Annotated in this window: 60 protein-coding genes and 1 pseudogene (1 of these 61 cut by a window edge); 39 read left to right on the forward strand and 22 right to left on the reverse strand. The window is 41.9% G+C overall.

Annotated elements, in window-relative coordinates; translation table 11 throughout:
* Positions 1–5: 5 nt before the first annotated feature.
* The 7 genes from F8C76_RS12450 (at position 6) to F8C76_RS12480 (ending at position 8,021) form a co-directional block, all read left to right on the forward strand.
* On the forward strand, positions 6–1,346 hold the full coding sequence (locus F8C76_RS12450; RefSeq protein WP_152131996.1) for a flippase: 1,341 nt from the start codon (positions 6–8) through the stop codon (positions 1,344–1,346).
* On the forward strand, positions 1,321–2,364 hold the full coding sequence (locus F8C76_RS12455) for a nitroreductase family protein (RefSeq protein ID WP_152131997.1): 1,044 nt from the start codon (positions 1,321–1,323) through the stop codon (positions 2,362–2,364). The genes F8C76_RS12450 and F8C76_RS12455 overlap by 26 nt, the downstream gene beginning before the upstream one ends.
* 4 nt (positions 2,365–2,368) lie before the next feature.
* Entirely contained in the window at positions 2,369–3,526 is a 1,158-nt protein-coding gene (locus tag F8C76_RS12460; protein WP_152132000.1) for a polysaccharide pyruvyl transferase family protein, read from the forward strand.
* On the forward strand, positions 3,523–4,620 hold the full coding sequence (locus F8C76_RS12465; RefSeq protein ID WP_152132002.1) for a glycosyltransferase family protein: 1,098 nt from the start codon (positions 3,523–3,525) through the stop codon (positions 4,618–4,620). The genes F8C76_RS12460 and F8C76_RS12465 overlap by 4 nt, the downstream gene beginning before the upstream one ends.
* Positions 4,621–4,862: 242 nt before the next feature.
* On the forward strand, positions 4,863–6,023 hold the full coding sequence (locus F8C76_RS12470) for an O-antigen ligase family protein (RefSeq protein ID WP_152132004.1): 1,161 nt from the start codon (positions 4,863–4,865) through the stop codon (positions 6,021–6,023).
* Positions 6,016–6,816, forward strand: a complete 801-nt coding sequence (locus F8C76_RS12475) for a glycosyltransferase (protein ID WP_152132006.1) — start codon at positions 6,016–6,018, stop codon at positions 6,814–6,816. Before F8C76_RS12470 ends, F8C76_RS12475 begins: the two co-directional genes overlap by 8 nt.
* Positions 6,817–6,821: 5 nt before the next feature.
* Positions 6,822–8,021, forward strand: coding sequence for an O-antigen ligase family protein (locus tag F8C76_RS12480; RefSeq protein WP_170284023.1), 1,200 nt, complete (start codon positions 6,822–6,824; stop codon positions 8,019–8,021).
* Positions 8,022–8,052: 31 nt separating this feature from the next.
* Here the strand turns inward: F8C76_RS12480 and F8C76_RS12485 are convergent, their stop codons facing one another.
* Positions 8,053–9,138 carry a glycosyltransferase gene (locus F8C76_RS12485; protein WP_152132010.1) on the reverse strand — a complete coding sequence of 362 codons (1,086 nt, stop codon included), beginning with the start codon at positions 9,136–9,138 and terminating at the stop codon, positions 8,053–8,055.
* A gap of 224 nt (positions 9,139–9,362) precedes the next feature.
* Between F8C76_RS12485 and F8C76_RS12490 the strand changes: the two genes are divergently transcribed.
* The 3 genes from F8C76_RS12490 (at position 9,363) to purD (ending at position 13,142) form a co-directional block, all read left to right on the forward strand.
* Positions 9,363–10,715, forward strand: a complete 1,353-nt coding sequence (locus F8C76_RS12490) for an undecaprenyl-phosphate glucose phosphotransferase (RefSeq protein ID WP_152132012.1) — start codon at positions 9,363–9,365, stop codon at positions 10,713–10,715.
* Positions 10,716–10,721: 6 nt separating this feature from the next.
* On the forward strand, positions 10,722–11,693 hold the full coding sequence (locus F8C76_RS12495) for a UDP-glucuronic acid decarboxylase family protein (RefSeq protein ID WP_152132014.1): 972 nt from the start codon (positions 10,722–10,724) through the stop codon (positions 11,691–11,693).
* Positions 11,694–11,870: 177 nt separating this feature from the next.
* On the forward strand, positions 11,871–13,142 hold the full coding sequence (purD, locus tag F8C76_RS12500; RefSeq protein ID WP_152132016.1) for a phosphoribosylamine--glycine ligase: 1,272 nt from the start codon (positions 11,871–11,873) through the stop codon (positions 13,140–13,142).
* Here the strand turns inward: purD and F8C76_RS12505 are convergent.
* Positions 13,137–13,358, reverse strand: coding sequence for a DUF6341 family protein (locus tag F8C76_RS12505; protein ID WP_152132018.1), 222 nt, complete (start codon positions 13,356–13,358; stop codon positions 13,137–13,139). The genes purD and F8C76_RS12505 overlap by 6 nt on opposite strands.
* A gap of 39 nt (positions 13,359–13,397) precedes the next feature.
* Between F8C76_RS12505 and F8C76_RS12510 the strand changes: the two genes are divergently transcribed.
* The 3 genes from F8C76_RS12510 to F8C76_RS12520 are packed head-to-tail and all read left to right on the forward strand — an operon-like array spanning position 13,398 to position 16,004.
* Positions 13,398–14,327, forward strand: coding sequence for a DUF6427 family protein (locus F8C76_RS12510; RefSeq protein WP_249042410.1), 930 nt, complete (start codon positions 13,398–13,400; stop codon positions 14,325–14,327).
* Positions 14,328–14,365: 38 nt separating this feature from the next.
* A complete protein-coding gene (locus tag F8C76_RS12515) occupies positions 14,366–14,971 on the forward strand; it encodes a DUF4254 domain-containing protein (protein WP_152132023.1) in 606 nt (201 codons plus the stop codon).
* Entirely contained in the window at positions 14,931–16,004 is a 1,074-nt protein-coding gene (locus tag F8C76_RS12520) for a glycosyltransferase family 9 protein (protein ID WP_249042411.1), read from the forward strand. The genes F8C76_RS12515 and F8C76_RS12520 overlap by 41 nt, the downstream gene beginning before the upstream one ends.
* Here the strand turns inward: F8C76_RS12520 and F8C76_RS12525 are convergent.
* Positions 16,001–16,618, reverse strand: a complete 618-nt coding sequence (locus tag F8C76_RS12525; RefSeq protein WP_129653922.1) for a TetR/AcrR family transcriptional regulator — start codon at positions 16,616–16,618, stop codon at positions 16,001–16,003. The genes F8C76_RS12520 and F8C76_RS12525 overlap by 4 nt on opposite strands.
* A gap of 384 nt (positions 16,619–17,002) precedes the next feature.
* Here F8C76_RS12525 and F8C76_RS12530 point away from each other — a divergent pair, with 384 nt between their 5' ends.
* From F8C76_RS12530 to F8C76_RS12540, 3 genes are read left to right on the forward strand one after another with little or no spacing between them, the layout of a single operon-like run.
* On the forward strand, positions 17,003–17,644 hold the full coding sequence (locus F8C76_RS12530) for a hypothetical protein (RefSeq protein ID WP_152132025.1): 642 nt from the start codon (positions 17,003–17,005) through the stop codon (positions 17,642–17,644).
* A gap of 17 nt (positions 17,645–17,661) precedes the next feature.
* Entirely contained in the window at positions 17,662–17,952 is a 291-nt protein-coding gene (locus tag F8C76_RS12535) for a hypothetical protein (protein ID WP_129653924.1), read from the forward strand.
* Between the two features lie 30 nt (positions 17,953–17,982).
* Positions 17,983–18,420 (forward strand): hypothetical protein, encoded by a 438-nt coding sequence (locus tag F8C76_RS12540; protein WP_152132027.1) that lies wholly within the window; start codon positions 17,983–17,985, stop codon positions 18,418–18,420.
* Between the two features lie 30 nt (positions 18,421–18,450).
* Here F8C76_RS12540 and arsS read toward each other — a convergent pair whose 3' ends face one another.
* The 3 genes from arsS to F8C76_RS12555 all read right to left on the reverse strand — a co-directional run bounded on the left by arsS (position 18,451) and on the right by F8C76_RS12555 (position 20,685).
* The gene (arsS, locus tag F8C76_RS12545; protein ID WP_211372153.1) at positions 18,451–19,539 is read right to left on the reverse strand and encodes an arsenosugar biosynthesis radical SAM (seleno)protein ArsS; all 1,089 of its coding nucleotides are present in this window, start codon (positions 19,537–19,539) and stop codon (positions 18,451–18,453) included.
* Between the two features lie 10 nt (positions 19,540–19,549).
* Positions 19,550–19,885 carry an arsenosugar biosynthesis-associated peroxidase-like protein gene (locus F8C76_RS12550; RefSeq protein WP_116216706.1) on the reverse strand — a complete coding sequence of 112 codons (336 nt, stop codon included), beginning with the start codon at positions 19,883–19,885 and terminating at the stop codon, positions 19,550–19,552.
* 86 nt (positions 19,886–19,971) lie between these two features.
* A complete protein-coding gene (locus tag F8C76_RS12555) occupies positions 19,972–20,685 on the reverse strand; it encodes a TIGR04282 family arsenosugar biosynthesis glycosyltransferase (RefSeq protein ID WP_170284024.1) in 714 nt (237 codons plus the stop codon).
* Positions 20,686–20,962: 277 nt separating this feature from the next.
* Between F8C76_RS12555 and F8C76_RS12560 the strand changes: the two genes are divergently transcribed.
* Positions 20,963–21,742, forward strand: coding sequence for a patatin-like phospholipase family protein (locus F8C76_RS12560; protein WP_152132031.1), 780 nt, complete (start codon positions 20,963–20,965; stop codon positions 21,740–21,742).
* A gap of 10 nt (positions 21,743–21,752) precedes the next feature.
* On the opposite strand, the gene F8C76_RS12565 is transcribed toward F8C76_RS12560, so the two are convergent.
* The 4 genes from F8C76_RS12565 to F8C76_RS12580 all read right to left on the reverse strand — a co-directional run bounded on the left by F8C76_RS12565 (position 21,753) and on the right by F8C76_RS12580 (position 24,290).
* Complete coding sequence (locus F8C76_RS12565; RefSeq protein ID WP_152132034.1) at positions 21,753–22,802, reverse strand: ferredoxin--NADP reductase; 1,050 nt, start codon at positions 22,800–22,802, stop codon at positions 21,753–21,755.
* A 107-nt stretch (positions 22,803–22,909) separates the two neighbouring features.
* Positions 22,910–23,278 (reverse strand): SnoaL-like domain-containing protein, encoded by a 369-nt coding sequence (locus F8C76_RS12570; RefSeq protein ID WP_152132036.1) that lies wholly within the window; start codon positions 23,276–23,278, stop codon positions 22,910–22,912.
* A gap of 38 nt (positions 23,279–23,316) precedes the next feature.
* Positions 23,317–23,976, reverse strand: coding sequence for a DUF2461 domain-containing protein (locus F8C76_RS12575; RefSeq protein WP_152132038.1), 660 nt, complete (start codon positions 23,974–23,976; stop codon positions 23,317–23,319).
* On the reverse strand, positions 23,973–24,290 hold the full coding sequence (locus tag F8C76_RS12580) for a hypothetical protein (protein ID WP_152132040.1): 318 nt from the start codon (positions 24,288–24,290) through the stop codon (positions 23,973–23,975). Before F8C76_RS12580 ends, F8C76_RS12575 begins: the two co-directional genes overlap by 4 nt.
* A gap of 111 nt (positions 24,291–24,401) precedes the next feature.
* Here F8C76_RS12580 and F8C76_RS12585 point away from each other — a divergent pair, with 111 nt between their 5' ends.
* The 19 genes from F8C76_RS12585 to F8C76_RS12675 all read left to right on the forward strand — a co-directional run bounded on the left by F8C76_RS12585 (position 24,402) and on the right by F8C76_RS12675 (position 42,172).
* Positions 24,402–25,415 carry a GlxA family transcriptional regulator gene (locus F8C76_RS12585; protein WP_152132042.1) on the forward strand — a complete coding sequence of 338 codons (1,014 nt, stop codon included), beginning with the start codon at positions 24,402–24,404 and terminating at the stop codon, positions 25,413–25,415.
* Positions 25,416–25,529: 114 nt separating this feature from the next.
* A complete protein-coding gene (gene porW, locus F8C76_RS12590) occupies positions 25,530–28,070 on the forward strand; it encodes a type IX secretion system periplasmic lipoprotein PorW/SprE (protein ID WP_152132044.1) in 2,541 nt (846 codons plus the stop codon).
* Positions 28,071–28,091: 21 nt separating this feature from the next.
* Positions 28,092–28,523: a bactofilin family protein gene (locus F8C76_RS12595; RefSeq protein ID WP_152132046.1), complete on the forward strand. Its 432-nt coding sequence runs from the start codon at positions 28,092–28,094 to the stop codon at positions 28,521–28,523.
* Positions 28,501–28,737, forward strand: coding sequence for an AtpZ/AtpI family protein (locus F8C76_RS12600; protein WP_129653935.1), 237 nt, complete (start codon positions 28,501–28,503; stop codon positions 28,735–28,737). The genes F8C76_RS12595 and F8C76_RS12600 overlap by 23 nt, the downstream gene beginning before the upstream one ends.
* A complete protein-coding gene (locus F8C76_RS12605) occupies positions 28,734–29,126 on the forward strand; it encodes a hypothetical protein (protein ID WP_152132048.1) in 393 nt (130 codons plus the stop codon). Before F8C76_RS12600 ends, F8C76_RS12605 begins: the two co-directional genes overlap by 4 nt.
* Positions 29,127–29,240: 114 nt before the next feature.
* Positions 29,241–30,380, forward strand: coding sequence for a F0F1 ATP synthase subunit A (gene atpB, locus F8C76_RS12610; RefSeq protein WP_152132049.1), 1,140 nt, complete (start codon positions 29,241–29,243; stop codon positions 30,378–30,380).
* Positions 30,381–30,411: 31 nt separating this feature from the next.
* A complete protein-coding gene (atpE, locus tag F8C76_RS12615; protein ID WP_053970734.1) occupies positions 30,412–30,603 on the forward strand; it encodes an ATP synthase F0 subunit C in 192 nt (63 codons plus the stop codon).
* Between the two features lie 90 nt (positions 30,604–30,693).
* On the forward strand, positions 30,694–31,194 hold the full coding sequence (locus F8C76_RS12620) for a F0F1 ATP synthase subunit B (protein WP_152132050.1): 501 nt from the start codon (positions 30,694–30,696) through the stop codon (positions 31,192–31,194).
* Positions 31,195–31,201: 7 nt separating this feature from the next.
* Positions 31,202–31,741 (forward strand): ATP synthase F1 subunit delta, encoded by a 540-nt coding sequence (gene atpH / locus F8C76_RS12625; RefSeq protein WP_152132052.1) that lies wholly within the window; start codon positions 31,202–31,204, stop codon positions 31,739–31,741.
* Positions 31,742–31,743: 2 nt separating this feature from the next.
* Complete coding sequence (gene atpA, locus F8C76_RS12630; protein WP_152132054.1) at positions 31,744–33,324, forward strand: F0F1 ATP synthase subunit alpha; 1,581 nt, start codon at positions 31,744–31,746, stop codon at positions 33,322–33,324.
* An 80-nt stretch (positions 33,325–33,404) separates the two neighbouring features.
* Positions 33,405–34,262, forward strand: coding sequence for an ATP synthase F1 subunit gamma (gene atpG, locus F8C76_RS12635; RefSeq protein WP_152132055.1), 858 nt, complete (start codon positions 33,405–33,407; stop codon positions 34,260–34,262).
* 131 nt (positions 34,263–34,393) lie between these two features.
* Complete coding sequence (locus F8C76_RS12640; RefSeq protein WP_152132057.1) at positions 34,394–35,887, forward strand: lipopolysaccharide biosynthesis protein; 1,494 nt, start codon at positions 34,394–34,396, stop codon at positions 35,885–35,887.
* Positions 35,853–36,287 carry a dUTP diphosphatase gene (gene dut / locus F8C76_RS12645; RefSeq protein WP_129653943.1) on the forward strand — a complete coding sequence of 145 codons (435 nt, stop codon included), beginning with the start codon at positions 35,853–35,855 and terminating at the stop codon, positions 36,285–36,287. The genes F8C76_RS12640 and dut overlap by 35 nt, the downstream gene beginning before the upstream one ends.
* Positions 36,288–36,317: 30 nt before the next feature.
* A complete protein-coding gene (locus F8C76_RS12650; RefSeq protein ID WP_152132058.1) occupies positions 36,318–37,334 on the forward strand; it encodes a sugar phosphate nucleotidyltransferase in 1,017 nt (338 codons plus the stop codon).
* Between the two features lie 35 nt (positions 37,335–37,369).
* Positions 37,370–38,296 carry a tetratricopeptide repeat protein gene (locus tag F8C76_RS12655; protein ID WP_211372154.1) on the forward strand — a complete coding sequence of 309 codons (927 nt, stop codon included), beginning with the start codon at positions 37,370–37,372 and terminating at the stop codon, positions 38,294–38,296.
* Positions 38,293–39,084, forward strand: a complete 792-nt coding sequence (gene lolB1 / locus F8C76_RS12660) for a lipoprotein insertase outer membrane protein LolB1 (protein WP_152132061.1) — start codon at positions 38,293–38,295, stop codon at positions 39,082–39,084. The genes F8C76_RS12655 and lolB1 overlap by 4 nt, the downstream gene beginning before the upstream one ends.
* A gap of 1 nt (position 39,085) precedes the next feature.
* The gene (locus F8C76_RS12665) at positions 39,086–40,312 is read left to right on the forward strand and encodes a murein hydrolase activator EnvC family protein (RefSeq protein ID WP_152132063.1); all 1,227 of its coding nucleotides are present in this window, start codon (positions 39,086–39,088) and stop codon (positions 40,310–40,312) included.
* Between the two features lie 3 nt (positions 40,313–40,315).
* Positions 40,316–41,152: an aldo/keto reductase gene (locus F8C76_RS12670; RefSeq protein WP_152132065.1), complete on the forward strand. Its 837-nt coding sequence runs from the start codon at positions 40,316–40,318 to the stop codon at positions 41,150–41,152.
* Positions 41,153–41,305: 153 nt separating this feature from the next.
* Complete coding sequence (locus F8C76_RS12675) at positions 41,306–42,172, forward strand: hypothetical protein (protein ID WP_152132067.1); 867 nt, start codon at positions 41,306–41,308, stop codon at positions 42,170–42,172.
* 62 nt (positions 42,173–42,234) lie between these two features.
* On the opposite strand, the pseudogene F8C76_RS18970 reads toward F8C76_RS12675, so the two are convergent.
* The 3 genes and pseudogenes from F8C76_RS18970 to F8C76_RS12690 all read right to left on the reverse strand — a co-directional run.
* Positions 42,235–42,339, reverse strand: a pseudogene (locus F8C76_RS18970) (acyl-CoA thioesterase); the annotation flags it as partial.
* A gap of 356 nt (positions 42,340–42,695) precedes the next feature.
* Positions 42,696–43,208 (reverse strand): acyl-CoA thioesterase, encoded by a 513-nt coding sequence (locus tag F8C76_RS12685; protein WP_152132069.1) that lies wholly within the window; start codon positions 43,206–43,208, stop codon positions 42,696–42,698.
* Positions 43,209–43,266: 58 nt separating this feature from the next.
* Positions 43,267–44,211 carry an HU domain-containing protein gene (locus tag F8C76_RS12690; RefSeq protein WP_152132070.1) on the reverse strand — a complete coding sequence of 315 codons (945 nt, stop codon included), beginning with the start codon at positions 44,209–44,211 and terminating at the stop codon, positions 43,267–43,269.
* A gap of 105 nt (positions 44,212–44,316) precedes the next feature.
* Between F8C76_RS12690 and dprA the strand changes: the two genes are divergently transcribed.
* The gene (gene dprA, locus F8C76_RS12695) at positions 44,317–45,423 is read left to right on the forward strand and encodes a DNA-processing protein DprA (protein WP_152132072.1); all 1,107 of its coding nucleotides are present in this window, start codon (positions 44,317–44,319) and stop codon (positions 45,421–45,423) included.
* 35 nt (positions 45,424–45,458) lie between these two features.
* On the opposite strand, the gene trpS is transcribed toward dprA, so the two are convergent.
* Together trpS and F8C76_RS12705 are read right to left on the reverse strand one after the other, a co-directional pair.
* Positions 45,459–46,427, reverse strand: coding sequence for a tryptophan--tRNA ligase (gene trpS / locus F8C76_RS12700; RefSeq protein ID WP_129653953.1), 969 nt, complete (start codon positions 46,425–46,427; stop codon positions 45,459–45,461).
* A gap of 83 nt (positions 46,428–46,510) precedes the next feature.
* Positions 46,511–46,753, reverse strand: a complete 243-nt coding sequence (locus F8C76_RS12705) for a GlsB/YeaQ/YmgE family stress response membrane protein (protein WP_129653954.1) — start codon at positions 46,751–46,753, stop codon at positions 46,511–46,513.
* A 58-nt stretch (positions 46,754–46,811) separates the two neighbouring features.
* Here F8C76_RS12705 and F8C76_RS12710 point away from each other — a divergent pair, with 58 nt between their 5' ends.
* A complete protein-coding gene (locus F8C76_RS12710; RefSeq protein WP_152132073.1) occupies positions 46,812–47,561 on the forward strand; it encodes a lysophospholipid acyltransferase family protein in 750 nt (249 codons plus the stop codon).
* Here the strand turns inward: F8C76_RS12710 and F8C76_RS12715 are convergent.
* The 6 genes from F8C76_RS12715 to recA all read right to left on the reverse strand — a co-directional run bounded on the left by F8C76_RS12715 (position 47,554) and on the right by recA (position 54,465).
* Positions 47,554–48,720 carry a histidine kinase gene (locus tag F8C76_RS12715; RefSeq protein ID WP_249042412.1) on the reverse strand — a complete coding sequence of 389 codons (1,167 nt, stop codon included), beginning with the start codon at positions 48,718–48,720 and terminating at the stop codon, positions 47,554–47,556. The two genes, F8C76_RS12710 and F8C76_RS12715, sit on opposite strands and share 8 nt — an antisense overlap.
* Positions 48,721–48,828: 108 nt before the next feature.
* Positions 48,829–50,718 (reverse strand): sensor histidine kinase, encoded by a 1,890-nt coding sequence (locus F8C76_RS12720; RefSeq protein WP_152132074.1) that lies wholly within the window; start codon positions 50,716–50,718, stop codon positions 48,829–48,831.
* Positions 50,719–50,866: 148 nt separating this feature from the next.
* Entirely contained in the window at positions 50,867–52,330 is a 1,464-nt protein-coding gene (locus F8C76_RS12725) for a hypothetical protein (protein ID WP_152132075.1), read from the reverse strand.
* 11 nt (positions 52,331–52,341) lie between these two features.
* Complete coding sequence (locus tag F8C76_RS12730) at positions 52,342–52,878, reverse strand: RNA polymerase sigma factor (protein ID WP_152132076.1); 537 nt, start codon at positions 52,876–52,878, stop codon at positions 52,342–52,344.
* A 37-nt stretch (positions 52,879–52,915) separates the two neighbouring features.
* On the reverse strand, positions 52,916–53,353 hold the full coding sequence (locus F8C76_RS12735) for a hypothetical protein (protein WP_152132077.1): 438 nt from the start codon (positions 53,351–53,353) through the stop codon (positions 52,916–52,918).
* Between the two features lie 104 nt (positions 53,354–53,457).
* Entirely contained in the window at positions 53,458–54,465 is a 1,008-nt protein-coding gene (gene recA / locus F8C76_RS12740; protein ID WP_152132078.1) for a recombinase RecA, read from the reverse strand.
* A gap of 287 nt (positions 54,466–54,752) precedes the next feature.
* Between recA and trhO the strand changes: the two genes are divergently transcribed.
* Positions 54,753–55,784: an oxygen-dependent tRNA uridine(34) hydroxylase TrhO gene (gene trhO / locus F8C76_RS12745; RefSeq protein ID WP_152132079.1), complete on the forward strand. Its 1,032-nt coding sequence runs from the start codon at positions 54,753–54,755 to the stop codon at positions 55,782–55,784.
* Between the two features lie 62 nt (positions 55,785–55,846).
* On the opposite strand, the gene F8C76_RS12750 is transcribed toward trhO, so the two are convergent.
* A protein-coding gene (locus F8C76_RS12750) for a cadherin domain-containing protein (RefSeq protein WP_170284026.1) crosses the window boundary here: on the reverse strand, positions 55,847–57,049 show its 3' portion. Its footprint extends 126 nt past the window's final position; 1,203 of the gene's 1,329 nt are visible here — the last part of the coding sequence; the start codon falls outside the window, past its right edge — the gene reads right to left on this strand; it ends in the stop codon at positions 55,847–55,849.

A 57,049-nucleotide genomic window follows, 5' to 3' on the forward strand; every position in this document is an offset into this window, starting at 1 on the left:
AGTTGGTGGATAATAGAAAATGGAAATTCAGTTTTACTACAGGGGCAAAAAAGCACTCAAAGCACACCCTGTGGATGGCTTCTGAAAAAGTTATCAGTCTTTCAATTAATTTACTGGTAGGTGTTTGGCTCGCAAGGTATTTGGGCCCTAATGGCTTTGGAGCTTTGAATTTTGCAATAGCAATCACCGCAATTTTTCTCCCAATAGTCAACTTTGGGTTGCAAGGTATCCTGGTTAAAGAATTGTTCAATAATCCAGACGACAAAAATGGTATTCTAGGCACGTCGTTCTTATTAAAATTGATAATAGCTTTTATTGTATTATTATTGATTTTCTTTTCAAGGTATATAGGTATATATACGAGTGAAATTGAGATGAACATGATTCTTTTGGTCGCTATTTCACTTTTGTCCCAACCTTTTTTGGTGATTAACAGCTGGTATGAATCTCAAATTGACATAAAACTTGCCTCTATTTTAAAAACTCTATTCTTCGTTTTGGGATCTGTTATAAAAATAGTTTTGATTCTAAAAGAAGCGCCATTGATCAGTTTTGCAATTTTATACAGTATTGAGGCTTTTTTCGTGGCCGTTGCATTGGTGATAAGTTATTCTATAAAAGATGGTTCTATTTTAAATTGGTTTTTTGACCTATCAATCCTTAAGGAGTTGGCCAATAAATCCTGGCTTCTAGTCTTTTCTGGGCTATCGGCGGTAATCTATCTAAAGATAGATCAGGTTATGATAGGATCCATGGTGTCCGAAAGTGAACTTGGTCTTTATTCTGCAGCGGTAAAACTTTCGGAAGCATGGTACTTTATTCCACTTATAATCACAAATGCATTGTTTCCAGCAATCCTGAACGCTAAAAACAAAGGATTAAAGGAATATACGTTCAGACTGCAGCAATTATGCGATACATTTTTTGGGATGGCTTTTCTGTTGGCAATTGCAGTAACGTTAATATCTAATGTTGTAATTGTTTTCTTATATGGAGTCGAATATAGTGCTTCGTCAATTATTTTGAAGATACATATTTGGTCCTCTGTTTTCATTTTCCTGAGGGCAGTGCTCAGTAAATGGCTGATTGCAGAGGACCAATACAGGTTTTCACTTGTTTCACAACTCTCAGGGGCACTTATAAATGTTATTTTGAATTTTTTGTTAATACCTTTGTATGGAGGAATTGGAGCTGCAATAGCAACTGTTATCTCTTATTCGGTAACCTCATTTTTTGTTCTTGGTTTATTTAAACAGACCAGGCCTATTTTTATAATATTTTGTAACTCTCTTATTTTGCCCGGTCGATTAATATTCAAGCATGAAAATTTTTTTGAGAAGAATTAGAGCATTTCTACAGATATCCATTCTGCGAATAGTATCAATTAGTGCTTTTACAAGTAGCCTTTATTATTTTATTTTGTCAAGTGCGTTCAGGAGAGAGCATTTGGCAGTTGTAAAGGGAAGGTTAAAGTACTATCACCAGAATGAAGTCGAGAAAGAGGCGTTTTATTTATTAAGACGAAATATACACCGAATAGAAAAAGGATTAATTATGAAGCCAAGAAGGCCTGTTTTCGCTTTGGAGTATATTGAAGAAACAGTTGGTTCCTATGTAAAGATAATGACGGGTCCCAAGAAGGAGATAAGTGAAAAGAACTTAAAATGGTATTCAGATGTTTTAAACCACTATTTTGAGGTGGTAGATATAAAAAACCCAAAGATAAATAGTTCAAAATTGATTTTTGAAAAATATAAATATGACTTGGATGTTGAGAAAGCTTCAATACCTTATAAGAGAAATTTTGAAACATTGAAAGTTAGTTATGAAGATTTTTTGGGTCTTGCTAAACTTAGGAGAGCAGTACGGTGGTATGAAGACAAACCTGTTTCCAGGGAGCTTATAGACAAGGCGATAAAAGCCGCCTCCCTGTCCCCGTCAGCATGTAATAGGCAACCATTTGAATTTAGGGTGTTTGACGACAAGGAACTTGTTCAAAAGGTGGCAAACATTAGTTGGGGTACTTTGGGGTTTAGTCATAATTTCCCTGTAATAGTTGTAGTGGTTGGTTCACTGGAAGCTTACTTTGATGAAAGAGATAGACATGTAATCTATATAGACGGTGCTCTGGCTTCAATGTCATTCATGTATGCGTTGGAGACCTTGGGACTAAGTTCCTGCCCAATAAATTGGCCAGATGTTAAAAAGTTTGAAAACCAAATGGGAAGTTTACTCGGATTGGAAAAAAATGAAAGACCCATAATGCTTATTTCACTTGGTCACCCCGACAAAGACGCGTTGGTTCCATTTTCGGAAAAAAAGGATTTATTTGAATTAAGAAGTTATAATAAAACAAAGAATTGAAAACATGAACATATTGGTCATCGGAGGACATTTTTTTAATAAGGGTGCACATCTAATGTTAAAATCAGTAATTGATGAATTAGGGAAACACCCTCAATATAAGCTGTATTTAAGCCCATGTGCTGGCACAAAGGAGCAAATAAGGGAATTGGGCTATAATACTATTGATTATCCATTGAAACATGTTTCAGATTTTAGGGGGTTTAATCTGTTTTTTAGATTTGGTTCAGTATTGAAATATCTCAGAAAACAATACAGGGGAGAACTGAAAATGAATAATATTCATGCCGTTTTGGATATCTCTGGGTTTGCCTATAGCGACCAATGGGGAGTAAAAACAATAAAAAATGCCAATGTCCTTATTCAATATTTCAAGAAGAATAAGGCAAAGTTTATTTTTTTGCCGCAGGCGTTCGGTCCATTTTCGGGGAAAGTAATTCAAGAGAATATGGTTAAGGCCATAGAAAGCTCTGATTTAGTAGTTGCAAGGGATAAGAATTCCTTAGACATGCTTTTGTCCTTAACTAATAATGAAAAGATAAAACTGTTCCCAGACATAACTATTAATATATCAAGTAGTAATAAGGAAAAATTCCTTTATTCAAATTACACTTGTATTGTGCCAAACGAAAGAATGTTGGATCAAGGAAGGGAGTATTGGCCGGAAGGAATGTACTTAAACTATGTCTATAAATCTATTGATTTATTGCTTGCTGAAACCGACCATAAAATTATTTTATTGATTCATGACAAAGGTAAAGGAGACACAGATTTAGCTAATAGTATTAAGCAGAAATATGAAGACATTGAAAGGGTTGTTGTTTACTATGAAGAAGATACGTTGTTGCTAAAATCCATCATAGGGGGGGCAAATATGATAATCGGTTCAAGATACCATGCTTTGGTTTCTGCTTTGTCACAGAATGTTCCAAGTTTGGGGCTGGGCTGGTCCCATAAATATAATATGCTTTTTGATGAATATTCAATCAGTGATTTTTCATTTGAAAAGCCGAACAATGAACTGTATGAGATAAAAATGAAAAATCTTTTAAACAAAGAGTTTAAAAATAATCTTGTTGAAAGAATTTCAAAATCCAATAAGATTTTAAAGGAAAAGAATAAGCAAATGTGGACTGAAGTAAAAGGAATCTTGGATTCATGAGAATAGCATATTTACTTGAAGTAAATCCTTTTGTAAACTCTGGCATTGTAAAAAAAATCAATGCACAAATATCGTATTGGTCCTCGGAAGGACATGACGTTTTACCTCTTATAATCTGGCCTTTTCCCAAGGAGAAGACCAAGAACAAATTTTTAAACGGACAAATTTTAAATAATTCTTTATTAAACAAATTACCAGACCATTTTCTAAAAACGTATCTTACCAAGATAAGTACAAGTAGGACGGTTGGAAAAAAGTTAAAGGATTTCAATCCAGATATTCTTTATATAAGACAAAATATTTGGTATCCCGGGATAACACCAATCTTAAAAAGACATAAAAGTATTCTGGAATTAAACTCTGTTGATTTTATGGAAATGGAGTTTTATTCTAGCATAAAAAAGAGGATTTATCTGTTTGGGAAAGACAGAATAATGAAATCAGTATCTGGTCTTGTGGCTGTTTCCCCAGATATATTAAAATATTATGACCGTTATAAGATTAGTAGTACGGTTGTTTCCAATGGCATCCCTCTTCAGGATTTCCGTGGAAAAAAGAAGCAAACATTTTCAAACCATTGCCCTAGTTTTGTTTTTGTTGGTAGCAACAACATGAAATGGCATGGCCTTGACAAGATTTTTGAATTGGCCAATAGAAAACCAGATTGGAATTTTAATATCGTGGGATACTATCAAAAGGATTTTGACCAAATAAGATTGCCTAATCTGAACTTTTTGGGTTGGTTGGATAAAGCCAAGCTCGAAGAAGTTTATCTTAAAAGTAACTTTGGGATTGGTTCTTTTAGTAATCACTTGGTTGGAAAAGAAATAGATAGCACCCTTAAAGTAAGGGAATATTTGGCATATGGACTACCTGTAATCTTAGGGCATCATGATGTGGATTTTATGGAAAGCAAAGATGTTGCGTTTAAAATAACGGACAACAAGAATCAATTGATTCAATTTCCTATAATTGAGGCGTATGTAGATAAATATAAGGATTATGTCGTGGATGAAAGAGAGATAATGGTTATTGATTCAAGCTCAAAAGAGAAGGAAAGACTAAGGTTCTTCAACCAGATAAAAGAACAGTAAAATTGATTTCGACGCGGAAAATTTTCCTTGGCCTTTTTTTCCTTGGCCTTTTTTTCCTTCCATTCAACTCTTATGAAGGCATTCCTCAATTAGGTGAGTTTTCTCGAGAATCGAGTTTTTTATTTTTTTCCTTGGGCATTCTGGTATACTTTATAACCGGACTTATAAATAATAGGATTTATTTACCGTACAGGAGCAAGATCAATGTCCTTCTTTTGGTTTTTATTGGCTATTGCTTATTTGTGTCAATTCTAAACGTAAGCTCTATTTCAGGTAATTATTTTAAGTATACGCCAGGCATTATCCGCTTTATAAAGCAATATATGGTACTGGTCGTTATGGGCGTATTGTTACTTTCATACTTTTATCAAGTAGCGCTTTTGTATACCGTAAGGGAAATATTTTTTAAAATCAGAAAAGTATTTAAATGGACATTTATAGTAATGTGGGTATATTCTGCTTTGGAAATATTGATTTTAGTTTTCAAACAGGAACAGTTTAATTCTATTCTTGATCTTTTTAATTATTTCCCTTTCACAGAAGTACGCCTTGATCGTGATTTCAATAGAATTTCTTCAGTTAGTTTTGAACCTCCTTTTTTAGCGATCTATCTGCTTACAATTTCAGGTTGGATGTTCAGCTATATTTTGACAGGAAAAGGCATTAAAAAATATTTACCCACATTGGGGGTTATGGCCATGGCATTTTTTTCGGGGTCTAGAACAATATTGGTGGTTTTGGCATTACAACTAGTGGTATTCCTTCTCTTGGTTTTCAATATCAAAAAATATAGACGGTACTTTGTTTATTTTTTGGGACTGTTTTTTATTGGCTTTTTATCACTAACGATAGTTACCAAAGGAAAAATAGTTGTTTCAATGAAAGAAAAGATTGAAACATTGAATTTCAAAAAGAACCTTACTACAAGTATATCCAACAAAACCCGTTTTGGAATGCAATATGCCAATCTTAAAGTATTTAAGGAACATCCTTTGTTTGGTGTTGGTTTTGGACAACAAGGATACCATAACAAGGAATTTTACCCCAAATGGGCCACCAAGGACAATTATGAATTTGATTTATGGTATTTAAATGAAGAAGTAAGCTCTTTTCCTCCTGGATTTAATCTGTATATTAGAATTCTGGCTGAAACAGGGATATTTGGACTTCTGCTGTTTGTTACAATGCAGGTTTTAGTTTGTATTAAATTATATAACTTTTTTAGAAAGAGTAACAGCCAAGAACGGGTTTTCGTATTGATTTTGATTGTATCCTTTATAGGTTATTTTATTAATTGGTTTCAAGTGGACTCTTTTAGGGTCTTTGGTTTTTGGCTCTGTTTGTCTTTATTGTTCCGCATGCAAAAGGAAACGCAACTCAAGAATTTTATTAAAAATGGGTAGAACATCAGACATTGTGGTGCTTATACCACATTACAACAACTTTCAGGGGCTTTTGAACTCCATAAAGTCGATTCAGGAGAATATTCTCATAGATGTTCTAATTGTGGATGACGGTAGCACAACAAATCACATAGACGAAAATCTTTTGGTTTTGTCAAAGCCTGACTTTGTTGAGTTGGATTTTATTTATTTGGAACAAAACAAGGGTATAGAGCATGTATTGAATTTGGGGTTGGATAAGATTAAGGCCAACACAAAATATAACTATGTTGCTCGATTGGATTGTGGTGATTTATCACAACCTAATAGACTTCAAATCCAAAAGGATTATCTTGATTCGAATGAAGAAGTGGGTATTGTTGGCAGTTTTGTTAAATTTTTTGATACTGACGGAAACTATGTCTATAATCTGGAAATGCCAATAGATCATGGTAAAATAATGCGTCTCATGTATGTAAACGCAATGTTTATTCACCCTACGATAATGTTCAAGAGCAAGGTGCTGACAAAAGTTGGGCATTATCCCACAAATTACCCGGCAGCTGAAGATTATGCTTTCTTTTTTGAGATACTTCAACACTTTAAAGGAGGGAATATAGACGAATATCTGGTTCATTGTGAACTCAATCCATTTGGAATATCAATGAGTAGGCGGAAAACCCAGGTTAGAAGTCGCCTCCGTTTGATATTGAGATATTTTAAGTTGGGGATATATCCTATATACGGCTTGATAAGAAATAGTATAATTTATATTCTTCCAAACAGTTTCATTTTGTTTCTGAAGAAAATATGATGCTTATGATGAAGTTGGAGAAAACCCTGAAAATTAAGATTTATGATGTAGTTTTTTCTTTATTGGTTTTTGCCTTACCACTATCTGTTGCAGTTCCCAACATTCTATTGGGGGCCTTGGCCTTTATTTTTTTTTTAAGGATTAAGGAAGTCAGCTGGAATAGCTACTTAAAGGGTGAAAACGGCATCTTATTGGCATTATATTTATTTGTTGCTTTGATGATAGGGTTCAATGGAGAACTAAACTCTGACATTCCCCTGTTGATGAGGTTTTCCATTTTTTTGTTTTTACCCCTTTTTGGGTTGCTTGTCTCAAACCTAAATTATTTAAAGATTGCGTTTGTTTTAGGCATTAACTGCAGTTTGGTATTATCATTCTATTCTATTTTCCACTTTTATTTTAATGAGGGAACGTTTCCTTTTGGGAATACAAGATATGTAAATCAAATCTTAACATTGGAAAGACCTTATTTGGGTTTTTTTTGTGCTTTGAACATAATTTTGTCCTTAGAGCTTAGAAAGATTTTTAAATCTTTTAACTTTTGTTCCAATCTTCTGTTGTTCAGCGCATTTCTTTCATTCGTTTTCATCTTTCTCATTTCGGCTAAAATGTCCATTATATCTATTTTGGTTGTTTTGCTCGTAGGCCTTTACAGATTGGACTTAAATAAAAAAAGGAGAAAATTATTTTTATTGGGCACACTATTGTTCGTAGGTGCAATAATCACTTTTAATGGAAACATTAAAAAGCGTTTTTATATTGAAAAAAATTTTCAAAAAACATTGGAGAAAGCCAAGGTATATGAACCTCGTTTTACAATTTGGGATTGTTCATTGTCCATTCTAAATTCTTCTGCGGATATTACTCTTCTTGGTGTTGGGGGGTTTAATAAATCAGAGGAAAAGCTATCTGATTGTTATATCTACACCATTCCAAATCCATCAAAAAGAGAATATTATTTGAATGAAGGTTTTAATAGTCACAATCAATTTCTTGATTTATGGTTATCTGTAGGAATAGGACCTCTTTTTCTGCTTTCCGCTTATTTTATTTTTTTATTTAAAAAAAGGTTCAACAATTATCACAGCATTTCCATTATAATATTATTTGTTTCATTTTTTATGGTAGAAAATGTTCTTCATAGACAACTTGGGTGTTATCTGTTTGGAATATTGGGGTTACTTACATCAAGCAGGAAAACATAGACCTGCATTTTTTGTATAAAATGGCCGTATGTTATCCTTTTGTATAGGCTGAACTATAAATACCTATCAGTTTTCTAAAATTTGTATCGCGATCAAAAAGCTCCTTTGCCATTATATGGGAGTTTTTACCGAAAGATTCCTCCAATGTTGTATCATTTTTTATGGAATGAATTGCATTTTCGAATTCGATCACGTTGTTACACAAATAGCCATTATAACTATTTTTAACCGTATCCTTGTTGCCTATTACATTAGTGGCAACAATAGGCTTGCTTAGAATCATGGCTTCAATAATTGTAAATGGCAGTCCTTCCCACAAAGAAGTTTGGACATAGATGTTAAATTTCTGGACAAATTCCAAAACTTTTTCCCTATTTACCCAACCAGTCACAATAATATTTTTGGCGTAAAGTAGATTTCTTAAATCTCCTTCACCTACCCAAATAAACTGTATTTCAGGAAACCTCAAGGCAATATCATTAAATAGGGAGGGATTTTTTTGTTCACTTATCCTGCCAACGGTACCAATTGTAAAAGAAAAGGGACCTCTTGCCTCAATTTTCTTAAAAAACTCGCCAGTATTTATACCGTTTCTGACCAAAAGGGATGTGCCTATCTTTCTTGCCTCTAGATATTCGGTGTCGCCACAGGCAATTGTAACACCACCAAAAAGTGCTTGTGTTCCTTTTTCAATTACCCAATATATTTTTGTTTGATAGACCGGTATGTCCTTTCTTAGAAACGAATAACCATGTGGAGTATAGAAAACAGTATTTTTTCTAAAAAGAAATGCATTTGCAACTCTTCCAATTACACTAGCTTTTGAAGAATGTAAGTGGACTACATCCGGGCTTATTGATTTTAAAGCCTTGTATACTTTATGGGTTGATCTGAAATCTTTTGAAAGAGATAGTTCGCGGACCATGGAAATCTCTATCATCTTAAAACTTTTTGATAAATCTTCTTCTATTCTGGATTTATCAATTTCCTTTCTATTAGGGCTGTATATCAGATAAAACTCTATATCTGATTCATTTTCAGAAATAAATGCGGATAAATCTTTGAAGTATGTATAAACACCTCCTCCTAATGCTTCAACAATATGTACTACCCTCAAGGCTTTTTTTGCTAAAATATGAAAGTACAACTAATTAAAATGTTCGTTGAGTGATATAGTTGAACAAAAAGCCAGGGCCTATATCTGATATATACTTTTCAGGCTACTATATCTTATAGTGGTATATCGTTCAAAGACGTATCTTTACTTCTACAAAATAAGGTTGTCCATCTAATTTATATTGTGCGATTGTTAAATCTAGACAGGGGATTTGATTTTAATATATGCTTTTTAAACAACATAGATTCTCTAACATAATTACACCAGTCTCTTATTTCATAGACTTGATTGTGGTGAATGTACTCCTAAACATTTTACCCATAAACTTTCAGACACCCGTATTAATTCACGTTTACATCTCACTTGCCTGGATTGTGATTGCCATCAAGAATGAATTTTATACTGTTTACAGGTTTGCCAAGGTAGCGTACATTTTTAGGTTGATTTTTGTTCAGTTTATATTTTTTTTCTTGACACTCTATGCTTTTATTGGTTTTTTCAAGCAGCCAGTAATAAGTAGACTTGCACTTGGCGAATATTTTATAATTGTCCTTTTTATCGTTTCGGTAATAAAACTTTTGGGTTATGTTTTGCTAATGGAGTATCGGGATCGGGTGAAAGGAAACCTGAGAAATGTTGTAATTGTGGGCAAGAACAAAAAAACCGACCAACTCCGAAAGGTATTCAACGAAAGGACTGAGTTTGGGTATAATTTTCTTAAACAGTTTTCGCCCAAAAGCGAAAACTTTAACATTGAGAGTTGTTTTGATTATGTTATAGATCAAAATGTTGATGAAATCTATTGTTCTGTTTCCGAGTTGAAGAACGAAGAATTGACCAAGTTCATCAACTTTGCGGATAATAACCTAAAAACCCTCAAGTTTATCCCGGACAATAAAAACATCTTCGCCAAAAAACTCAAATTTGAATATTACGATTATATCCCGGTGTTGTCCCTTCGGGATATCCCTCTTGAACATCCGATCAATGCGTTCCTAAAAAGAAGTTTTGATATTGTGTTTTCGCTCATGATCATACTTGGACTTCTTTCTTGGTTGACCCCTATTTTGGCCATTTTGATAACCTTGGAATCCAAGGGTCCTGTTTTTTTCAGACAAACAAGAAATGGGATAGACAACCGGGAGTTTTATTGTTATAAATTTAGGTCCATGGCCCCCAATCATAATGCGGACAACATCCAGGCGACCAAAAATGATATGAGAATCACCAAAATTGGAAAGTTCATCAGAAAAACAAGTATTGATGAACTCCCTCAATTTTATAATGTCTTGTTTGGAACAATGTCGGTGGTTGGTCCAAGGCCCCACATGGTCAAACATACCAATGAATATGCCACAAGTGTGGACAAGTATATGGTTAGGCATTTTGTTAAACCGGGCATAACCGGATTGGCACAGATCAGGGGATACCGCGGAGAAATCGAAACCGAGGCCGATATTCTTAACCGGATTAAATTCGACATTTTTTATATTGAGAACTGGTCCATGTTCTTGGATATTAAGATCATTGTTCAAACTATTATCAATGCCTTCAAAGGAGAGGCCAAGGCATATTAAGCATACATGAAAAAAACCCTTATCACCGGAGCAGCCGGATTTCTTGGTTCACACCTTTGCGATAGATTTATTGCCGAGGGCCATCATGTCATTGGAATGGACAACCTTATCACAGGTGACTTGAAGAATATTGAACACCTCTTCCATCTGAAGCGTTTTGAGTTTTTTCACCATGACGTGTCCAAATTTGTCCATGTCCCGGGAACAATGGACTATATCCTCCATTTTGCTTCGCCTGCAAGCCCCATTGACTATTTAAAGATTCCTATTGAGACCTTGAAAGTGGGTTCCTTGGGCACGTTGAACCTTTTGGGTTTGGCAAGGGATCATAAGGCAAGGGTCTTGGTGGCTTCCACTTCGGAAGTGTACGGAGATCCTTTGGTACACCCCCAGAACGAAGACTATTATGGTAATGTTAGCCCTATTGGTCCAAGAGGAGTGTATGATGAAGCCAAGCGCTTTATGGAGTCCATTACCATGGCCTATCACAGACACCATGGACTGGACACCCGTATTGTGCGGATTTTTAATACCTATGGCTCCCGTATGCGGTTGAACGATGGCCGTGTAGTGCCTGCCTTCATGGGTCAGGCTTTACGAGGTGAAGATCTTACCGTTTTTGGTGATGGCTCGCAAACTCGCTCGTTCACCTATATTGACGACCAGATAGAAGGGATTTATCGCTTGCTGATGAGTGATTATGTAGAACCCATCAACATAGGAAACCCAGATGAGACCACCATTCTGGAATTCGCAGAGGAAATCATCAAACTTACCGGAACCGATCAGAAAATCGTATTCAAACCCTTGCCACAAGACGACCCCTTGCAAAGACAGCCCGATATATCCCGGGCCAAGGAAATTCTAAATTGGGAGCCCAAAGTACATCGCTCGGAGGGACTTAAAAAGGTGTTTGATTATTTTAAATCACTTCCACACGATCAACTGTGGGAATCTCACAGGGAATTTTTGCCGTAATATCATTGGCTTATTGTCATTTCAATGAAGAGGAGCGACTGAGAAATCTATTGGGGTTATCTCAATATTGAAGTAGTGGGAATTCGTGAAATTCGTGTCGAACAGTAAGTTGTAGATCATTTTCCAATAACCCGTAAATTCAATTTGAATTAGGTTATTTTTGCCAAAACTATTTTCATGAACATTTTGGTCCTAGGGTCTGGTGGAAGAGAGCATGCCATTGCCCTTAAAATTTCACAAAGTCCAATAACAGGAAATCTTTTAGTCGCTCCGGGGAATGCCGGCACGGCTAATATTGCCACCAACGTTGAGGTTGGTGTAAACGATTTTGATGCCATCAAGGAGTTGGTAATCAAAGAAAGTGTTGATTTAGTGGTAGTGGGCCCTGAAGATCCGTTGGTGAACGGAGTTCATGACTTTTTTCTAAATGACACTTCATTACATCATATCCCGGTTATTGGACCGCAAAAAGCGGCCGCCGCTTTGGAGGGTAGTAAGGAGTTTGCCAAGGAGTTCATGATGCGGCACAACATTCCCACCGCAGCCTATCAGAGTTTTACCGGGAACAATCTGGAGGAAGGCTATGCCTTTTTGGAAACCCTAAAACCTCCTTATGTTCTAAAAGCAGATGGTCTGGCAGCAGGAAAGGGTGTGTTGATTCTTCAGGATTTGCAAGAAGCCAAGGATGAACTAAAATCCATGTTGATCGATTCCAAATTTGGCCATGCCAGTGCTACAGTAGTAATCGAAGAGTTTTTGGATGGTATAGAACTCAGCTGTTTTGTGCTCACAGATGGTAGCAACTACAAAATTCTTCCCACAGCAAAAGACTATAAGCGTATTGGAGAAGGGGACACCGGACTCAACACAGGGGGCATGGGCGCCATTTCCCCGGTTCCATTTGCCGATTCGGCCTTTATGGATAAGATTGAGCGTGAAATTGTAAAACCGACTGTAGAAGGGCTTAAAAAAGACAATTTGCCCTATGTGGGCTTCATTTTCATAGGACTGATTAAAGTAGGCGCCGAACCCAAGGTCATTGAGTACAATGTACGGATGGGAGATCCAGAAACCGAAGTCGTTATACCTCGCCTTAAAAGCGATTTGGTTGAAGTGCTTTCGGCCATGGCCAATGGAACGTTGGACCAGATTGACCTACAGATTGATGAAAGGACCGCTACAACAGTTATGGCTGTTTCCGGGGGCTATCCCGAGGCTTACGAAAAGGGAAAGGCAATCACTGGAGCTGAAAACATCCATGATTCGATCGTATTCCATGCAGGGACCAAACTAGCTAATGGAAAAGTGGTCACCAATGGAGGGCGTGTCATTGCCATCACTTCCTTTGGGAACGATTTTAGGGAAGCGTTGCAGAAATCCTATCAAAATATGGAAAAGCTCCATTTTGATGGGATGTACTACAGAAAAGATCTAGGATTTGATCTATAGGTAAGAATGGGAGCTTATGCTCTTGTCTTCCTCACCATTGTCATTGAAGATTTTCAACTGCTTCATCCAATAGATCATGGCGATAAAACCGATGACGAAGAAAATCCAATTAATGGAATTGGCTCCCCACCAGCTGTGGGTAAAGCGAAAAAAATCGTAGGGGGCAAAAAGGTGGTTTACAAATAAGTCTTCTATACCGTAAAAAAACTTGCTCATCTTGGCTATATTTACTGTACAAAAGTAGCAAAAGAAAGGATGATTTCAAGCTTTTTCGGCAAAACAAAACCCATAAATTACATTGTCCTCTCTGTTTTTTTGGTTCTTTTTTACGTTCTGAGCGTTTTTTTCGCATTGGACACAGGCCCGATCGGCAAGGAAATTCCTTTTAAGTTGTTGATTCTTTTCTCCTTACTGCTAATGGTATTTGCCACCGGCCAGATAGTTCGTATGGAGAAGGTTACGGATTCCAATTCGTATGCCATGCTATTTTTTGTGTTGCTTTTGGGAGCCTTCCCGGATACTTTTGAACAGGAGAATATCATTTTTGCCAACTTTTTTATCCTTTTGGCCATCTGGAGACTGTTGTCCATTAAATCCATAAAAAATGTAAAGCATAAAATTTTTGACGCTTCGTTACTGATTTGCATCGCAAGCCTTTTTTATGAGTGGGCCCTAGCCTTTTTATTGATTGTATTTGTGGTCATTAACGTATATGATCGGAAGAATTTCAAAAACTGGCTGATTCCTTTCATGGGTGTTGGCACTATTTTCATTCTTGTGTTTGCGATATTACGGGTATCCGGTTCAATGGATTTTCTTTGGGACCATTATCGTTTTTCTTTGGAAACAATTTCTCTTTCATCATTGGGAAATATTGGCGCAAAAACGCTTATCTATACGCTTCTGACTTTGTTGACGGTCTTTGTGGTATTTTTAAAAATGAGAAAAACGGGTGGCGGAAAATTGGTTCAGCTACGGGTGGTGTTTCTGGCTTTTGTCTTGGGGTTGGTCATAGGCTGGTTTGCTGAAGAAGATAGCTCGGTTGTTCTTTTTACGATTTTCCCGGCGGGAGTTTTCATGGCCAATTATATCGAGTCCATCAGGAGGACAAAACTCAAAGAAGCCATTTTGGCTCTTTGCATACTGGTTCCCATAGTGCTTTTTGGTTTTCACCTGAATTGGTAAGCCATAAACCAATATCTTTGCCCAAAATACGATGATTCATGTTCAGTGATTTTGCCTTTACAATTTTTCAGGAAAGTATAGACACCTATCATATCAAAGATGATGTTTATCAAGAGTTCATCAATCCTTATCCAAAGGATAAAGTGGAACATTTGCTCTATAGGAAAAACTGGATAGATACGGTACAATGGCATTACGAGGACATCATCAGGGACCCAGGAATTGACCCCGTGGCTGCCTTGGACCTTAAACGCAAGATAGATGCCAGTAATCAGGACCGCACAGACCTTGTGGAATATATTGATAGCTACTTTCTAGATAAATACCAATCGGTACAAGTCAAGGAAAATGCCACGATCAACACGGAAAGTCCTGCATGGGCCATAGACCGGCTTTCCATTTTGGCTCTAAAGATCTATCATATGCAAGAGGAGGCCAACCGAACCGATGCTTCTCCGGAGCATATCAAAAAATGCAGTGAAAAGCTTGGCGTGCTTCTGGAACAAAGAAAAGACCTATCTACCGCGATTGATCAGTTATTGGCCGATATTGAGGCGGGAAATAAGTACATGAAAGTCTACAAACAGATGAAGATGTACAACGATGAGGAACTCAATCCCGTACTCCGTGGTCAAAAAGGGTAAATACACCCGAATCCTTGTTATCCGTCTGTCTGCCATGGGGGATGTGGCCATGACCGTTCCTGTGCTTCGTTTCCTAACGGATGAAAATCCACAATTACAGATCACAGTGCTTACCAAAAAGGCGTTCAAGCCTATTTTCTCAGGCTTGGAACGAGTGGAAGTCTATGAAGCCGATGTGAAAAACAGGCACAAAGGACTCTTAGGGTTATGGCGGTTGTACCAAGAATTGAAACCGTTGAAATTTGATGCCGTGGCCGACCTGCATAATGTGTTGCGGAGCAGGGTGTTGAAAAAGTACTTTGCCCTTGAAGGGATTCCGTTTGTACAAATTGACAAAGGACGAGCTGAAAAGAAAGCACTCACCCGACCCAAAAACAAGGTCTTTAAACCATTAAGGACAACCCATCAACGTTATGCCGATGTGTTTGAAAAATTGGGCTTTTCCATTGATTTATCCAAAACAGCGCCACAGGAGCGCCTACAACTTTCGGAAAAGGTTTTGGGCCTGGTACAGCAAGACACCAAGAAATGGGTAGGCATTGCTCCCTTTGCGGCGCATGAAGGCAAAATGTACCCTTTGAACCTCATGAAGGAAATCATTCAGTCATTGGACAAAACCAATAGGTATAAAATATTACTTTTTGGTGGAGGCGCCATGGAGGTGCAAAAATTACAGGAATTGGCAAACTCATTCACCAATACCTTGAATATGGCCGGAAAATTGAGTTTATCGGAAGAATTGGAACTTATTTCAAATCTGGATGTCATGCTCTCCATGGACAGTGGCAATGCGCACTTGGCGACCAATTATGGGATTCCCGTAGTGACGCTTTGGGGGGTTACGCATCCCTATACCGGATTTTACCCCTTCAACCAACCCATGGAAAATGCGCTTTTGGCCGACCGGGAGCGATATCCGCAAATACCCACCTCGGTGTATGGGAACAAGGTACCCAAAGGGTACGAATCCGTAATGGAGACAATTGCGCCGGGAAAAGTGGTGGATAGACTATTGCAGATTCTAGAAACCTAAGCAGCCACTTTATGGGCAGCTATGGCGTTGAAGTACTGCTTCAATTGCTGAATGTACTGATATTTTAACTGTCCGTTGGTAGAATCCATCATAAGGGAACGCATGCCCAAGAAAGAGGCAATAATATAGGTGGCGGCACCTTCACAATCCACATGACGGGCAATATGGCCATCTACTTTTCCCCTTTTCAGGACAGATACCAGATTTACTTCCCAAACGCTCAGGATGCTTTTTAGGTGATTGCTGATCTCCTCGTTACGTTTGTTGAACTCCGTCAAAAAATCATTCAGCATAAAACCATAGGCCATTTCATTCTTTTTGCCGGGTTCCAAGGCATTTTCCAAGCTCTCCAAAATGGCGGGCAAAGGATCTTCACAATGGTTCAAGGGCTCTACCAATAAGGCATATACTTTCTGCACGATCAAGTTTTGTACAATATTGATGAAGTAGTCCTCCTTGGATTTAAAATGGTGGTAAAAGGCCCCTTTGGAAAGGGACAGTTCGTTGAGGATGTCATCCAAACTGGTGTTGTAATAGCCTTTTTCATTAAAGATTTCGAGGCCTTTTCCACACAGACGGTGCATGGTCTCTCTACGTTTGAGGGTCATTTGCATAAGATTTGGGTTTAGACTGTTTGGTCGGTAACAAAGATTTTAAGGAATAGTGCCCTACCAAAGAATTAAAGACGTAGCTGTGCGAAAAATCGGTGAAGTGTTCAAAAACCGATAAAAAACCGAATCCTTGAAAAACGGACCAGACCGGTGGGTCGGTTCAGGGGTTGGTTTTTGGGGTTGAAAAAGAGGCTTTGAAAAGCAATATGGATATCATTTGTCAACTGATAAGGCATAATGGTCAATTGTCAAGGGGTATCCGTCAAATGTTGAAGCCCAATGGGTCAAAAAAACATGAACTTCCACACCGATATTGGATATGCGTCTGATTGGCCCCAAACAATTTTTAATGCATTTGTTCATGGATCATCATAAAAAACCAGCGGGATGTCACTTGAATTGATACCGGTCCTAGAAATTGATTGCAGTGATCAGGAAATAGGAATTCCTAGCGATAAGAACCCCGAAATATGGAAACAATATTATAATGAGTGCCATAAAAAGGCAGGGTTAAAGCCCTATAAAAAAGGATTGTTTTTTTACAAGCTTTCCGATGTTTCAGGGGAAAACCTCACCAAGCTTATACTGGACCATACACAGGAAATGCGGGAAGGAATTTTTGAAAGGGAGCAAATGTGTTCGTTTTTTGGCGGGTATGTTTTACGGGTTGGCCATCAAGATCAATTTTTTCCGCAGTGTTGCGGAGAACTAAGCGATATCTGGTATTGGGAACGGATTGCCATGGAGGAAAACTCATACTGCGAAGGACACCCTGCACCGCAAGTTTCTTTTAAGGAAGGCAAGATCACTTTTGATTTTTCGGTTCGGGAGCTCGATGAACCGTTCCAACCTAATCCGCCCCGCTTGAAATTATGTGTTGACGGAAAAGAACTAAAAAAAGCAGTGGAAGTGGCCAAGAAGGAGCTTAAAAGCTTTGGGCAGCATCTCAACAAAATCAATGAAGAAAAAGGACTCAACATAGAAAATATTGAGGGATTGCTGATTTGGGACAACGCAAACTATGAATAGAAAAGCATTGATTTAAGATGGACACATATTATTTCCAAGTTTTGGGCAGCCCCGAAGATGGGTTTACTTCATCTGCGATATATCGAAGAAAAGACAATCAGTTAATGGGCAGAATATTTGAATTGGTAGATGGATGGTATATCCAAACGGAGTATTTTGACCAACTGAATGATAAAGATTTCGTCCACTGTCTTAATCAAGCAAAGGAGAGCCTAAAGCATTATACCAACAGAAAAGGAGCACATTTTCCAAAAGATTGGACAAGGGAACAGATATCCCTTTGGCTTATGCAGAGGGATGATAGATAGCAAATAATGCATAAAAGATTTAAAATAAAGATGATACTAGTAGGAGTGGTCATACTCTTTGTGGTTGGATATGTGTATTGTTTTTTTGGCAACCCCTACCCAAGACTAGCCTTGATGGGGACAGACCATATAAAGAACAGTGAGGAGCTATCTATATTGAACCAGCAAGAAGAGGGGACATTTTATCTCATCAAAAAATACAAGTATTCCAAACATATTTGGGCCATAGGCTTTGGCGGTGGCGTGGACCGGACAGATGATTTTTATGGACTGGGAATTTCTGATGGGCAGAAAAAAACCATATTGCCCTCCAAGTTCCAGTCTGTTCAAGCATACAAGGACCTTCAAACCCAAGAGGTCTATATCAAGTGCTTGCCATACCCTCCCTACAATACCTATGATGGGTATGAATATTATAGAATAGAGGATAACAAGGCTATTGCAATTGAAGGCAAGCCGTATTACTGAAAAAAGCTTGAAAGGGGTAAATCTCCAAAATCAAGCCACCGTCCCCTGACAACTGCTCCCCGCCCCGGCCGTACAGCCATAGCAATGTTGCGAGATCACAATGTTGCGGTCGTTCAACACCTCCTCATTATAATCCTTGATGTGCTTTACCTTGCTCGCCACTTTTAGGTCCAGCATCTGGTTAAAGTCGCAATCGTAGAGCCAACCGTCCCAACTTACGGAAATGGTATTGGTGCACATCACGTTTTCAACCGCAGCCGGGTTATACGCTTCCACCAATGAATACATATAGTCCTCATAATTGTCCGAAGCGATGAGGTAATCCAAAAACCGGGAAATGGGCAGATTGGTAATCGCGAACAGATTGTGGAACTCAATATTGAAATCCTCCTTCAATGCCTTTTTAAAATCACGCTCCATGGCCGCTTGGTCACTGGGCAAAAATGCCCCCGAGGGATTATAGACCAAATCCAATCGCAAATCACTGCCCGGCATGCCATAGCCCACGGCATTGAGTTGTTGCAGGGCCTCAATGGATTTGTCAAAAACTCCATCCCCACGTTGCTTGTCCGTTTTGCCCCGGGTATAGTGCGGCATGGAAGACACCACATGCACATTGTGTTTTTTGAAAAACTCTGGCAAATCGTGATATTTTTTATTGGCCTGGATGATGGTCAGATTGGAACGGACAATAAAATCCTGGATGCCAGCTTTGGAAGCCTCTTCCACAAACCATCTAAAATTGGGGTTCATCTCTGGGGCGCCGCCGGTAAGGTCCAAGGTGTGGGCGCCCGTGTTTCGGATGACTTCCAAACACTGTTCCATGGTCTCACGGGTCATGATTTCCTTGCGGTCCGGTCCGGCATCCACATGGCAGTGCTCGCAGACTTGGTTGCACATATACCCTACATTGATCTGTAGAATTTCCAACGCTTTGGGCCTGAGGGGGGAATGACCAATTTCCGCGATTTTATCCTTAAAATAGGGCAGCTCCCCATCGGCAAACAGACCGCCGTTCAAGACCTCCAATTGCTTTTCGGTATGGGCCAGTTCGTTCTCACGGGCCTTAAGGGATTTTTTCGCTGCTTTTTTAAGCTGTGGCATTATGCTTTCCGCCATGGTTATAGGTTTACATGGATAATTTGTTGTACTTGTTCATCATCTGGACCCCGTGGACCAGCGTGGCGCCACTTTCTATGGCAGCCCCGGCATGTACGGCCTCCATCATTTCTTCCTTGGTAATGCCCCGTTGCAGGCCATCTTTGGTATAGGCATCAATACAATAGGGACATTTGACCACGTGGGCCACAGCCAATGCAATCAAGGATTTTTCACGGGCGGAAAGTGCACCTTCCTCAAAGACTTTTCCGTAGTAGTCAAAGAATTTGCTTCCGAGTTCTTCGCTCCATTCCGTGATGTTGCCAAATTTGCGTAGGTCCGCCGGGTCGTAATATGAGTTTGCCATGTTTTGCTTTTTAGTGGTTTAAAAAATACATCTCCCAAGTATTGGGATGGATATAAAAAAGTAAGGTAATAGGAGTGTCCAAGTAGTTAAACTTGGACAACAGGTGTTGGGAAAGGAAAAAAAGGAGAACCCTTGTTGAAAGGAATGTCCAGAAAATTGGTTTTGAATACCTTCTTGTGGATATTGTCAATAGCCATTTTTTGATGAAAGATGATGGAAAAAAGCGCCAGCCATCTTTTGGCCAAGGTTTTGGTAAAATTGAAAAGTCGCTTGATGTCCCTTTTTGAATCCACATCGATCAATACGTTCAACAAGGTTACGGGTCCCCCATTTGAGGCAAAATAGGTCTGCGTTTTCTTGAGCAGGGAAGACGATTGCCATGGCAAGGCCTGAAATTGCTCTGGGTTGAACTGGCTACGATGAAACCCAATAAGATAAAACCCTCCATCCATGGATGGGCCCAAGACGGATTTCCCTTGCTGAAGTAATCGGTGTGCCTCGAGCAGATGATGCGTTTTGAGCTGGGGGCTATCGTTCCCTATGGCAATGACATTGGCATAGCCTTTATCAAAAACCGATTGGAGGGAATGGGTAAAACGTTCCCCAAAAGTGTTGCCATGCTGTTCCTTCTCTGTTAAATGATAATACGGTAGACCGGAAGCTTCAGTAATCTCCAAGGTTTGAGCGGTCAAAGCTTCGAAGAGGGTGACATCAGCCCCTATTTTTTTGATATCACTATCACGTTTCGCAGAATTTGCGAAAACAAGAATGGCGGTATTTTGAATGGACCTTAGGGACAAATCAACCAATTAATTATCCTAAACTTACAATAATCTTAGCATAGAAATTGGTCGAGGGATACTATTTTTGATTACATTTTCTTGTGTGAAAATTGAAATTTAACAAACCGACCAAGAAGTCGGTTTTGATAATCAGGCCATTATCTTTTTGAGGATTAAAATCGAGAAACCCTCGACAAGCTACCCAAAATAGGCCGCTTGAAAGCAAAAACAGACTGGCGGGTCGGTAAATGAAGGCCTGTTTATCCGTAAAATTAACCTCCAAAATGCGCTAAAAATGGATGTGTCACAGACAAAATCAGTAGGCTTGGTACTCTCCGGGGGAGGTGTTCGTGGAATGGCCCATATTGGACTGATCAAGGCCATGCGGGAACACGGGGTAGAGGCAGACCTTGTGGCCGGTTCCAGTGTTGGGGCATTGGTAGGAGCGTTGTATGCCAATGGGAATTCGGTAGAGAGTATGCTGAGCTTTTTTAGGGAGACCCCCTTGTTCCAGTATAGCTTTTTTGCCATCAACAAGCCTGGGTTTATAGACACGGAACGCTATTTCAAAATCTTTAAGGGCTATTTTCCCGAGAATACGTTCGAAAGTTTGGATAAACCTCTTTATGTGGTGGCGACTGATTTATTGAAAGGAGAGGAGCGCATGTTCAACCAAGGGGAATTGATCAAACCTCTACTGGCCTCTGCAGCTCTGACCCCGGTTTTCAGTCCGGTGGACATTGATGGGGTACTCTATGCCGACGGGGGCATCATGAACAATTTTCCAAAGGAATATGTGGATGAACACACTTCATACGTTATTGGCAGTAATGTTTCCATTGCGGCCGAAGTACACAAGAACGACCTTAAAAACTCCCTGCAGTTGGCCGGAAGGGTCACCAGTTTGATGATCTATGCATCCAACAGGGCAAAATTGGCCGAATGCAACATTTCCATCGAACCCAAGGAGCTTGATAAAATTGGGGTTTTGGACAAAAAAGGCATAGAAAATGCCTTTACCATAGGTTATGACCATGGCAGCAGGGCCATGGAGAGAATGTTGTCAACTCAATAAATTAGAGAATCTATACATCGTCATAATCCACCACAAGCTTAGGCGTCAAGGGGTGGGCCTGACAGGTCAAGATCAAACCTTCGGCCACTTCACCATCGGTAAGAATCTGGTTTTTTACCATTTCTGCCTTTCCTTCCTTGATGCGTGCAATACAACTGCTGCACACGCCTCCTTGACATGAATAAGGGGCATCAATATCTTCGTTCAGGACGGCATCGAGCACCAATTTCTTTTTATCCATGGTGAACGAAAAGGTCTCATCGTCCAAAATCACCTCCACTTGGGTCATACCTTCCAAGTTTTCAGCCATGGTATCCTCGGTATCGGTACTGGTGAACAATTCGAAATGGATACGGTCCCCATCAACACCATTGCTTTTTAAGGTATCTGAAACGGCATGGATCATCTCTTCCGGTCCGCACAGGTAAAAGGCATCAAAAGCGGTGTCCTTGAATTTGTTCTTTACCACAAAGTTTATGGTGGAAGTGTCTATTCGACCAAAAAGGGCGTCATTTTCCCTGGCGCGACTGTAAATGTATTGAACAAAAAACCTATTGGTATATTCTTCTTTCAGTTCCTGTATTTTCTGAAAGAACATGGTCTCTTCGGGGGATTGATTCCCAAAAACCAGCACAAAAATATTTTCCGGATGGCTTTCCAAAACGGTTTGGGCGATGCTCATGATGGGGGTTATACCACTCCCAGCGGCAAAAGCAGCTACATTTTTTGGTTGTGTATCCTTATGGAATACAAAGCGGCCATCAGGCGGCAAAACATCCAATACATCTCCTGCTTTCAAGGATTCATTGGCATAGACAGAAAATGTACCTTCCGGCATTTTTTTGATGCCTACGGTCAGTTTCCCGGAAGAAGGGGCTGAAGAAATGGAATAGGCCCTACGAAGTTCCTTTCCATTGAGCTGATGTTTTATGGTAATGTATTGTCCAGCTTCGTAAGCATATACATCCTTAAGATTTTCTGGAACTTCAAAGGTGAGGGCTACTGCGTTTGGGGTCAATGCATCCACTGCGGTAATCTGCAATGCGTGGGAATCGCTCATAAAAACCAATTTTGCTGCAAAATTAAGCATTCAGCTCATTTTGAAAGCCCATTCCATAAAAAAAGCGCCATGGAAGTGGCGCTTTTTGAGTTTTTAGGTGAAAAGTTCTAGCACATGGCCGAAGTATCGTAATGGTAACTGACCTTCTTTATTTTTCCGTCTGCCACTTGGTAGAGGCAAATTTCTTCCATGTTCATACGGTTGCCATCCTTAAATGTAACATCGCTGGTCATGGCCACGGCAAAATGATTGCCCACCACTACGGGATCACCAACAGACCCTCCATGGGTTTCCTGAATACTTTCGCCCCATTGTTTAAAACCTTCCAGAATGTTGTCAAGTCCCTGGGTAACTTCATTGGGCATTCCGGGCATTTCAACACTTACGGCATCTTGTGCGTAAAGGCTGTAAGCTTCGTTGAACTTGCCTTCCCTACAGAAGGCCACCAATTTGTCTGCAATTTCTTGTGTGCTCATGTTTGTTTCGTTTTTATGATTAAAGAATAAACTTTAGTTCAGTCAAAGGCTTGGTTTAGATACATGTTCAAGGGTCTAATGGCTTTAAAATGGAGCAAGATTTCATCCAGTAGTTCTTCCGAATTGTAAAAAGGCTCCAGTGGAAACTCGGCCATGGCGTAAAACTGTTTGTTATAGATCAGTGCTGTTTTTTTGGCCGTTTGAAGAAGGTTTTTATCCAAGCGTTTGCTTTTTTCCCCTTTCAGGCGACCAAAATTTTGAATGAAGGTTAAATCGTTAACCACATCCTCAAGTCCAGAAGAATTCTTGGATATATGTTCCCGTACCAAATGGAGCTCCGGTGGGCGAAGGGTGAACAGACCACCACCCACATGAATGGTCGTGGCATCAATGCCAAGGTAGTAGCCCGGTAACATGGATTTTTTGCCATGAGGCGAAAATTCCGCCTTAAGTACGGTATGGTAAGGGGTTTTTTCTTTGGAAAACCGGACATCTTTATTGATACGGAACAGGGCATTCTTCGCATTGGGGGGAATACGTCCATCCCATGAGGTCAATTCTTGCAACAACCCATGCATTAGGGACAAAAAGGGCAATTTCACCTTTTCCTCATATCTTTTCTTGTTTGCATGGAACCATTCCTTATGGTTGTTTTGGGTCAGTTCCTCAAAAAATAAAGTGTACTCTTTTGTGATCATGTATCCTGTTGTATATGGTGCAATGCCAATTCAGTTAGGGCGTCCCAATGTCCATGGTCTTCAAAACTGGCCTCGTACCAACCCCTAAACGGTTTTTTGGTCTTGAAGGGACTGAATTCTGAAAGTGCTATGTCCAGAGTTTCAATAGGAAAATCCTTGCCCAATTTAAAAACCATGGTGTGGCTTTTGGAGAAGAAGGCAAATACCTTCTTTTTATAGTGCATGGCAGGGGAGCTCATCATTTTGCCTTCAGTGACCTCTACATAGGTTATGCAATATTTTTCCCGTATTTCACTGAATTTTTCAAACTCCATGAACCAAAGCTACAAAAGGAAAAAAGGCATAGTTGTGGGCAAATAGGACACTTTTAAGGGTTGATTCTGCCAAACAGAAACCTTACATTTATCCTTTGTAAACCAATGATTATGAAACACGTAAGTATTTTGGTGCCCAAAGGCAATACCATACTGAGCAGTGTGGTTGGCCCCTATAAGATTTTGTCCGCCACCAACCGTTTTCTAAAGAATAGTGGGGTTAGGAGCGATGACTTTTTTGATATCCATTTGGTAGGACTGGATAGGGATCATTCCTTGTACAATGGACTTTTTAGCATCCATTGTGATAAGGTCATTGATGAAGTCGAAAAAACGGACATCATACTTATTCCAGCTTTGAAAACAGATAGATTCTTGGAGGAACTGGAACAGAACAACCCCTTTGTGGATTGGATCCTAAAGCAACGGAACATACACAATGCCGAGGTGGCAAGCATGTGCATGGGCGCCTTTGTTCTGGCACGGACAGGATTGGTGGATGGCAAACAATGCTCTACCCACTGGGCCGCCATGGAAATGTTCAAGAAGATGTATCCCAAGGTCAATCTTGTTTCCAATAAAATAGTGACCGAGGAAGATGGCATCTATACCAGTGGTGGGGCTTACTCCTTTTTGAACCTTATGCTGCACCTTGTTGGAAAATATTGCGGTAGGGATGCGGCCATTTATATTTCAAAATATTTTGAGATTGAGATCGATCGGCAAGACCAAAATCAATTTGTCATTTTTCAGGGACAAAAGGAACATAATGATATGGCGATCAAGGAAGCGCAAAATTTTATTGAGAGCAATGTAACCGATAAGATATCTGTTGAGGAATTGGCCAAAAAATCGGCCATTAGCAGTAGGAACTTTGTCCGAAGATTTAAAAAAGCCACCCAAAACACCCCTTTGGAATACATACAGCGAGTAAAAATAGAGGCGGCCAAACGTAGTCTGGAAAGCACCCAGCAAAACGTGAATGAAGTGATGTATCAAGTAGGGTATGTCGATCAAAAGGCGTTCCGGACGGTGTTCAAAAAATACGTGGGACTGTCGCCCGTAGCCTATAAGGCCAAATACAATATGACGGTATTGAATCCGGAACGTACCACGGCATGGTAAGGGGACGATTTCACCTTTGACCAAGGAGCAAATAAAAAATCCAACACTTTATCGATGAGCCTTATAATAATCTGGTTTTTTTTCAGTTAAGGTTACACAAGATCATCGATAATTTTGAAGCTTCGAAACATACTTTTCATCGCCATAGTTTTGGCAGGGTTGATTTTTGAATCCTGTTCCACCCAAAAGGACAAGTTCATCAACCGAAACTGGCACGCCCTCAACACCAAGTACAATACCCTGTACAATGGGAATATTGCCTTTGAACAAGGCCGCGAGGAACTCAATGAGAGCTATCGGGACGATTATTGGGAAATTCTTCCCGTGGAACGTTTGGAGGTGACCGATGAGATAAAACTCGATTCCGAGGACAACAACCCCAATTTCATCATTGCAGAGGAAAAGGCCACCAAGGCCATCCAAAAGCATAGCATGGACATTAAGGACCAAGAGCGCAATCCGCAAACGGATGAAGCCTTTTTGCTTTTGGGCAAGGCACGCTACTTTGATCAACGGTATATCCCTGCATTGGAATCTTTTAATTACATCCTCAGAAAATATGTGCAGAGCGATAAGTTGAACGAAGCCACTATTTGGAGGGAAAAGACCAACATGCGTTTGGACAATCCGGAAGTGGCCATCAAAAACCTTAAACGATTGTTCAAGTACGAGTCGCTAAAAGATCAGGAATATGCCGATGCCAATGCTGTTTTGGCGCAGTGCTACATCAATTTGAATGCACCGGATACGGCCATTCAAAAACTCAAGATTGCCCAAGCCTATACCAAAAAGAACCCTGAAAAAGGAAGGTATTTGTTTATCATTGGCCAGTTGTACGACCAATTGGGGCATAAAGACAGTGCCAATTACGCCTTCGACAAAGTGATTGCATTGAACCGCAGGTCTCCGCGAGTGTACATGATCAACGCGCATCTACAGAAAATCCAGAATACGGAACTTACCGATGGGAATAGAGAAGAGCTGTTGGAATATCTCACCGAATTGGAGGAGAACCGCGAGAACCGCCCCTTTTTGGATAAAATTTATCGTGAAGTGGCCCAATTCCATTTGGCCAATGAATCGGATAGTTTGGCACTGGCGTATTACAACAAATCACTAAAGGCCACACAAGGCGAACAAAAGCTCAATGCCCTTAACTACCAAAGCCTAGCCGATTATTATTTTGATGAGGATGCGTACAAAACCGCTGGAGCATACTATGATAGTACGTTGACCAATCTCAAAGAGAATACCCGACAGTTCAGGAACATTAAAAAGAAGCTGGACAATCTGGAAGATGTGATCAAGTACGAAGATATTGTGCAGCATACGGACAGCATCATAACGCTATACGAAATGCCGGAAACGGAGCGCAAAGCGTATTTTGAGGACTATATCGCCGAACTAAAGCGCAAAGCGGAAGCAGAGGAAGAGAAGAAACAGCAGCAAGCAGCTGCAGGTTTTGCCACTTTTGCCAAGAGCAAGGGAGGGAAGCAGAACCAGGGCAAGTTCTATTTTTATAATGTTACGAGCTTGGGGTATGGTAAAAACGATTTTAAGACCCGTTGGGGAGACCGGACTTTAGAGGACGATTGGCGCTGGAGCAATAAATCCCGGACCTTGGTATCTGAAGCTACCGGAGAACTGGTGGCGGGCAATGACGCATCCGGAGCAAACCTTACGGAAGACCAACGATATTCACCCGAGTATTATCTGAACCAGATTCCCACCGATGTTGCAGAGATAGATAGCCTTCGGACAGAAAGGAACTTTGCCAACTACCAATTGGGGCTTATTTATAAGGAAAAATTCAAGGACAACCTCTTGGCCGCGGCTAAATTGGAAAAGGTATTGGCCTCCAATCCCGAAGAGCGTTTGATACTACCTTCCAAATACAACCTGTTCAAGATTTATGAGGAGAGCGGCAGTCCTTTGGCCCAGAACATGAAACAGGACATCATTGCCAATCACCCAGATACTAGATATGCAGAGATTCTGTTGAATCCGCAGGCCGTTCTGGAGGGAAGCACTGATAGTCCGGATGCACGGTATGCGGCACTTTTTAAATTATATCAGAAGCAAGAGTTCCTTCAGGTCATTACCCAGTCGGAGCGATATATCAACCAATTCACGGGAGATCCCATTGTACCCAAATTTGAAATGCTGAAAGCCAATGCCATTGGTCGTCTGCAAGGATTTGAGCCGTTTAAGGAAGCCTTGAACTATGTGGCATTGACCTATCCCAATAATCCAGAAGGAAAGAAGGCCGAGGAAATGGTGGAGCAACAGCTTCCCAAATTGGAGAAAAAGGATTTTTCACCGGAGACTGGATCCAGCGGGGCAGGAAATTGGAAAGTGGTCTTTCCATTTAAGATAAGGGATGATGAAAAAGCCGTAAAGCTTCAGGAGAGACTTATGGAAGCCATCAAGGAATTGAATTACAGGAATGCTATTTCCAAGGACATCTATACTCTTGAAGATGAGTTTGTTGTTGTCCATGGTTTCCGCTCCAGGGACTTTGCTTTGGGCTTCGCCGAACTCATAAAAAACAATAGGGACTACCGCATCAACGATGAGAATTTCGTAATTTTATCGGATAACTATAAAATTATACAAGTACATAAAAATTTAGAATCTTACAAAGCACAATTTTAAACCCCAAAACCCTAGAACACAATGTTTTCTGACAACAAAAAACCACGACCTATGAATGAATTTGGAGGACAGCCCAACCGAATTGAGAAGAACACAAAAATTAAAGGAGACATTACTTCCGAAGCCGATTTTAGAATCGACGGGAAACTGGAAGGCAATGTAAAGACCTCCGGTAAAGTGGTCATTGGCAAGGACGGTTACATCAATGGTAAAGTTGAGTGTGTCAATGCTGATATTGAAGGAAAGTTCAATGGAGAGCTTTCGGTAGCGGAACTACTTTCATTAAAGGCTTCCGCCATTATTGAAGGCACCGTGTCCGTGTCCAAATTGGCCGTGGAGCCAGGAGCTACCTTCAATGCGGCCTGTACCATGGGCAAAGGAGCTGCAAGTACGTCCGGATCGGCGCCAAAATTGCAGTCCACCAAGAGCAATGAGCCAGCAAAAGCTTCCTAATAAGAACAAGCAAAGAGACACCTTAAACAAGGCGGCCCGCTTGTCGGGGATGGCCATACAAATGGGTGCCATCATCTATTTGGCGGTCAAAGGAGGGAGATGGTTGGACACCCATTACGGGACCGAAAAGGTGTTCTTGCCCATATGTACCTTGTTTGGCGTAGCGGTTTCCATATATTTGGTGGTCCAGCAATTGAAAAGAATCAACAATTGAAGAATAGGTCTATTCCCATCATTTTTACAATAGGGTTGGTCGTTGGATCGATCCTTCTTTTTTTGGGCCATGCCAAGTTGCAGGTCTTGTATGGTTATGAACCCTATGGAAACCAGCTGATAAAAAGCTATCTGTTGAATTCCATATTGGCCTGTCTCATTTTCTTTGCCATTTATTTTTACAGGAACAAGTATCGCGATTATCTAGGGTTCTTTTTTTTGATAGGAAGTCTTTTAAAATTTGGCGTTTTCTTCGTGGCGTTCTATTCCGGATATAAAGCAGATGGTGTTTTGGAACGCGCAGAGTTCCTTGCTTTTTTTGTCCCGTACCTCTATTCCCTGACCTTGGAAACCCTCTTTTTGGGCAAACTGCTTAATTCTGTGAGATAAAGCCCAAAAAATCAACAAAAAAATCAATACTGTAAATAATACTGTAAAAGCTTTTTTCTTTTGAATGAGCAATGTATTTTTGCACCGATTTTTGAGGACCCATAGTTGCATCATATGCGATATTCGTTATTAAGTAAAAAATTGACCGCCGTGGTTTTTATGGCCGCGGGGATTTTATCGGCCCAAGATCATGGGGCACAGGAAGTTGAAACCGGAGCCCATGATTTGAAGACCGAAATCAAGGAATACATTGACCACCACCTTCTGGATTCCCATGACTTTACACTGTATTCCTATACCACGGATGCAGGGGAGCACAAATACATTGGTTTTCCATTGCCAGTGATTTTGTGGGACAATGGCCTCAAGGTTTTTTCCTCCGCCAAATTAAAGCACGGCGAGGGCGTCGCAGAAGTGGATGGCAACTACTACACGCTATACCACAATAAAATTTACAGGACAGACGCGGAAGGCACCATCAACTTTGGTGCGCATCATGAAGAGGAAACCCATGAAGAGGATGCTTTTGGTGAAAACTTGGTAGTGGATGATGCCCATCCCACCAATGTAAAGCCGTTGGATTTTTCCATAACCAAGAACGTGGTCTTCATCATGTTGGTCGGTTTGTTGATGTTCTTCATGTTCCGTGGCGTTGCCAATAATTACAAAAAGAACAGACTGCCCAAAGGAATGGGAAGGGTGTTGGAGCCTTTGGTGCTTTTCGTTCGTGATGAAATTGCCATCCCCAATATTGGTGAGCACAAATACAAAAGGTACATGAGCTATTTGCTTACCGTATTCTTTTTCGTGTGGATCATCAATTTGTTGGGACTTACGCCGCTTGGTGTAAACGTGACCAACAATATTGCGGTGACCTTTGCCTTGGCGTTGATCACCTATTTGATTACCACATTCTCAGGGAACAAAAACTACTGGAAACACATTTTCTGGATGCCGGGCGTGCCTGCTCCCATGAAAATTATTTTGGCACCGATAGAATTGTTGGGAACCTTCATCAAGCCATTTTCGTTGATGATTCGTTTGTACGCCAACATTACTGCGGGTCACGTAGTATTGATGAGTATTATAGGACTTATGTTCATTTTTCAGAACTGGATAGGAAGTCCATTATCGTTTGTATTGGCATTCGCACTTTCGTTGTTGGAATTGTTGGTTGCCGCATTGCAAGCCTATATTTTCACCATGTTGTCGGCCCTTTATTTTGGAATGGCAGTGGAAGAAGATCACCATTAAGAAGAACGTTTAATATTTAAATTCATATATCATGACAATTCCAAACATCGTAGGTGCTGGTTTGATCGTAATCGGAGCAGGATTGGGTATCGGTAGAATCGGTGGTCAGGCAATGGAAGCCATTGCTCGTCAACCTGAAGCTTCTGGTAAGATCCAAACTGCTATGTTGATCGCAGCAGCCCTTATTGAAGGTATCGGTTTCGCCGCTCTTTTTGCAGCCTAATAACCGTAACAGTATTGATGAAGGCCATAGCGGTTGGCTATGGCCCTTCATTGATTTAAATGATATAGTAAAGATTTAATAGTTAGAAACATGGATAAGTTAATCGAACAGTTTTCCTTCGGATTGTTTTTCTGGCAATTGTTGCTCTTCGTGGGCCTATTGTTGTTGTTGCGAAAATATGCCTGGAAGCCTATTCTAGGTGCGGTTGAAAAAAGGGAAGAAGGAATCAAGGATGCCCTTGAAGCTGCCGAGGCTGCCAAAAAGGAAATGCAGAACGTTACTGCAGACAGCGAAAAACTGTTGAAGGAAGCCAAGGCCGAAAGAGATGTGTTGTTGAAGGAGGCTAGGGAAATCAAGGAAAGCATCATTTCAGAAGCCAAGGAACAAGCGCAGGTTGAAGGCGACAAGATGATCAAGCAAGCCCAAGCTGCCATTGAAGCAGAGAAAAAAGCGGCTGTTGCCGACATCAAGGCACAAGTGGCCAACCTTTCCGTGGAAATCGCGGAAAAGATCATCAAAGAAGAGTTGTCCGACAACAAAAAACAACAGAAGTTGGTCGAGGACATGTTGGGGGATATCAAACTGAACTAATTAGAGCATGAACCAAAACAGGGCAGCCATACGCTACGCAAAAGCAACCTTGGACTACGCAGTCGAAAAGAAAGCGGCAGATGCCGTTGAGAAAGACATGCGTGACATTGCTGTAACGATATCTGAAAATGGGGAGCTCCAAAGTGTTTTGGAAAGCCCTATCGTAAAATCAGAGCTCAAGAAAAGTGCATTGCTGGAAATTTTCAAGGATGCCAACGAAATCTCCAAAGGACTTATCCAGACCTTGGTAGACAACAAAAGGATTGCAATGCTACAGGAAGTGGCCTATAAATACATCATCCTTCACGAAAAAATGAAGGGAGAGGAAGTAGCCTATGTAACCACTGCAGTTCCTTTGACGGCTGATTTGGAAAAGAAAATCTTGGCTGAAGTGAAAAAAGCTACAGGCAACAAGGTCACCATTGAAAACAAGGTGGATGAAGCCATCATTGGTGGATTTGTGCTTAGGGTTGGCGATACCCAATACGATGCGAGCATTGCCAACAAATTGAACGGATTAAAAAGAGAATTTACAAATAGTCTATAAAAATGGCAGGAGTAAAAGCCGCTGAGGTCTCAGCAATTTTGAAAAAACAATTATCAGGTTTTGAAGCAGGCGCTTCGTTGAACGAAGTAGGTACCGTGCTACAAGTAGGTGACGGTATTGCCCGTGTCTATGGACTTTCCAATGCCCAGTACGGGGAGTTGGTGGAGTTTGATGGCGGTATGCAAGGTATCGTATTGAACCTGGAAGAAGACAACGTTGGTGTGGTATTGTTGGGCCCATCCAAAGAAATCATGGAAGGTGCCACTGTAAAAAGAACAGAGCGTATCGCATCCATCAATGTTGGTGAAGGAATTGTTGGTCGTGTCATTGACACCTTGGGAGCCCCAATCGATGGTAAGGGACCTATTGCTGGGGAAACCTATGAAATGCCCTTGGAGCGTAAGGCCCCTGGTGTAATTTTTAGACAACCTGTAAATGAGCCGCTACAGACCGGTATCAAGGCTATCGATGCCATGATTCCTGTAGGTCGTGGACAGAGGGAGTTGGTAATTGGTGACAAGCAAACAGGGAAGACCACGGTTTGTATCGATACCATCCTCAACCAAAAAGAATTTTACGATGCCGGTGAGCCTGTGTACTGTATTTACGTTGCCGTAGGTCAGAAAGCATCTACCGTTGCAGCCATCGCCAAAACTTTGGAAGACAAAGGAGCCTTGGCGTATACCACAATCGTTGCGGCCAATGCATCCGACCCTGCCCCAATGCAGGTATATGCCCCTTTCGCTGGCGCTGCCATTGGAGAATATTTTAGGGATACTGGACGCCCTGCTTTGATCATCTATGATGATTTGTCAAAACAGGCCGTTGCATATCGTGAGGTATCCTTGTTGTTGCGTAGACCTCCAGGACGTGAAGCATACCCTGGTGACGTTTTCTATTTGCACTCAAGATTGTTGGAGCGTGCCGCAAAGGTGATTGCCGATGACGAGATTGCAAAGAACATGAACGACCTACCCGATTCGTTGAAACCGATTGTAAAAGGTGGGGGTTCATTGACAGCACTTCCTATTATTGAAACCCAGGCAGGTGACGTTTCCGCCTATATCCCAACCAACGTAATTTCCATTACCGATGGTCAGATATTCTTGGAGCAAGACTTGTTCAACCAAGGGGTACGTCCTGCGATCAACGTAGGTATCTCGGTATCTCGTGTGGGTGGTTCCGCGCAGATCAAATCCATGAAGAAAGTAGCAGGTACCTTGAAATTGGACCAGGCCCAGTTCCGTGAATTGGAAGCCTTTGCCAAGTTCGGTTCCGATTTGGATGCCGCTACCTTGAACGTAATCGAAAAAGGACGTAGAAACGTGGAGATCTTGAAACAAGGTCAGAACGATCCCTTTACCGTGGAAGATCAGGTGGCCATCATCTTCGCAGGTTCCAAAAACTTGTTGAGGGATGTTCCTGTGGATAAGGTAAAAGAGTTTGAAAAGGACTTCTTGGAGTTTTTGAACGCCAAGCACAGAAATGTTTTGGATGCCCTTAAAGCCGGTAAATTGACCGATGAGGTAACCGAAACCTTGACAGCGGTTTGTAAAGACCTTTCAAGCAAGTATAAAAATTAGTCCAAAGTATTCAGTAGTTAGTATTGGGTTCGTAAAAGCACTCAATACCCAATACTGGAATCTCAATACTAAACAATAGTATGGCGAATCTAAAGGAAATACGGAACAGGATATCATCCATTTCATCAACAATGCAGATTACCAGTGCCATGAAAATGGTTTCTGCTGCCAAATTGAAGAAAGCCCAGGATGCCATTACCGCAATGCGTCCCTATGCCGATAAGCTTACGGAGCTCCTTCAAGGACTCAGTGCCAGTTTGGAAGGTGATGGTGGAAGCAAATTCGCGGAAAGCAGGCCCGTAAACAAAGTTTTGTTGGTGTCCATTACTTCCAATAGAGGGCTTTGTGGTGCCTTCAATTCCAACATCATCAAGCAGAGCAATAATTTGGTGACCGACAAATATGCGGGCAAGCAGGTAGACTTTGTTACGATTGGAAAGAAAGGGAACGACATCCTTGGGAAGAAGAACACCATTGTGGCCAACCACAGTGATGTCTATGACGATTTGACCTTTGACAATGTTGCTGCCATTGCAGATTTCTTGATGGAGCAATTTGCTTCGGGCAGTTATGATAAGATAGAATTGGTATACAACAAGTTCAAGAACGCGGCCACACAGATTGTCATGACCGAACAGTTCTTGCCCATTTCTGTTGAAGGAGACGCTCCAGTGGCTTCAGATTACATTTTTGAGCCATCCAAAGCGGAGATTGTGGAACAACTGATTCCAAAATCCTTGAAGACCCAATTGTACAAGGCCATTCGTGATTCCTTTGCCAGTGAGCACGGTGCCCGTATGACAGCCATGCACAAAGCAACTGATAATGCCGGCGAGTTGAAGAACGAACTCACCCTTACGTACAACAAAGCACGTCAGGCGGCCATTACCAACGAAATTCTTGAGATTGTTGGTGGTGCGGAGGCATTGAACAACTAGACTTTATAAGAATTATATATAAAAAGGCCGCTTCAAGCGGCCTTTTTTGTTTGGTCAATTTTGACACCAGTGGACTAAAGGGTTTTGTGTAACTTGTGACTTTATTTAAAAGGTTTTAAAGAACACACCTATTGAACCCGTTAAAAAGGCTTTTTAAGCAGACTTTTATCTATGGCCTCGCCACAGTTTTGCCGAGGGTTATTTCCTTTCTACTGCTTCCCCTGTATACCTCAGTCTTTGAAAATGCATCAGGTTATGGGCAATACACGAATATCTATGCTTGGATTGCCATTTTCAATGTGTTTTTGGCCTATGGGATGGAGACGGCTTTTTTTCGGTTTTATCATAAGAATGAGAATAAGGAAAAGGTGGTTTCCACCTCACTTATCTCCCTGTTGGGGTCATCGCTGCTGTTTTTGATTTTGGCCTTGTCCGTAAAACAATGGCTGTCCGGGGTAACCAACATCAATCCGGATTATATAAAGTTCACTGCATTTATTCTGGTTTTGGATGCCTTGGTCATTATCCCGTTCGCCCTGTTGAGGGCACAGGAAAAACCCATGCGGTATGCTGTATTGAAAACCATCAACGTAGCCATCAACTTGGCCTTCAATGTTTTTTTTCTGCTCATTTTGCCCCAAATGGCCCAAGAAGCAGAAAGTGGTTTCTTCCATTCCATTTACAAAACAGATTGGGAAATCCATTATGTACTGATCTCAAATGTCATTGCCAGTGGCATTACCCTGTTGATCTTACTGCCCACTTATATAAAAGTTCCCTACACTTTTGATTCGGTACTATGGAAACAGATGCTCCAATATGCAGGGCCGGTAATGTTGGCCGGAGTCGCCTTTACGATCAATGAGGTCTTTGATAAGATTTTGCTCACCGAAATGTTGCCCCAGGACATCGCCGAGGCCGAAGTGGGAAAGTATAGCGCATGTTATAAATTGGCCTTGTTCATGACCTTGTTCGGCACGGCATTCCGGATGGGTGTGGAGCCCTTCTTCTTCAGTCATGCTAAATCGGAAAAGCCACAAAAAACCTATGCCCAGATTACCAATTACTTTGTAATCTTGGGGAGTATCATCCTACTTGGGGTAGTGGTCTACGTGGATGTATTGGCCAAAATTCTGTTGGGGAATGCCATATATCGGGAAGCGCTCAATGTGGTGCCCATAATCCTTTTGGGAAGCTTTTGTCTGGGCATTTACCACAACCTTTCCGTTTGGTACAAGGTCACGGACCAGACCAAATTTGGGGCCTATATCTCCTCCATAGGGGCCTTGATCACACTGATCATCAATGTTGCATTGATTCCAAAAATGGGATATATGGCATCCGCTTTGGCTACGTTGGCCGCGTATGGGAGTATGATGCTCCTGTCCTATTTCTTTGGCAGGAAATACTATCCGGTACCGTATAATATGCGAAAGATAATCTTCTATCTTTTGGTTTCGCTGTTGTTTTCCGTTCTCTCTTTCTATGTTTTTAATAGAAATTTAATAGCAGGCAGCCTTCTTCTTTTGTTATTTTTGATGCTGATTTATAGAATGGAAGGAGATAATCTAAGAAGCATATTTTTAAAGCGTGAAAATAAAAGTAATCAACAAGTCAAGTCATAAGCTGCCCCATTACGAAACATTGGCCTCTGCAGGGATGGACCTAAGGGCAAATTTGGAAAACCCAATCACATTGAAACCTTTGGAAAGGGCCATTGTGCCCACGGGTATCTTTATGGAGCTCCCCGTTGGTTATGAGGCCCAAGTAAGGCCCCGAAGTGGTTTGGCGGCCAAAAAAGGGATATCTGTCCTAAATGCCCCGGGAACCATTGATGCAGATTACCGTGGAGAAGTGGGGGTAATTTTGGTGAATCTGTCCTCTGAAGCATTTGTTGTTGAAAATGGTGAACGGATTGCCCAAATGGTATTGGCAAAGCATGAACGTGCTGAATGGGAAGAAGTGGATTCCCTTTCAGAAACCGATAGGGGCGCAGGCGGCTTTGGAAGTACCGGAACAAAATAGCATAAACACGAACAACCTTATACAAAAAACATGAAGATTATTGTCCCTATGGCGGGAAGAGGTTCCCGATTGAGACCACACACATTGACCGTTCCAAAACCATTGATACCAGTGGCAGGCAAGCCCATAGTACATCGTTTGGTAAGTGATATTGCCAAAGTACTGGGAGAACCTATTGAGGAAGTTGCCTTTATTTTGGGTGATCCAGCCTTTTTTGGGGATGATGTAGTGGAGAGTCTAATGGAACTGGCCAAAGAATTGGGAGCCAAAGGATCTATTTACCGACAGGATGAACCCTTAGGGACCGGACACGCCATTATGAGTGCCAAGGATTCCTTAAGTGGTCCTGCTGTTATTGCGTATGCGGACACCCTTATCCGAGCCAATTTTGATTTGGACAAGTCGGCGGACAGCGTTATCTGGGTGAAACAAGTGGAGCGTCCTGAAGCTTTTGGCGTGGTTAAATTGAGTAAGGACAACCACATTGTGGAATTGGTTGAGAAACCCCAAGAATTTGTATCCGACTTGGCGGTGATAGGCATCTATTATTTCAAGGACGTTGGCGTGCTCAAAAGCGAACTGCAGCATGTGCTGGACAATGACATCACCAATGGTGGGGAATACCAAATCAACGATGGTATCAAACGCATGATGGAAAAAGGCATGAAATTTGTGCCAGGTCAAGTGGATGAATGGATGGATTGTGGCAATAAAAATGTAACCGTAGAGACCAATCAGCGTATGTTGGGCTTCTTGGAAAAAGACGGGGAAAATTTGATAGCCGATACCGTGAAAACCGAGAATGCAAATATTATAGAGCCTTGCTTTATTGGTGAAAATGTAGTGCTCAAAAACACTACTGTAGGCCCATTTGTATCGGTTGGGGCGAACACAATTTTGGAAAATTCAACCATTAAGAACAGTCTCATTCAGAACAATACCAAAATATCCAATGCCAATTTGGACAATGCCATGATTGGCAATCATGTGGTTTTTAATGGTAACTTTGAGGCAATAAGTATAGGGGACTATTCCGTTTTGGAATAAAAACTTTTTTTGATTTTGATGGGGACTGGATAGTTATGGATAAAACAGCTCTTTTATGGATGTGTTTGGCAGTGTCCACGATGACATGGAACACAGGCCATGCCCAAGAAGAGCAAGAAAGTTCCGAAGTCTATTTGGAGGAATACACCGATGAGTTCCAAGAGAATTTCTTTGAAGCGCTCAAACAAAAAGGGATCCAGAATTATGACAGGGCCGTTGATCTGTTCCTAAAGTGCAAGCAATTGGACCCTTCAAACAGTGTGGTGGATTACGAGTTGGCCAAAGCGTATTTGTTGGACAAACAATACATACTGGCCCAAGAGTATGCTATCAAGGCCTTGAATGCAGAACCTACGGACTTTTGGTATTTGGACAATCTGTTAAGTGTTTTGGAAAAACAAGGGGTTCCATGGGATGCCATAAAAGAGCAAGTCCCATATTCCAATGGACAATTAAAACAGAATCTGGCCTTGGGGTATTTCAAAATGCAGAAGTATCAGGATGCCCTTAACGTGCTCAAGGAGCTTGGAGATTCAAATTTTGCCACGGAACTGACCTCCAAAATCAAAGATTCTTTGGAGCACGGGAAAAAGTCAGCAGGGGTAGTGGTGACCAAGGAGGAGCCTGAAACAAAAGAGGACGACCCAATAGCTGAATACCAAGGTCAAATTGATAATTTGTTGGCAGATGGCAACCATCAAGAAGCCTTGGCCATATCTAAAGAAGCATTGGACACCTATCCATTGCAGCCGTATTTTTATTACGCTTATGGGGCTGCACTGAACAATACATCCAACGCTAACAAGGCCATTGAAGTTTTGGAAAGCGGATTGGATTATTTGTTGGACGAAACGGATCCTTTGGCAAACCTTTTGTATAAAGAATTGTCAAAGGCGTATACCAGTATAGGGAACACCTCAAAGGCAAATGAATATTTGAACAAGATTAAATCCGGACTATGAGGATTCAAATAAAGGACGTATGCAAAAATAGGGCAGTGATTTTGCTGCTGTCCATGGCTGTGCTTGGGACTTCCTGTAAAGGCACCAAGTCGGTTACGGGAGGCGAAGTGGATTCCCGTATGTCTGCAAAAAACATCATTGATAACCATTATAGCCATCAACCCAAGTTCAAAACCTTGAGCGGGAGGGTCAAGATAGATTATTCCAACGGTGATGGGACCCAAGGGGTAAATGTAAGCCTTCGGATGGAAAAGGATAAAGTAATCTGGATGAGCGCTCCTTTGGGGGTGGTCAAGGCCCATATCACGCCAGAGAAAGTGTCTTTTTACAACAAGTTGGACAACGAGTACTTTGAAGGCGATTTCAGTTATTTAAGTGATTTATTGGGAACCGATTTGGACTTTGACAAAGTTCAGAACCTTTTGTTGGGCAGTTCGGTTTTGGATTTAAGGAAGGAAAAGTTCACCTCTTCCGTAAGTGGGGAGAACTACGAGTTGAAACCGAGAAAGGCAAGGGAGCTGTTCAAGATATTGTTGCAATTGGAGCCCAAAAACTTTAAGATTGCTACTCAGGAAATATCCCAACCCGAGAAATCAAGACAGTTGCAGATAAAATATACCTATCAGGATATTTCTGGAAATGTGTTGCCCGAGGACATTAAGATCGTGGCGGCCGAGGCAAAGGACAAAACAACCATAGATTTGAATTTTAGGAATCTGGAATTGAACAAACCCATGAATTTTCCATACAAAGTTCCTAAAGGATTTGATAAAATTACATTAAAGTAATATGGGAGGTAAAATTTCATATTGCATTTGTTTTCTGGTTTTTACCATTTTTTTTGTTGCTCCAACAGTGGCACAGACCAGCGAGCAAAAGGCTTTGGAGGCCAAACGGGAACGACTTCAACAGGAAATCAAGGAAATCAACCGATTACTCTTTGCTGAACGCAAGGAAAAGGGAACCATTTTGGACCAGATGGAGGCCTTGGACAATAAGATCAATGTGCGCCAAGAACTGATCAGGGTCACCAATCAGCAATCCAATTTGCTCAATAGGCAGATCAATGTCAACATAAGGAACATTAGCAAGCTTCGGGAAGATCTTAAAGTATTGAAAGAAGATTATGCCCAACTCATCCAAAAGACCTATCAGAACAAATCCCAGAACAATCGATTGATGTTCTTGTTGAGTGCCGAGAATTTTTTTCAGGCCTTCAAAAGACTCCAATACATGCAGCAATATGCAAAGCATCGCAAGAAGCAGGGGGAAGGTATCATCCAGAAAACGGAGGAATTGGCCCAACTCAACCAGGATTTGGTGGTACAGCGTAAAGAAAAGGAACAGCTCTTGGCGGAGAACACCAAGGCCAAGAACGAGCTTTCCCGCGAAGTGGAGTCCCAAAGGGACCTTTTAAGGAGCGTTCGCCAAAATGAGGCAAAGTATACCGCTGCTATTGCCGAAAAGCAAAAGGAGGCCCGTAGAATTGATCGTGAGATTGAAAGAATGATTCGCAGTGCCATAGCCAGTTCCAATAAGAGCTCTGGAAAATCTACCAGTACCACAAAGTTTGCGCTGACCCCGGAAGCCAAGTTGTTGGCCGATAACTTTTCATCAAATAAGGGGCGGCTCATCTGGCCGGTGGAGAAAGGGATAAAAAGTCAGGGATATGGCGTTTACGCTGACAAAATCTATCCTGGAATAAAACACCAGAACAATGGCGTTACCATTACCACGGATAAAGGAAGCCAGGCGCGGGCCATTTTTGAGGGCGAAGTCATTGCCATTATCTCGGTACCCGGAGGAGGAAAGGGAGTTACAGTCAAACACGGAAACTATATCAGCACCTACTACAACCTTTCCACATTATATGTGAAGAAAGGCGATAAAGTGGCTGCCAAAGAAGCCTTGGGCGAAATTTATACCAATCGGTTGGACGGCTCCACAAAATTGAAGTTTTATTTGTTTCAGGATTCCAATCGACTCAACCCCGAGGATTGGATATATCAGCTATAACACATGGAAAAAATCACAGATTTACAAGGGACTTTTACATTGCATAACGAAGTCCAAATGCCCTATTTTGGGTTGGGAGTCTATCTCTCCAAAGACGGCACTGAAGTCATCAACGCGGTAAGAGATGCCTTGGACCATGGCTATCGACATATAGATACCGCTGCCATCTATGACAATGAAGAAGGTGTGGGTATCGGTATCAAAGAAAGCAGAATCCCTCGAAGGGATGTGTTTTTGGTGAGCAAGGTGTGGAATACCGATCAAGGCTATGATAGCACGCTAAAGGCTTTTGAAGCCAGTCTAAAGCGATTGGATACGGATTATCTGGACCTATACCTGATCCATTGGCCCAAGGGAGAATTATCCAAGGAAACTTGGAAGGCCCTAGAACGACTTTATAAGGAAAGGCGTGTTCGCGCCATTGGGGTAAGCAACTTTTTACAGCACCATTTGGAGGATTTGTTGACCTCGGCCGAGATTGTCCCCATGGTGAACCAAATGGAGTTCCATCCGTATTTGGTGCAGCAGGATTTGGTGGATTTCTGTCGTGCCAAGGGCATCCAGTACGAAGCTTGGTCGCCCATGATGCAAGGAAACATCTTTGACCTTGAGATTATGAAAGCGCTGGCCTCCAAGTACAACAAGACCGTTGCGCAGATCGTGCTGCGTTGGGACCTTCAAAAAGGGGTGGTCACCATCCCAAAATCTTCTAAAAAAGAGCGGATCATCTCCAATGCCGCTATTTTCGACTTTGAACTAAGCCCGGAAGATATGCATCGGTTGGATGCCTTGGACCGTGGCAAACGCTTTGGTCCGGACCCGGATAATTTTGATTTTTAGGCAGATTGCCATACGGAAAAAAATGTCTATAGGGAGCTGATTTTAAGCATTATCCCTCATCCGTCAACTCAAACCCTGTATCCGTCAATTTGGACGGTGTACATTGGGCCTAAACTGTGAAATTGTCTCTCAATACTTAAAATTTTGAGAGATATGAGAAAATTACAACACACAGTATCTGTTTTTATATGGGTTTTGGCCCTGTTGGGAATCTCCTGTAGCGGTTCCGATGATGGTACGCCCATTGACCCAGATGGGGATTGTACCAAGAAAACGTTCTATTTGGACAGCGACAAGGACGGCTTCGGCGATGCCAACAGTACAAAGTCCGAATGTACAAAACCCAATGGTTACGTAGAGGACAAGACCGACCCCGATGATAGCAATGCCCTGATATTCCCTGGTTGTGAGGCCAAATACTACCCAGACAGTGATCAAGATGGTTTTGGAGACCCCAACGGGGAGGCCTCTTGTGCGCCAATGGAAGGCTATGTGGAAAACAGTGACGATTTGAATGACGAAGATGCTTCCATAATTAATTGTAGTGACCCTCAATATTTTCTGGACAGTGATGGGGATGGATACGGAGACCCTACAAAACCTTCCTGTACCGCAAAAGAAGGCTATGTGATGGACAACACCGATTGTTATGATGGGGACAACAATGTACATCCGGGCATAATGCTTATCTATGGTAAAGATTTGGATGGGGATGGTGCTCCGGGAGATTTGGATACGGTTGAAGTCAATGCATGTGAAACAGGCTCAGTTCCAGATGGATATTATGTGATTTTTCCTTATCCAGACTGTGATGATCAAGATCCCAATGTAGGTGATGTGAGAATTTATGCTTCTATAGATCAAGATGGAGATGGATATCTAAGTGTTAACGTGTTTCAATTTACAGAGTGTGATCCCCTTCCCGGAGGCTATGTTGAAGTAGACTATGATAACCCCATTTTGTTTGACTGCGATGACCAAGACCCCAATATCTATCCGGGCAATGGTTGTGGAATATGATTCGTTCAGACTTAATGACTAGTTGCGGGCCAAAACTTTGGCCCGGACTTTTCTTTTTATATCTAAGACAAAAACAAGGCCTTAAGCTCGGTAGCATCTGAGGGCTTCAATTTTCCCGCCAAGGCCAAACTCAATTATTTTCTGCGCAAAGCAGCGACAAAATGTTCCCTGCTACCGCAAGATTGTATCTTATGGTTAACACTCACACCGGGAAATCTGCAATTGTCATTTCGATATGAGGAACGTAGTGACGATTGAGAAATCTCACCCAACCATGGATTTCTCGAACGAGAAACGAGGAGGAATCTCCCAATCATAAGACTTCTCGTCGTTCGTACCTCACTCTGTCGAAATGACATAGAAATTTGGGGCAATTAGTGTCCGTCCCCAATGCCATTATTTGCTTGACATGGAATCCAATAATCTTAAAATTAAATCGTGGTTTCACTCGGCTTGGAAATCATCAATCGAGTGGTTTTTCCTTCAGATAAACTTGTTGAAGCCAGAAAAACTGTATCGAAAATCAATCCAAAAACAAAGCTTTAAGCTCCGTGGCGTCTGAGGGCTTCAATTTTCCGGCCAAGACCAAGCTCAACTGTTTTCTCCGTAAAGCGGCGGCAAAACGTTCCTTTTCCAAGTCTGTTTCAGGGGCAAGTTCCGGGACTTCGGTGGGTTTTCCGGTATCGTCCACGGCCACAAAGGTATAAATGGCCTCATTGGCCTTGGTGCGTTCGCCTGTAAAGCGATCTTCGATCCATACATCAATAAAAATTTCCATGGAGGTCTTGAACGCCCGGGAAACGGCCGCTTCCACAGTCACCACACTGCCTAGGGGCACCGCCCTGTTAAAAGCCACATGGTTCACGGAGGCCGTAACGGTAATCCTGCGGCTATGCCTACGGGCCGAAATACTGGCCGCCCGATCCATACGGGCCAAGAGTTCCCCGCCAAACAGATTGTTCAAGGGGTTGGTCTCACTGGGGAGGACCAAATCGGTCATTACGGTTCTGGATTCGCTTGGAGTTTTGGCGCGCATACCTTTGAATTTTGCGCAAAGATATTGAAGTGCGGTATCGTATTAAAGAAAAGTGGGCTTATTTCTCGGAAAGGAGCCAAGCATCACGCGATTCGGAGGCTTTTACCTTTTTAAGGAAAGTTAGAGCCTCTTTGGGGTCCTCAAAACTATCATAGGCCACTTGATGTAGGCCGTATTTGTTGACTCCCAAATAAATCGCATTGAAACCTTTGGTTTTAAGCTCTTCAACACGCTTTCCGGCATTTTCCTCCATTCGGAAGGCACCAGCGATGACGTGGTGCTTGCCCAATTTCCTTTTGGTAACGTCCAAACTAATCGCGGGCAGTTCCAAGGGATCACTTTCAAAGAAAGTAGCTTCTTGGATCAAACGGGATACCTCTTCCTGAGCTTCTTGTTGCACAGCGACCTGTTTCTGTTGAAGATCACCATAAGTGCGGTAGGAGGTAACACCCAAGGAAACGGCCAAAAATAGCACAGCCGCATACTTTAACCAAGGCCTGAACGAGGTTTGCTCCCTTTTTTCAGGAGTGATGATGAACGGAATTTTTTCTTCGAGTTCTTCAACTTCCTCTTTTAGCACCTCACGCTGGATGGGTGTGGCCGAAAAAGCGGACAGTCCAAAAGATGAGGTCAAAAAGTTGGTTCTGTTCTCAGGTTGGAATTGGATACGGCGTTCATTGTTGTACCAGAGCTTTCCGATACCGAACAACTCAATGCTTTCCCCTTGTTCCAGTTTTTTCATCCAAGAGTGGGACACAGCTTCCACTTCCTGCAACAACTCCTCATAACCCAACTTTTTTTCCTTGGCAATATGGGATACCAAAAGTCCATCATTTTTGGACAATTGGGCATTAAAGGAAATGGTCTTGGAAGGAGGGACCAAGGTGTTGGTCGTTACATCGATTCCTGCGGATTTTCCGTGTGCGAGGAATGCCCCAAAACCGGGTACCACAACACAATTGTAATCGAACAGCAATTTTTCTATGTAAGAATCAATCCGCATGGCCACAAATATTGCAAAAAATATAGGAGAACAAAATAGGAGGGATAACTTTTTATTAACATTTGAAAATCTGTATTTTGTGAACAATTATCACACCCAAATCAAATGACTGAACCTGAAATTATTGCGGCGCTCCGCCTGCAGGCCATTCCCAATATTGGCGATATCACGGCCAAGAAATTAATTTCCCATTGTGGTAGTCCAACAGCCATTTTTAAAGATAAACCGCAACATCTTTTAAAGATTGAGGGGATTGGGCGGTTTACCTTGAAGGGACTCCACGATGCGATGTATCTGGATGAAGCCGAATGCGAATACCGATTTATTTCCGATGAGAACATCCAGACGTCCTATTTTATGGAGGAAGACTATCCAACCTATTTGAAACATTGTGTGGATGGTCCCATTCTAATTTTTAAAAGGGGCAATATCAACTTGAGGGAGAAAAGGATCATCAGCATAGTGGGAACTCGAAACATTACAAGCCATGGCACTGCTTTTTGCGAGGCGTTTGTGGAAGAAATTGCCCCGTTGGACCCGATTTTGGTGAGTGGCTTTGCCTATGGGGTGGACATTGCCATTCAAAAGGCGGCCATGAAGAAGGGTTTGCAGACCGTGGCGTGCTTGGCCCATGGCCTCAACCAAATATATCCCAAGGCGCATAAAAAGTATGTGGCGCAAATGGAACGGAATGGTGGGTTTATCACGGAATTTTGGAGCAGTAGCAATCCAGACCGAGAAAACTTTTTAAAACGGAACCGGATCATAGCTGGGATGAGCGAGGCAACCTTGGTAGTGGAATCGGCTGAAAAGGGAGGGAGTCTTGTTACGGCAGATTTGGCCAACGGGTATAATCGGGAAGTGTTTGCCGTACCGGGGAGGAGCACGGACAAGTTCAGTAGGGGCTGTAATGATCTTATTAAAAGGCAAAAGGCCCATTTACTTACCTCAGCAGCAGATTTGATCTATCTTTTGGGGTGGGAATTGGAGGAAAAAAAGGAGAAAATACCTTTACAAAAACAGCTTTTCATCGATTTGGATGCAACAGAAAGGTCTGTCTATTCTTACCTGCAGTTGAACGGAAAACAGTTGTTGGATACCGTGGCTTTGGAGTGTAATCTGCCTATCCATACAACCTCATCCACACTTTTGAACTTGGAAATGAAAGGTCTGATCCGACCAATGCCCGGAAAACTGTTCGAAGCGACTTAATCAATAAACAATGGACAATAAGCAATGACCAATGATCAATAGCCCAACTTCTCCCGCACCCGTTCCAAAACCCCATTGGCCACTTTTTGGGCCTTTTGGGCGCCAATGGCCAAGGCTTCATCCACCTCATCCAAGTGGTTCATGTAGTAGTCGAACTTTTCACGGGGCTCTTTAAACTTCTCCACAATAAGTTCGTACAAGGCTTGTTTGGCATGTCCGTAGCCATAATTGCCCGCCAGATAGTTGGCACTCATCTCTTCTATCTGTTCGGGAGTGGCCAAAAGTTTGTAGAGGCCAAAAACATTGTCCTTGCTCGGGTCTTTGGGCTCTTCCATGGGTGTACTGTCCGTTACGATGCCCATGATCTGTTTGCGCAGCTTTTTGTCCGTTTGAAATAGGTTGATGAGGTTATCGCGGCTCTTGCTCATTTTCTCCCCATCGGTGCCGGGAACGTACATGGTGTCTTCATGGACTTTGCCTTCAGGTATTACAAAGGTCTCTCCCATTTGATTGTGGAAACGGGAGGCCACATCTCGGGTCATTTCCAAGTGCTGCAGTTGGTCTTTCCCTACGGGAACAATGTTGGCATCGTACAGTAAAATATCCGCAGCCATGAGCATGGGGTAGGTGAAGAGCCCAGCGTTCACATCTTCCAACCGATCGGCCTTATCCTTGAACGAATGGGCCAAAGTAAGTCGTTGGTACGGAAAAAAGCAGCTAAGGTACCAAGCCAGTTCGGCCGTCTGTGGCACATCGCTCTGGCGGTAAAAAACGGTTTTGTCTATGTCCAGCCCAAATGCCAACCATGCCGCTGCAATGGCATAGGTATTGTTTCGCAGCAACTCCCCATTTTTGATCTGGGTGAGCGAATGCATGTCAGCAATAAAAAGAAAGGAATCGTTATTGGGGTCTTGCGCCATTTCAATGGCAGGCTTGATTGCCCCCAAGATATTTCCCAAATGGGGCGTTCCTGTACTTTGGATTCCGGTGAGGATACGGGCCATGTTACGTTTTTGCCCGTAAAAATACGTATCCGAGGGGGATAAAAAAAGCGGCAAAAGCCGCTAATTTATTTTCTTTGGAAAAGCTACTTCTTAAATAGACTGGCCACAAAAAGAAGGACAATGGCCCCAATGACCCCGGTAAGCAGATCACCAATCACTCCAGAGCCTATGTGGATACCCAAAGTGCCAAAAAGCCAGTTGCCCACAATGCCGCCTACAATACCAAGAATAATGTTCAACAAAACACCAAAGCCGCCTCCTTTCATGATTTTTCCGGCGAGCCAGCCTGCAAGTGCCCCTATCAATAATGCATAAAGTAATCCCATTGTTACAAGTTTTAATGGTTAGTCCTATAAAGATATTCAAAAATTCTACTTTTATAACATGCTTCCTATGATCAGAAATGCAGGACATATCCTGTACCGGATTTGGTTTTACGTGCTGGTGGCCGTTCCCATTCTAGTTTTTTTTCCCTTTTTGCTGTTGGCCACGGTTTCGGAAAGTACCTATCCCCAATTTTTTTGGCTGGCTAGAAACTTATGGGCAAAGCCCATTCTGTATGGCATGGGATGCTTTCCGAGAATTATCCGGGAGCAGCAAATGGAGAAAGGAAAGAGTTATATGTTGGTGCCCAACCACGCCAGCATGTTGGATATTATGTTGATGTTGGTGGTGAGCAAGAACCCATTTGTGTTTGTGGGTAAAAAGGAACTGGAGAAGCTTCCTGTTTTTGGATTTTTCTATAAAAGGGTCTGCATTACTGTGGACAGAGAGGATGTGAGGAGCAGGACCGGGGTATACCGCCGTGCGCAACGAAGATTGGACCAGGGGTTGAGTATCTGCATATTTCCGGAGGGGGGAGTACCGGAGGAACATGTTATTCTGGACGAATTCAAGGATGGGGCCTTTAAAATGGCCATTGCCCATAAAATCCCTATAGTGCCCATTACGTTTTACGATAACAAAAAGCGGTTTTCCTTCACGTTCTTGAGTGGTTCGCCGGGACCGGTACGGGCCAAAGTGCACCATTTTTTTGAAACTGGGATTTTGGCGGAAGAGGATAAGTCGACCTTAAGGGAAGAAGTAAGGGAAATCATGCTCAAAGAATTGATGGAGGATATCGGGGCTAAATAAGGTTGGGAAGTTTCAAGATGATATTTCGTACATGGCCTTTTTCACCAGAAGCATCCGTAATCGAATAAGTGATCGTGTAATTTTTAATTGAATTTAATAGATTGATTTGATCTTCCCATTGGAGAATGCTTTCCCGATGCTCGGGATGGTTTTCCGTGAAAGAATCCATATTTGGGCTTTTATGCTGGACCTCCATGATGACCGAGTTGTCCAAAACCTTGAAGGTGATATTGAAAAGTTGGTTTTTTTGCTGCTTGGACATGGACCGTTCTATGACATTTTCAAAAAGAGTCTGTACCACAAGGGAAGGGATGGTGGCTTCATCCACTTTGTCTGAACCCTCCAAAATGGTAACACCATAATTGAACGAACCATCATAACGCAGCTTTTGTAATTTCAGGAATGCATTCAGCATTTCAATTTCTTCCCTAAGGGATACCGTATCCCGCTCCAATTGATTTAAATAGAACCGGACCAGTTTACTGAAGGTGGACAGGTATTCCAAGGCCAACTTCTTTTTTTCGGTGGTGATGAAGTACTGGATGGAGTTGAGTGAGTTGAAGACAAAATGGGGGTTGAGTTGTGAGTTCAAGGTTTTCAACTTCAGTTCCAACATTTCTTCCTTGATTTCCAACAATCGGTCCTTTTCTGCCATCAAGGCGAGATTGTCCCTGACACTTTTCATTTTTATGGCACAAATGGATGCAATGGCCGAAAGCATTTTAAGATGATGGTCGGTGAAGAAATTGGCTTGGGGGTGTTCGCAATCAATGACCCCATAAATGGTACCTTCATAGCTGATGGGCACACAGATTTCAGAAAGGCGCAAGGCATCGTCCTCTATATACCTAATATCTTTTGAAGTGTCTTTGATGATTTCTGCCTGACCACTTTGGGCCACATATCCTGTAATGCCATCGCCAAAGCTTATCTCAACGGGCTTGTACAATTTCCGGTCTTTTGGATTTTTAGGCCCGTAAGCGGCTTTTTGCACTAATAGGTTGTTTTCATGGTCCACGAGGTAGACCACACAGTCCACAAATCCTAGTTTGGCAATGCAGTTTTTGGCCAAATCCCACAAGATATCCTCTTCGTTTACTTTGCCCATCAAGGACTTTGAAAAATAGATCAGGATGTCTTCGAATTGACTGTTTTTCAAAAGGATAGCTTTAACATGGAAGATGAATATATGAAATTTCCTGAAATTTTTATGAGAAACTCCCTATACAAAGTTCTAACGTCTGAAGGGTACAATTTTCATGATAACCTACCTTTTTGACCCCAAAGGGACAACGATGACTACCTTGGTGCCCAAAGGCACATTGTGCTTGTCCACCTTGTCGATGATCTCTACTTTGCCAGAGCCGTAGGGCCAGGAAGCCAATCTTGAAAGGGTGACCTCCAACCCTCTTGACTTTCTTTTTTCTTGGTTGGGACCGGTAGCATTTTGATGGTTGTTTCTTCCTATCCCCGTATCATCGATTGTGCAGATCAAATCATCATCCTTCTCTTCAAAAGCAACCGTCAATTCTTTTTGGCCAGACGTTTTGGGCAATAGGCCATGTAGTATTGCATTTTCAACAAAGGGTTGTGTGATCATGAAAGGGATGTCCATTTCCAAAGGCACAAGCCGTTCTTCTACCTCCACCCTGAAGGAAAAGGCATGGTCAAAACGCAACGACTCCAGTTCCAAATAGTCGTTCAACATTTTAATCTCTTCATCCAAGGTAGCCTGCCCATCTATGGACGCTTCCAGTGCATTTCTGGTTATACGGCTGAATTTGGAAAGATAATTGAGCGCACTGGTGTTCTTTTTCTTCAGGATAAGATGTTGTATGGAGCTGAGCGCATTAAAAATAAAGTGCGGGTTTATTTGAGCGCGTAGTGCTTTGTTTTTATTGATAATGGCCTCTTGCTTAAAATAAATTCCTTGGAGATGTTCATCAAAAGCCTTGTAGGTCAATCCATAGGCAAAAAAGAGCATTTCCAGGGTTGAACCAATGGCCAAGAACAGTGAATTGCCATAGAGCATAGGGTCGTTGCCTGCCTTTAGATTGAAGTAGTAGTAAACGATAATGCTTATAAAGAAACAACTGGATCCAATGAGAAAGATCTTGCTGATTCGGTTTTTGTTGTAAAAGAACAAATACACCAAAAAGGAAACCGTGATCAAAAAGGATACCACGCGTAAAACCAGAATAAGATAAATATGTCCCAAGTGATAGGTAAAGAGCAAGAAAACCAAATCGACAACCAGCATCAGAACATGTATGTAGACACCTACTTTAAGAAAGTAATAAACCCGGGGGTATTCTTTTTTTACGTTCAGGTAGAATAGGATAAATAAATTGTAAGCTATTCCTATGAGTATTGAGTTGGTTTCCAGTAGCCAACTTTTTAAAAGGGTATTGTTCACATGGAGCTTGTCCAACAGGATCACTTCTTCTTGGAACAGATAGATGATTTTAAAGAAGACAAATGACGAATAAAGAAGAAACTCAATTTTCCTGAAATGGAAAAAATAAACAAGCATGATGATGCCGATGGTAAAGCCAATTCCCATATAAATATAATTGGGGATGGATTTCGCTATATCACTCCACGTGTAGCTGTTGGACTCTGAGTTTTGTTGATAGGTAAAAGACCAATTGGTAACAGGTTCAATAAACTTTACGCGCTTTACCCTCAAGAACAGGTATCGATTTTGTATAAGGGATTTAAAATCCAAAGGGATTTCGCAATGATATTTTGATGATGTAATTCTTTTGGCGATGGTGTTTTCATCCAACTGCCCTATGGGCCTTGTAACGATTGAATCGAGTTTTTGATAGAAAATCTCACCAAAATCAAAATAGTTCAGTTTTAAATACCGTATGCTATCATTTAGTTTGGAAGTAGCCCCACGTTTAAAATCCAGTAGTATCCAATAGGTGTCTTCGGGGCGGGTATTGTTAAAAGCGTCTTCCGGAAATGAAAATTTATCTATGGAACGGTAGGCTTGGTCAAAATCCAATGTATCCCCAGTAGTTTTTAATATCTTAAACTGGATGGCATCCCCTACATCGGATTTTGGTTGTCGGTTTTGACCCTTATGCTCACTGATTATAAGGCAGATAAAACCGCATGTCAATAGAAGTCTGATTAAAGAAACAGACATACCCTATGGTTTTATAAAGGAAATTACACAAAAATAAAAATTGGGAAATCCCTTACATTTTTGAAGCGAAATAGAAGTGCCCCACCATAGGGCGGGGCACTTAAGTGATTGCCTAAAGGGGCAATCTTCCTAACCAACATCTTTATAGCTAGAACTTAAAGCTGACACCACTGTACACACCAACGGAAAAAGGCTGGAATTCCCCGGCTGTTTTGGAAAAGGTGTTCATCTGATATTTAAAAACAGGCTCTATGTTAAGCTGTACTTTGGGTGTAAACTTATAATTGAACCCCATCCCAAAATTGGCACTGAAGTTAACATCGTTGGCGTTGGTGGCTTCTCCAATTTCGGTTACCAATCCTTCCGATTCCAACAATACCGAATTGTCCACCAGGAATAGGGAACTTACCCCTCCGATAAGGTCAACACCAAATTTTCGGTCTATCAAGGCATAATCAACTTCCAAAGGAACTTCTATATAGCCCAATTGTTGGACCATTTTTCCATCAAAAACAGGAATTGCATTGGAAGCCAGTTCCAAAAAGGCGTCAGTTGGGAGGTTATCCGGAAGGTTGTTCTTGCTCTGCACCACTACGGTCTGTGACTTTTGACTGTAGTTGATATTGTCCAACTTCTCATCTGCGGCAACCCTTGAAGAGGAGGAAAAGACCACATCGTTGGTATCGTACCCATAATTTACCCGATGCACCCCAGAACGCACCTTTACTTTTTTTCCTACTTCATAGGCAACGGTAAGTCCGTAGCTTAAATTGAAATTCCCGGATTTGGAATTACTGGCAAAATCGGAATGAATGGGAGAACCGCCTCCAGTGGCATTAAAGTATACCGGTGCCACGGAGGGTCCTACAGACCATTTGCCCGAGTTGGTGTTGGCCACGATCGCTTCTTCATCTTCCTGCTCTTTTATGGCGTCATAAATGGATTTCTTTTCAGGTTGCTCCTTTTGATTGGCCGCGATGCTCTCTTTTTGGCTTTCTTGATCCAAACCTTTGGAAATTGTTTGCTCCTTATTGTTTTGTGCTATGGCTTCTTGGGCATTGTTGTCTGTTATGGTACTTTCAACGTCATCCGATACATTTTTGTTCATGGCCAAAGCGGCACCTTTCTGATTTTGGCTTTTTATAGAAACACCTTGATCAACTTTGGAAGTTTTGTTGTTTGGAGAATCCGTATTGGCCAATTGGTCTTTGGAAGCCATACTCTGGTTCTGGTTGAAGTTGCTTTCCGAACCATTTTGTTTGCTTTTTTCAGTTGCTGAAGTGGATTCTACCAACCCTTGTGCACTTTCATTCGTGGAAGAATTGTTTTGATGGGACGAATTCTCGTCTGCACCAGTCTTCTGTACAGGAGTTTCGGTGTCTGAAATGATGATTTGATCATCTTGTTCCGTACCCAACGGATTGATGATGTAGAACAAGATGGCCAACAATGCGGCCACACCACCCAATTGCCACCAAATGGGCACTATCCGTTTTTTTCGTTTCTTCTTGTCCAAGGAAACTTCAATAGACTCCCAGACTCTGTCGTCCGGGGTCTCTTGAAACCCTTCAAAGGTCTCCTTGAACAATTGCTCTAAATTCTTTTTCCCCATTGTTAAGTTCTTTAAGCAATGTTTATTTTCTTTTTTTCAATTTTTTCCCTCAAAATCATTTTGGCCCGGGCCAAATTGGATTTGGAGGTTCCTGTGGATGTCCCCAACATCTCACTGATCTCTTTATGGCTATAGCCGTCCAAAACATACAGGTTGAACGTTAGCCTATATTTGTTTGGTAATTCTTGGATATACCCCAGTAGGGTGGACAGGCCTATGTCTGCCTGTTCTATATCCAATTCCAAGTCGGGATCATCTCCCATATTTTCCGATACCACGTCCAGATATTGTTCCTTTCGGTATTTCTGAAGTACGGTATTTACGGTAATTCGTTTGATCCAGCCTTCAAAGGACCCTTGAAAACTGTACTGATCTATCTTGCTGAAAATGGTCATAAAACTGTCATGGAGGTTATCCTCCGCTTCGGTTCTATTCTTGGAGTACTTGAGGCACATACCGAAAAGAATACCGGAATATCTCCGGTATAGTTCGGCCTGCGCATGCCTTTCCCCTTTTTTACAGTTATATATCAGTTCTTCAAGATCCAAATGTTGGTCAATTTTGGATTGTTACTGTCTAAAATTTCTAATTTGTTTGTGCGTCTGCTACTGGGACGCTGTATTCCAAAAACACGGGTCTATCATTTTGATCTTGCCCGGCATAAAATTTAAAATGGTATTCACCTGTGAAAATGACATTGAACTTAAGGGTGGCAATCACCTCTTCAAGAGCCTCTGTACATGCTGTGTCATCATTAGTAAGTACGGACCCTTGTAGGTACACCTCCCTATCGGTCTCTCCCGTTTTGTAAACCTCAAACTTTTCAAAGTACGTACAGCCATTGGGCCTTACATATGTGACTTTGATGTCGTAAGTTTCATTGAGTTCAAAAGACTCGGGCATCTCAGCCTCCACCGTTTTCAAGGTAGTGAAATAAAAATTAGGGGTGTCATCGTCCAAGCTGCATGAGCTGAGCCATGAAAACGCCAAAAACCATAGTAGGGGAACTAATACTTTTCTCATTTAAAATCCTTGCTTTGTACACCCTAGATGTGTAGTGTGGCCAAGGGTTGCGTAAGATTTTCACAGGGAAAAGTTAATCTTGTCCAATTACTGCTTCGGCAGATTTATGCGCTCACAGCTGAAATAGCTTCTTTGATTTTGGTCTCAAGTTCTTCGGAGAGTTCTGGGTTGTCCAATAAAAGTGCTTTTACGGCATCCCTTCCTTGGCCCAATTTGGTATCGCCATAACTGAACCAAGAACCACTTTTCTTGATGATTTCATAGGCTACTCCCAAATCGATGATTTCACCAACTTTGGAAATCCCTTCGCCATACATGATATCAAACTCAGCCGTTTTGAACGGTGGGGCCACCTTGTTCTTGACCACTTTTACACGGGTCTTGTTTCCTTGTACATCCCCATCCGTACTCTTTATTTGGGTGGAACGTCTAATATCCAACCGAACCGAAGCGTAGAACTTAAGGGCATTACCACCAGTAGTGGTTTCCGGATTACCGAACATCACCCCGATCTTTTCCCGCAATTGGTTGATAAAGATTACCGTACACTTGGTCTTGCTTATGGTAGAGGTCAATTTCCTAAGGGCTTGCGACATGAGTCGGGCATGGAGTCCCATTTTGGAATCACCCATTTCCCCTTCGATTTCACTTTTTGGGGTCAAAGCCGCAACAGAATCCACAATAACAATATCAATGGCTCCGGAACGAATCAGGTTGTCAGCAATCTCCAACGCTTGTTCCCCGTGATCGGGTTGGGAAATGATAAGGTTGTCAATATCCACGCCCAACTTTTTGGCATAAAAACGGTCAAAGGCATGTTCAGCATCGATAAAGGCAGCAATACCCCCAGCTTTTTGGGCTTCGGCAATGGCGTGCAAGGTCAACGTGGTCTTACCGGACGATTCGGGACCGTAGATTTCAATGACCCTTCCCCGTGGGTATCCACCAACGCCCAAAGCAACATCCAGTCCCAAGGATCCCGTAGGGATTACCTCAACATCTTCCACCACACTATCACCCATTTTCATTACGGCACCCTTTCCGTAGGTCTTGTCCAACTTGTCCAGGGTTAGTTTAAGGGCTTTTAATTTTGCTTCTTTATCGTTGCTCATGGTTCAAAGGATTAGGAAGGCTAAAATACCATTTCTTTCTTCATGGCACAAAGGCCACGCAACCTTTTTATAAGTTATGAATCTAAGGGGTACTAACTCAATATCCATAGGGCGAACATTGGTTCGACATTCAAGGTAGGGAGAAAATATAGCTATGAAAAAGACCAAAGTGGTTTTAAAAAGGGCTTCCGGACTATGGAAGCCCTTTTCTTTTTACCTCAAGAGAATTTGTATCTTTGCCCCGTTTTTATTTTGAACTATTCTTTAACTTAAATTATTGGTATAGCATGCAACTGTACAATACATTAAGCGCAAGGGAAAGGGAAAAACTTATTGAGGAAGCCGGGCAGGATCGGCTTACCATCTCTTTTTACAAGTACGCGCACATTGGGAATCCCCACATTTTACGGAACCATCTTTTTTTGGCTTGGAACGAAATGGACGTTCTGGGTAGGATTTATGTTGCCTATGAAGGGGTAAATGCCCAACTTTCCGTTCCTGCTGAAAATTTTGAAACGTTCAAGACCCACTTGGACAGCATCACTTTCTTGGAAAATGTTCGATTGAACATTGCCATTGAGCAAGACAATAAATCCTTCCTGAAGCTGAAGGTCAAAGTCCGCAAAAAAATTGTGGCAGACGGATTGAACGACAACACCTTTGATGTCACCAACAAAGGCGTCCATGTGGGCGCGGAGCAATTCAATGAGCTTATTGAAGACCCAGATACGGTTTTGGTGGACATGCGGAACCACTATGAAAGTGAGATAGGGCATTTTAAAAATGCCGTTACCCCGGATGTGGACACATTCAGGGATTCTTTGGATATCATTGAAGCCGATTTGGCCGAACACAAAGAAGACAAAAAACTGGTGATGTACTGTACCGGTGGAATCCGTTGCGAAAAGGCCAGTGCCTACTACAAGCACAAAGGGTTTAAAAATGTGTACCAGTTGGAAGGGGGCATCATTGAATACACCCGGCAGGTGAAGGCCAACAATCTTGAAAATAAATTTTTAGGCAAAAACTTTGTTTTTGACCACCGAAGAGGGGAGCGTATTTCGGAGGATATCATCTCCAATTGCCACCAGTGCGGGAAACCCTGCGACAGCCATGTGAATTGTGCCAACGAAGCCTGCCATTTGTTGTTCATCCAGTGCGAGGAATGCGCCGCGGCCATGGACAACTGTTGCTCCACGGAATGCCAAGAAATCCATGCGTTGCCTTATGAAGAACAGAAGAAACTTCGCAAAGGCAAGGAAGTCAGCAACAAAATTTTTAAAAAGGGGCGTTCCGAAGTCTTAAAGTATAAGAGATAGTATTCAAAAAATGGACCCCCTGATGTTTTCAGGGGGGTTAAGAAGTTCTTATTTCTTTTAGCCTAATTCTGGCATTCCGCATCCCCTTGGATGTCCCAGCCATTTGCAAGAAGGGTGTTTCTGGCAGTAATGGCTTCACTGCCGCAGTAGGTAAGCCCATTTGCGCCCAAAACCATGTTAATAGGTAAATTGTCCTGTGCGGCCCAACCGATCAATGTGTCATTGTAGTTTTCGGTGGAAATCCCAGAATCATTTAACATATTATTCATATTTGTGACATAGCCGATGTCCCATTCACCTAAATTTGCGTTAAAAGAACTTGCGCCGTCAAACATCCAAGATAAATTGGTGACTTTAGATAAATTAGGTTTGTCGGTGGCAGCATTAGCCATGTTTGCGCATCCAGAAAAAGAGGAGCCAAAATCCTTCCACTCAATTGTCCCCCATTGATTTATGGCAATTAATTGATGTCGGGTAACGTTGCCAAACATAGTGATTTTTGGAAATGTCCCATTTATGGCAACTATGTAGGTGCCTTCAGTCGAATAAATATGTGTTGGGGATTCACTTTGAGTAATTATCTCAATCGTTCCATCTCCCCAATCAATGGTATAGTCATATGTTAAATTTTGATCTGTACCAATTTTAATTATATCATCATTTTTTTCAGTTATCCAGGTAGTAACAAAAGAGTCTGGATTTTCAATAAGCGTATCAGCTACATTGGTTACGGTGACGGTCACCACAGCTTCTGTGGCATTGGTCCCATCGCTGACGCTAACGGTGATCTGGTGCGATGTGGCGGTTTCGTAATCGAGGTTCTGGCCCTCGGCCAAACTGATTTCGCCATCGTTATTGATGGCGAACAGCCCATTGTCATTTACCGATATGTCGAAGGTGATCGGGTCCCCATCGGGGTCGCTCACATTTTCCAAGGTGTATAGTGTAACACCAACTTCTGAATCCTCACTGGCCTCAAACCCTTGGTCCCCGATTTCGGGTGCTTGGTTGGTGGGAACCACTTCGGTAATGTTTATGGTGATGGTGGCCGTGGCACTGTCTGTTCCGTCACTGACACTTACGGTAATGGTGTAGCTGTTGGTAACGTCAAAATCCAAGGTCTGTCCGGAAGCAAGGGTCAAAATCCCACTTGTGGATATTTTGAACGGGCCGGCCTCACCGGTTATTGAATATTCCAAGTTGTTGCCATCGGGGTCGGTTGCGGTAATTTGTGCAAGATTGTCACCGGGCGCACTGGATTCAAG

Source organism: Flagellimonas olearia (genome assembly GCF_009184425.1).
GTDB classification, from domain to species: domain Bacteria; phylum Bacteroidota; class Bacteroidia; order Flavobacteriales; family Flavobacteriaceae; genus Flagellimonas; species Flagellimonas olearia.

What these genes read in the sequence shown, in the direction of transcription:
- F8C76_RS12455 (WP_152131997.1), top strand. Translation starts at nt 1,321, where the DNA reads ATGAAAATTTTTTTGAGAAGAATTAGAGCATTTCTACAGATATCCATT.
- F8C76_RS12460 (WP_152132000.1), top strand. Translation starts at nt 2,369, where the DNA reads ATGAACATATTGGTCATCGGAGGACATTTTTTTAATAAGGGTGCACAT.
- F8C76_RS12465 (WP_152132002.1), top strand. Translation starts at nt 3,523, where the DNA reads ATGAGAATAGCATATTTACTTGAAGTAAATCCTTTTGTAAACTCTGGC.
- F8C76_RS12475 (WP_152132006.1), top strand. Translation starts at nt 6,016, where the DNA reads ATGGGTAGAACATCAGACATTGTGGTGCTTATACCACATTACAACAAC.
- F8C76_RS12480 (WP_170284023.1), top strand. Translation starts at nt 6,822, where the DNA reads ATGATGAAGTTGGAGAAAACCCTGAAAATTAAGATTTATGATGTAGTT.
- F8C76_RS12490 (WP_152132012.1), top strand. Translation starts at nt 9,363, where the DNA reads ATGCTTTTTAAACAACATAGATTCTCTAACATAATTACACCAGTCTCT.
- F8C76_RS12495 (WP_152132014.1), top strand. Translation starts at nt 10,722, where the DNA reads ATGAAAAAAACCCTTATCACCGGAGCAGCCGGATTTCTTGGTTCACAC.
- purD (WP_152132016.1), top strand. Translation starts at nt 11,871, where the DNA reads ATGAACATTTTGGTCCTAGGGTCTGGTGGAAGAGAGCATGCCATTGCC.
- F8C76_RS12505 (WP_152132018.1), bottom strand. Translation starts at nt 13,358, where the DNA reads ATGAGCAAGTTTTTTTACGGTATAGAAGACTTATTTGTAAACCACCTT.
- F8C76_RS12510 (WP_249042410.1), top strand. Translation starts at nt 13,398, where the DNA reads ATGATTTCAAGCTTTTTCGGCAAAACAAAACCCATAAATTACATTGTC.
- F8C76_RS12515 (WP_152132023.1), top strand. Translation starts at nt 14,366, where the DNA reads ATGTTCAGTGATTTTGCCTTTACAATTTTTCAGGAAAGTATAGACACC.
- F8C76_RS12520 (WP_249042411.1), top strand. Translation starts at nt 14,931, where the DNA reads ATGAGGAACTCAATCCCGTACTCCGTGGTCAAAAAGGGTAAATACACC.
- F8C76_RS12525 (WP_129653922.1), bottom strand. Translation starts at nt 16,618, where the DNA reads ATGCAAATGACCCTCAAACGTAGAGAGACCATGCACCGTCTGTGTGGA.
- F8C76_RS12530 (WP_152132025.1), top strand. Translation starts at nt 17,003, where the DNA reads ATGTCACTTGAATTGATACCGGTCCTAGAAATTGATTGCAGTGATCAG.
- F8C76_RS12535 (WP_129653924.1), top strand. Translation starts at nt 17,662, where the DNA reads ATGGACACATATTATTTCCAAGTTTTGGGCAGCCCCGAAGATGGGTTT.
- F8C76_RS12540 (WP_152132027.1), top strand. Translation starts at nt 17,983, where the DNA reads ATGATACTAGTAGGAGTGGTCATACTCTTTGTGGTTGGATATGTGTAT.
- arsS (WP_211372153.1), bottom strand. Translation starts at nt 19,539, where the DNA reads ATGGCGGAAAGCATAATGCCACAGCTTAAAAAAGCAGCGAAAAAATCC.
- F8C76_RS12550 (WP_116216706.1), bottom strand. Translation starts at nt 19,885, where the DNA reads ATGGCAAACTCATATTACGACCCGGCGGACCTACGCAAATTTGGCAAC.
- F8C76_RS12560 (WP_152132031.1), top strand. Translation starts at nt 20,963, where the DNA reads ATGGATGTGTCACAGACAAAATCAGTAGGCTTGGTACTCTCCGGGGGA.
- F8C76_RS12565 (WP_152132034.1), bottom strand. Translation starts at nt 22,802, where the DNA reads ATGAGCGATTCCCACGCATTGCAGATTACCGCAGTGGATGCATTGACC.
- F8C76_RS12570 (WP_152132036.1), bottom strand. Translation starts at nt 23,278, where the DNA reads ATGAGCACACAAGAAATTGCAGACAAATTGGTGGCCTTCTGTAGGGAA.
- F8C76_RS12575 (WP_152132038.1), bottom strand. Translation starts at nt 23,976, where the DNA reads ATGATCACAAAAGAGTACACTTTATTTTTTGAGGAACTGACCCAAAAC.
- F8C76_RS12580 (WP_152132040.1), bottom strand. Translation starts at nt 24,290, where the DNA reads ATGGAGTTTGAAAAATTCAGTGAAATACGGGAAAAATATTGCATAACC.
- F8C76_RS12585 (WP_152132042.1), top strand. Translation starts at nt 24,402, where the DNA reads ATGAAACACGTAAGTATTTTGGTGCCCAAAGGCAATACCATACTGAGC.
- F8C76_RS12595 (WP_152132046.1), top strand. Translation starts at nt 28,092, where the DNA reads ATGTTTTCTGACAACAAAAAACCACGACCTATGAATGAATTTGGAGGA.
- F8C76_RS12600 (WP_129653935.1), top strand. Translation starts at nt 28,501, where the DNA reads ATGAGCCAGCAAAAGCTTCCTAATAAGAACAAGCAAAGAGACACCTTA.
- atpB (WP_152132049.1), top strand. Translation starts at nt 29,241, where the DNA reads ATGCGATATTCGTTATTAAGTAAAAAATTGACCGCCGTGGTTTTTATG.
- atpE (WP_053970734.1), top strand. Translation starts at nt 30,412, where the DNA reads ATGACAATTCCAAACATCGTAGGTGCTGGTTTGATCGTAATCGGAGCA.
- F8C76_RS12620 (WP_152132050.1), top strand. Translation starts at nt 30,694, where the DNA reads ATGGATAAGTTAATCGAACAGTTTTCCTTCGGATTGTTTTTCTGGCAA.
- atpH (WP_152132052.1), top strand. Translation starts at nt 31,202, where the DNA reads ATGAACCAAAACAGGGCAGCCATACGCTACGCAAAAGCAACCTTGGAC.
- atpA (WP_152132054.1), top strand. Translation starts at nt 31,744, where the DNA reads ATGGCAGGAGTAAAAGCCGCTGAGGTCTCAGCAATTTTGAAAAAACAA.
- atpG (WP_152132055.1), top strand. Translation starts at nt 33,405, where the DNA reads ATGGCGAATCTAAAGGAAATACGGAACAGGATATCATCCATTTCATCA.
- F8C76_RS12650 (WP_152132058.1), top strand. Translation starts at nt 36,318, where the DNA reads ATGAAGATTATTGTCCCTATGGCGGGAAGAGGTTCCCGATTGAGACCA.
- F8C76_RS12655 (WP_211372154.1), top strand. Translation starts at nt 37,370, where the DNA reads ATGGATAAAACAGCTCTTTTATGGATGTGTTTGGCAGTGTCCACGATG.
- lolB1 (WP_152132061.1), top strand. Translation starts at nt 38,293, where the DNA reads ATGAGGATTCAAATAAAGGACGTATGCAAAAATAGGGCAGTGATTTTG.
- F8C76_RS12665 (WP_152132063.1), top strand. Translation starts at nt 39,086, where the DNA reads ATGGGAGGTAAAATTTCATATTGCATTTGTTTTCTGGTTTTTACCATT.
- F8C76_RS12670 (WP_152132065.1), top strand. Translation starts at nt 40,316, where the DNA reads ATGGAAAAAATCACAGATTTACAAGGGACTTTTACATTGCATAACGAA.
- F8C76_RS12675 (WP_152132067.1), top strand. Translation starts at nt 41,306, where the DNA reads ATGAGAAAATTACAACACACAGTATCTGTTTTTATATGGGTTTTGGCC.
- F8C76_RS12685 (WP_152132069.1), bottom strand. Translation starts at nt 43,208, where the DNA reads ATGCGCGCCAAAACTCCAAGCGAATCCAGAACCGTAATGACCGATTTG.
- F8C76_RS12690 (WP_152132070.1), bottom strand. Translation starts at nt 44,211, where the DNA reads ATGCGGATTGATTCTTACATAGAAAAATTGCTGTTCGATTACAATTGT.
- dprA (WP_152132072.1), top strand. Translation starts at nt 44,317, where the DNA reads ATGACTGAACCTGAAATTATTGCGGCGCTCCGCCTGCAGGCCATTCCC.
- trpS (WP_129653953.1), bottom strand. Translation starts at nt 46,427, where the DNA reads ATGGCCCGTATCCTCACCGGAATCCAAAGTACAGGAACGCCCCATTTG.
- F8C76_RS12705 (WP_129653954.1), bottom strand. Translation starts at nt 46,753, where the DNA reads ATGGGATTACTTTATGCATTATTGATAGGGGCACTTGCAGGCTGGCTC.
- F8C76_RS12710 (WP_152132073.1), top strand. Translation starts at nt 46,812, where the DNA reads ATGCTTCCTATGATCAGAAATGCAGGACATATCCTGTACCGGATTTGG.
- F8C76_RS12720 (WP_152132074.1), bottom strand. Translation starts at nt 50,718, where the DNA reads ATGTCTGTTTCTTTAATCAGACTTCTATTGACATGCGGTTTTATCTGC.
- F8C76_RS12725 (WP_152132075.1), bottom strand. Translation starts at nt 52,330, where the DNA reads ATGGGGAAAAAGAATTTAGAGCAATTGTTCAAGGAGACCTTTGAAGGG.
- F8C76_RS12735 (WP_152132077.1), bottom strand. Translation starts at nt 53,353, where the DNA reads ATGAGAAAAGTATTAGTTCCCCTACTATGGTTTTTGGCGTTTTCATGG.
- recA (WP_152132078.1), bottom strand. Translation starts at nt 54,465, where the DNA reads ATGAGCAACGATAAAGAAGCAAAATTAAAAGCCCTTAAACTAACCCTG.
- trhO (WP_152132079.1), top strand. Translation starts at nt 54,753, where the DNA reads ATGCAACTGTACAATACATTAAGCGCAAGGGAAAGGGAAAAACTTATT.